This is a genomic window from Stenotrophomonas acidaminiphila, from assembly GCF_001431595.1.
In the GTDB taxonomy this organism is placed as follows: domain Bacteria; phylum Pseudomonadota; class Gammaproteobacteria; order Xanthomonadales; family Xanthomonadaceae; genus Stenotrophomonas; species Stenotrophomonas acidaminiphila.
The window spans coordinates 1-55,696 of record NZ_LDJO01000014.1 but is presented as its reverse complement, the minus strand read 5'-3'; the positions used below and the strand labels follow the sequence as shown (position 1 = coordinate 55,696).

53 protein-coding genes and 1 other RNA gene are annotated in these 55,696 nt (G+C 70.4%); 22 read left to right on the top strand and 32 right to left on the bottom strand.

Features of this window, described 5'->3' with window-relative positions; genetic code table 11:
- Positions 1-167 precede the first annotated feature (167 nt).
- The 13 genes from tkt to ABB33_RS03665 all read right to left on the bottom strand — a co-directional run bounded on the left by tkt (position 168) and on the right by ABB33_RS03665 (position 15,710).
- Positions 168-2,174 (bottom strand): transketolase, encoded by a 2,007-nt coding sequence (gene tkt, locus ABB33_RS03725; RefSeq protein WP_056931194.1) that lies wholly within the window; start codon positions 2,172-2,174, stop codon positions 168-170.
- A gap of 214 nt (positions 2,175-2,388) precedes the next feature.
- The gene (locus ABB33_RS03720; protein WP_054667338.1) at positions 2,389-3,711 is read right to left on the bottom strand and encodes a dicarboxylate/amino acid:cation symporter; all 1,323 of its coding nucleotides are present in this window, start codon (positions 3,709-3,711) and stop codon (positions 2,389-2,391) included.
- Between the two features lie 182 nt (positions 3,712-3,893).
- Positions 3,894-5,570, bottom strand: coding sequence for a BatD family protein (locus ABB33_RS03715; RefSeq protein ID WP_056931193.1), 1,677 nt, complete (start codon positions 5,568-5,570; stop codon positions 3,894-3,896).
- Positions 5,567-7,348 (bottom strand): VWA domain-containing protein, encoded by a 1,782-nt coding sequence (locus ABB33_RS03710; RefSeq protein WP_380610751.1) that lies wholly within the window; start codon positions 7,346-7,348, stop codon positions 5,567-5,569. The genes ABB33_RS03715 and ABB33_RS03710 overlap by 4 nt, the downstream gene beginning before the upstream one ends.
- On the bottom strand, positions 7,327-8,238 hold the full coding sequence (locus ABB33_RS03705) for a vWA domain-containing protein (protein ID WP_225546758.1): 912 nt from the start codon (positions 8,236-8,238) through the stop codon (positions 7,327-7,329). The genes ABB33_RS03710 and ABB33_RS03705 overlap by 22 nt, the downstream gene beginning before the upstream one ends.
- Before the next feature lie 83 nt (positions 8,239-8,321).
- A complete protein-coding gene (locus ABB33_RS03700; RefSeq protein WP_056931190.1) occupies positions 8,322-8,777 on the bottom strand; it encodes a DUF4381 family protein in 456 nt (151 codons plus the stop codon).
- Positions 8,774-9,706: a DUF58 domain-containing protein gene (locus ABB33_RS03695; RefSeq protein ID WP_056931189.1), complete on the bottom strand. Its 933-nt coding sequence runs from the start codon at positions 9,704-9,706 to the stop codon at positions 8,774-8,776. Before ABB33_RS03695 ends, ABB33_RS03700 begins: the two co-directional genes overlap by 4 nt.
- A gap of 38 nt (positions 9,707-9,744) precedes the next feature.
- Positions 9,745-10,755, bottom strand: coding sequence for an AAA family ATPase (locus ABB33_RS03690; protein WP_056931188.1), 1,011 nt, complete (start codon positions 10,753-10,755; stop codon positions 9,745-9,747).
- 113 nt (positions 10,756-10,868) lie between these two features.
- Positions 10,869-12,761 carry a type IV pilus secretin PilQ gene (locus ABB33_RS03685; protein WP_056931187.1) on the bottom strand — a complete coding sequence of 631 codons (1,893 nt, stop codon included), beginning with the start codon at positions 12,759-12,761 and terminating at the stop codon, positions 10,869-10,871.
- Positions 12,762-12,782: 21 nt separating this feature from the next.
- A complete protein-coding gene (locus ABB33_RS03680) occupies positions 12,783-13,319 on the bottom strand; it encodes a pilus assembly protein PilP (protein ID WP_056931186.1) in 537 nt (178 codons plus the stop codon).
- Positions 13,319-13,996, bottom strand: coding sequence for a type IV pilus inner membrane component PilO (locus ABB33_RS03675; protein WP_056931185.1), 678 nt, complete (start codon positions 13,994-13,996; stop codon positions 13,319-13,321). The genes ABB33_RS03680 and ABB33_RS03675 overlap by 1 nt, the downstream gene beginning before the upstream one ends.
- Complete coding sequence (locus ABB33_RS03670; protein ID WP_056931184.1) at positions 13,993-14,652, bottom strand: PilN domain-containing protein; 660 nt, start codon at positions 14,650-14,652, stop codon at positions 13,993-13,995. The genes ABB33_RS03675 and ABB33_RS03670 overlap by 4 nt, the downstream gene beginning before the upstream one ends.
- Positions 14,652-15,710: a pilus assembly protein PilM gene (locus tag ABB33_RS03665; RefSeq protein WP_056931335.1), complete on the bottom strand. Its 1,059-nt coding sequence runs from the start codon at positions 15,708-15,710 to the stop codon at positions 14,652-14,654. The genes ABB33_RS03670 and ABB33_RS03665 overlap by 1 nt, the downstream gene beginning before the upstream one ends.
- A 217-nt stretch (positions 15,711-15,927) precedes the next feature.
- Here ABB33_RS03665 and ABB33_RS03660 point away from each other — a divergent pair, with 217 nt between their 5' ends.
- Positions 15,928-18,360, top strand: coding sequence for a penicillin-binding protein 1A (locus ABB33_RS03660; RefSeq protein ID WP_056931183.1), 2,433 nt, complete (start codon positions 15,928-15,930; stop codon positions 18,358-18,360).
- Between the two features lie 78 nt (positions 18,361-18,438).
- Positions 18,439-19,065, top strand: a complete 627-nt coding sequence (locus ABB33_RS03655; protein WP_056931182.1) for a hypothetical protein — start codon at positions 18,439-18,441, stop codon at positions 19,063-19,065.
- Positions 19,066-19,446: 381 nt separating this feature from the next.
- On the opposite strand, the gene ABB33_RS03650 is transcribed toward ABB33_RS03655, so the two are convergent.
- The 10 genes from ABB33_RS03650 to ABB33_RS03605 form a co-directional block, all read right to left on the bottom strand.
- Positions 19,447-20,721 (bottom strand): citrate synthase, encoded by a 1,275-nt coding sequence (locus ABB33_RS03650; RefSeq protein ID WP_054667365.1) that lies wholly within the window; start codon positions 20,719-20,721, stop codon positions 19,447-19,449.
- Positions 20,722-21,098: 377 nt separating this feature from the next.
- Positions 21,099-21,341, bottom strand: coding sequence for a type B 50S ribosomal protein L31 (locus tag ABB33_RS03645; RefSeq protein WP_056931181.1), 243 nt, complete (start codon positions 21,339-21,341; stop codon positions 21,099-21,101).
- 83 nt (positions 21,342-21,424) lie between these two features.
- The gene (locus ABB33_RS03640; RefSeq protein ID WP_054667370.1) at positions 21,425-22,366 is read right to left on the bottom strand and encodes a nucleoside hydrolase; all 942 of its coding nucleotides are present in this window, start codon (positions 22,364-22,366) and stop codon (positions 21,425-21,427) included.
- 65 nt (positions 22,367-22,431) lie between these two features.
- Positions 22,432-24,576 carry an ATP-dependent DNA helicase RecG gene (gene recG, locus ABB33_RS03635; RefSeq protein WP_056931180.1) on the bottom strand — a complete coding sequence of 715 codons (2,145 nt, stop codon included), beginning with the start codon at positions 24,574-24,576 and terminating at the stop codon, positions 22,432-22,434.
- A 9-nt stretch (positions 24,577-24,585) separates the two neighbouring features.
- The gene (locus ABB33_RS03630) at positions 24,586-24,969 is read right to left on the bottom strand and encodes a RidA family protein (protein ID WP_054667374.1); all 384 of its coding nucleotides are present in this window, start codon (positions 24,967-24,969) and stop codon (positions 24,586-24,588) included.
- Between the two features lie 250 nt (positions 24,970-25,219).
- The gene (locus tag ABB33_RS03625) at positions 25,220-27,379 is read right to left on the bottom strand and encodes a RelA/SpoT family protein (protein WP_054667376.1); all 2,160 of its coding nucleotides are present in this window, start codon (positions 27,377-27,379) and stop codon (positions 25,220-25,222) included.
- Between the two features lie 259 nt (positions 27,380-27,638).
- Positions 27,639-27,938 (bottom strand): DNA-directed RNA polymerase subunit omega, encoded by a 300-nt coding sequence (gene rpoZ / locus ABB33_RS03620; protein WP_054667378.1) that lies wholly within the window; start codon positions 27,936-27,938, stop codon positions 27,639-27,641.
- Positions 27,939-28,113: 175 nt separating this feature from the next.
- The gene (gene gmk / locus ABB33_RS03615; protein WP_056931179.1) at positions 28,114-28,725 is read right to left on the bottom strand and encodes a guanylate kinase; all 612 of its coding nucleotides are present in this window, start codon (positions 28,723-28,725) and stop codon (positions 28,114-28,116) included.
- Positions 28,726-28,850: 125 nt separating this feature from the next.
- A complete protein-coding gene (locus ABB33_RS03610; protein ID WP_161809400.1) occupies positions 28,851-30,113 on the bottom strand; it encodes a serine hydrolase domain-containing protein in 1,263 nt (420 codons plus the stop codon).
- Positions 30,114-30,372: 259 nt separating this feature from the next.
- Positions 30,373-31,233 (bottom strand): YicC/YloC family endoribonuclease, encoded by an 861-nt coding sequence (locus tag ABB33_RS03605; RefSeq protein ID WP_054667383.1) that lies wholly within the window; start codon positions 31,231-31,233, stop codon positions 30,373-30,375.
- A gap of 115 nt (positions 31,234-31,348) precedes the next feature.
- Here ABB33_RS03605 and rph point away from each other — a divergent pair, with 115 nt between their 5' ends.
- The 7 genes from rph (at position 31,349) to pepQ (ending at position 38,640) form a co-directional block, all read left to right on the top strand.
- On the top strand, positions 31,349-32,077 hold the full coding sequence (gene rph, locus ABB33_RS03600) for a ribonuclease PH (RefSeq protein WP_054667385.1): 729 nt from the start codon (positions 31,349-31,351) through the stop codon (positions 32,075-32,077).
- The gene (locus ABB33_RS03595; protein WP_056931177.1) at positions 32,074-32,463 is read left to right on the top strand and encodes a VOC family protein; all 390 of its coding nucleotides are present in this window, start codon (positions 32,074-32,076) and stop codon (positions 32,461-32,463) included. The genes rph and ABB33_RS03595 overlap by 4 nt, the downstream gene beginning before the upstream one ends.
- On the top strand, positions 32,460-33,056 hold the full coding sequence (gene rdgB, locus ABB33_RS03590; RefSeq protein ID WP_056931176.1) for an RdgB/HAM1 family non-canonical purine NTP pyrophosphatase: 597 nt from the start codon (positions 32,460-32,462) through the stop codon (positions 33,054-33,056). The genes ABB33_RS03595 and rdgB overlap by 4 nt, the downstream gene beginning before the upstream one ends.
- Positions 33,057-33,082: 26 nt before the next feature.
- On the top strand, positions 33,083-34,309 hold the full coding sequence (gene hemW / locus ABB33_RS03585) for a radical SAM family heme chaperone HemW (RefSeq protein ID WP_056931175.1): 1,227 nt from the start codon (positions 33,083-33,085) through the stop codon (positions 34,307-34,309).
- An 80-nt stretch (positions 34,310-34,389) separates the two neighbouring features.
- Positions 34,390-36,888: a DUF1631 domain-containing protein gene (locus ABB33_RS03580; RefSeq protein ID WP_056931174.1), complete on the top strand. Its 2,499-nt coding sequence runs from the start codon at positions 34,390-34,392 to the stop codon at positions 36,886-36,888.
- Positions 36,885-37,232: a PilZ domain-containing protein gene (locus ABB33_RS03575; protein ID WP_054667393.1), complete on the top strand. Its 348-nt coding sequence runs from the start codon at positions 36,885-36,887 to the stop codon at positions 37,230-37,232. Before ABB33_RS03580 ends, ABB33_RS03575 begins: the two co-directional genes overlap by 4 nt.
- Positions 37,233-37,311: 79 nt before the next feature.
- A complete protein-coding gene (pepQ, locus tag ABB33_RS03570; protein WP_056931173.1) occupies positions 37,312-38,640 on the top strand; it encodes a Xaa-Pro dipeptidase in 1,329 nt (442 codons plus the stop codon).
- A 565-nt stretch (positions 38,641-39,205) separates the two neighbouring features.
- Here the strand turns inward: pepQ and pepP are convergent.
- Positions 39,206-40,531, bottom strand: coding sequence for a Xaa-Pro aminopeptidase (gene pepP, locus ABB33_RS03565; RefSeq protein ID WP_056931172.1), 1,326 nt, complete (start codon positions 40,529-40,531; stop codon positions 39,206-39,208).
- Positions 40,532-40,538: 7 nt separating this feature from the next.
- A complete protein-coding gene (locus ABB33_RS03560) occupies positions 40,539-41,084 on the bottom strand; it encodes a YecA/YgfB family protein (RefSeq protein ID WP_056931171.1) in 546 nt (181 codons plus the stop codon).
- 126 nt (positions 41,085-41,210) lie between these two features.
- Between ABB33_RS03560 and ABB33_RS03555 the strand changes: the two genes are divergently transcribed.
- The 6 genes from ABB33_RS03555 to rpiA all read left to right on the top strand — a co-directional run bounded on the left by ABB33_RS03555 (position 41,211) and on the right by rpiA (position 43,928).
- The gene (locus tag ABB33_RS03555) at positions 41,211-41,432 is read left to right on the top strand and encodes a TIGR02449 family protein (protein ID WP_054667400.1); all 222 of its coding nucleotides are present in this window, start codon (positions 41,211-41,213) and stop codon (positions 41,430-41,432) included.
- Positions 41,429-41,728 (top strand): cell division protein ZapA, encoded by a 300-nt coding sequence (locus tag ABB33_RS03550; RefSeq protein WP_054667402.1) that lies wholly within the window; start codon positions 41,429-41,431, stop codon positions 41,726-41,728. The genes ABB33_RS03555 and ABB33_RS03550 overlap by 4 nt, the downstream gene beginning before the upstream one ends.
- Positions 41,729-41,814: 86 nt before the next feature.
- A non-coding RNA gene (gene ssrS, locus ABB33_RS18085) (6S RNA) lies at positions 41,815-41,999 on the top strand.
- 104 nt (positions 42,000-42,103) lie between these two features.
- Complete coding sequence (locus tag ABB33_RS03545; protein WP_056931170.1) at positions 42,104-42,694, top strand: 5-formyltetrahydrofolate cyclo-ligase; 591 nt, start codon at positions 42,104-42,106, stop codon at positions 42,692-42,694.
- A complete protein-coding gene (locus ABB33_RS03540; RefSeq protein WP_056931169.1) occupies positions 42,691-43,176 on the top strand; it encodes an EVE domain-containing protein in 486 nt (161 codons plus the stop codon). The genes ABB33_RS03545 and ABB33_RS03540 overlap by 4 nt, the downstream gene beginning before the upstream one ends.
- Before the next feature lie 104 nt (positions 43,177-43,280).
- Complete coding sequence (gene rpiA, locus ABB33_RS03535) at positions 43,281-43,928, top strand: ribose-5-phosphate isomerase RpiA (protein WP_054667406.1); 648 nt, start codon at positions 43,281-43,283, stop codon at positions 43,926-43,928.
- A gap of 33 nt (positions 43,929-43,961) precedes the next feature.
- On the opposite strand, the gene ABB33_RS03530 is transcribed toward rpiA, so the two are convergent.
- Positions 43,962-44,939, bottom strand: a complete 978-nt coding sequence (locus ABB33_RS03530; RefSeq protein WP_152984949.1) for a hypothetical protein — start codon at positions 44,937-44,939, stop codon at positions 43,962-43,964.
- Between the two features lie 81 nt (positions 44,940-45,020).
- Positions 45,021-45,416 (bottom strand): helix-turn-helix domain-containing protein, encoded by a 396-nt coding sequence (locus tag ABB33_RS03525; RefSeq protein WP_056931167.1) that lies wholly within the window; start codon positions 45,414-45,416, stop codon positions 45,021-45,023.
- Positions 45,417-45,550: 134 nt separating this feature from the next.
- Between ABB33_RS03525 and ABB33_RS03520 the strand changes: the two genes are divergently transcribed.
- From ABB33_RS03520 to ABB33_RS03510, 3 genes are all read left to right on the top strand, one after another.
- Positions 45,551-46,072, top strand: a complete 522-nt coding sequence (locus ABB33_RS03520; protein ID WP_056931166.1) for a hypothetical protein — start codon at positions 45,551-45,553, stop codon at positions 46,070-46,072.
- 59 nt (positions 46,073-46,131) lie between these two features.
- Complete coding sequence (locus ABB33_RS03515) at positions 46,132-46,584, top strand: DUF192 domain-containing protein (RefSeq protein ID WP_054668760.1); 453 nt, start codon at positions 46,132-46,134, stop codon at positions 46,582-46,584.
- Between the two features lie 65 nt (positions 46,585-46,649).
- Positions 46,650-47,498 carry a SirB1 family protein gene (locus ABB33_RS03510; RefSeq protein ID WP_054667412.1) on the top strand — a complete coding sequence of 283 codons (849 nt, stop codon included), beginning with the start codon at positions 46,650-46,652 and terminating at the stop codon, positions 47,496-47,498.
- 42 nt (positions 47,499-47,540) lie between these two features.
- Here ABB33_RS03510 and ABB33_RS03505 read toward each other — a convergent pair whose 3' ends face one another.
- The gene (locus tag ABB33_RS03505; RefSeq protein ID WP_054667413.1) at positions 47,541-47,732 is read right to left on the bottom strand and encodes a rubredoxin; all 192 of its coding nucleotides are present in this window, start codon (positions 47,730-47,732) and stop codon (positions 47,541-47,543) included.
- Positions 47,733-47,801: 69 nt separating this feature from the next.
- Between ABB33_RS03505 and thiE the strand changes: the two genes are divergently transcribed.
- A complete protein-coding gene (thiE, locus tag ABB33_RS03500) occupies positions 47,802-48,434 on the top strand; it encodes a thiamine phosphate synthase (protein ID WP_054667414.1) in 633 nt (210 codons plus the stop codon).
- 130 nt (positions 48,435-48,564) lie between these two features.
- On the opposite strand, the gene ABB33_RS03495 is transcribed toward thiE, so the two are convergent.
- The gene (locus tag ABB33_RS03495) at positions 48,565-49,827 is read right to left on the bottom strand and encodes a dipeptidase (RefSeq protein ID WP_056931334.1); all 1,263 of its coding nucleotides are present in this window, start codon (positions 49,825-49,827) and stop codon (positions 48,565-48,567) included.
- A 170-nt stretch (positions 49,828-49,997) separates the two neighbouring features.
- Between ABB33_RS03495 and hemL the strand changes: the two genes are divergently transcribed.
- Both hemL and ABB33_RS03485 read left to right on the top strand, forming a co-directional pair.
- Positions 49,998-51,290: a glutamate-1-semialdehyde 2,1-aminomutase gene (hemL, locus tag ABB33_RS03490; RefSeq protein WP_056931333.1), complete on the top strand. Its 1,293-nt coding sequence runs from the start codon at positions 49,998-50,000 to the stop codon at positions 51,288-51,290.
- Between the two features lie 106 nt (positions 51,291-51,396).
- Positions 51,397-51,993: an HAD-IA family hydrolase gene (locus tag ABB33_RS03485; RefSeq protein ID WP_056931165.1), complete on the top strand. Its 597-nt coding sequence runs from the start codon at positions 51,397-51,399 to the stop codon at positions 51,991-51,993.
- Here ABB33_RS03485 and ABB33_RS03480 read toward each other — a convergent pair.
- Together ABB33_RS03480 and ABB33_RS03475 are read right to left on the bottom strand one after the other, a co-directional pair.
- Complete coding sequence (locus ABB33_RS03480) at positions 51,955-52,407, bottom strand: HIT family protein (protein ID WP_248842444.1); 453 nt, start codon at positions 52,405-52,407, stop codon at positions 51,955-51,957. The two genes, ABB33_RS03485 and ABB33_RS03480, sit on opposite strands and share 39 nt — an antisense overlap.
- Before the next feature lie 11 nt (positions 52,408-52,418).
- Positions 52,419-53,645 (bottom strand): acetylornithine transaminase, encoded by a 1,227-nt coding sequence (locus ABB33_RS03475; RefSeq protein ID WP_054668763.1) that lies wholly within the window; start codon positions 53,643-53,645, stop codon positions 52,419-52,421.
- Between the two features lie 68 nt (positions 53,646-53,713).
- Between ABB33_RS03475 and ABB33_RS03470 the strand changes: the two genes are divergently transcribed.
- Complete coding sequence (locus ABB33_RS03470) at positions 53,714-54,586, top strand: ion transporter (protein WP_054667421.1); 873 nt, start codon at positions 53,714-53,716, stop codon at positions 54,584-54,586.
- Positions 54,587-54,639: 53 nt separating this feature from the next.
- Here the strand turns inward: ABB33_RS03470 and ABB33_RS03465 are convergent, their stop codons facing one another.
- Positions 54,640-55,458: an SDR family oxidoreductase gene (locus ABB33_RS03465; protein WP_056931332.1), complete on the bottom strand. Its 819-nt coding sequence runs from the start codon at positions 55,456-55,458 to the stop codon at positions 54,640-54,642.
- Between the last annotated feature and the right edge of the window lie 238 nt (positions 55,459-55,696).

The following is a 55,696-nucleotide window of genomic DNA, read 5'->3' as shown; positions in this document are numbered from 1 at the left end:
GTTCTCCGGAAGTATCGCCCCCCGCGGGACGCATGGCCCGATGCTCGCACGCGCATGCCGCGGCGGCGAGCAGGGGCGACCAGGTGCGGACCGCAAAAGCGCTGCCTGTCGCCAGAAAAAAGGCCGGGAAATCCCGGCCTTTTCCCATCACGAAGCGCTGCGGCGCGTCAGTTCGCCAGCTGCGCCCGGGCCGCGGCGACCACTGCCTCGGTGGTGATGCCGAAGTGCTGGTACAGCTTGTCGGCCGGTGCCGACGCGCCGAAGCTGTCCAGGCCGATCACGGCGCCGTCCAGGCCCACGTACTGGCGCCAGAAGCCGGTGACGCCGGCTTCCACCGCCACGCGTGCACGCACCGCGTGCGGCAGCACCGATTCGCGGTAGCCCGGGTCCTGGCGGTCGAACACGTTGGTGGACGGCATCGACACCACGCGGGTCTTGATGCCGGCCGCGTCCAGCTCGGCCTTGGCGCCCATGGCCAGTCCCACTTCCGAGCCGGTAGCGATCAGGATCACGTCCGGGGTGCCGGCGGCGTCGGCCAGCACGTAGCCGCCGCGCTCGATCAGCTTGACCTGTTCGGCACTGCGCGCCTGCGGCGCCAGGTTCTGGCGGCTGAAGATCAGGCAGCTGGGGTTGTCCCGGCGCAGGATCGCCGCCTTCCAGCTCACCGCCGACTCGGTGGCGTCGCACGGGCGCCACACGTCGTTGTTGGGGATGTAGCGCAGCGAGGCGATGTGCTCGACCGGCTGGTGGGTCGGGCCATCCTCGCCCAGGCCGATGGAGTCGTGGGTGAACACGTGGATGACGTGCGCCGGGATCAGCGCGCTCATGCGCAGCGCGTTGCGGGCGTAGTCGCTGAACACCAGGAAGGTGGCGTCGAACGGCAGGAAGCCACCGTGCAGGGCCAGGCCGTTGGCGATCGCGCTCATGCCGAACTCGCGCACGCCGTAGTGCACGTAGTTGGCCTGCGGGTCGTCGCCGACCACGCTCTGCGCGCCCTTCCACAGGGTCAGGTTGGAGCCGGCCAGGTCGGCCGAGCCGCCGACGATTTCCGGCAGCAGCGGCGCGAAGGCCTGGATCGCGTTCTGCGAGGCCTTGCGCGAGGCGATGTTCGGCGCTTCGGCCTGGACCTGGGCGATGTAGGCATCGGCGCGGGCGATGAAGTCGGCCGGCAGCTCGCCATGCGAACGGCGGGTCAGCTCCTCGGCCTCGGCCGGGAACTGCGCGGCGTACTTGTCGAACAGCTGCTCCCACTCGGCCTGGCGCAGGGTCCCGGTACCGCCCGCGCGCCACCCGGCGTAGATCTCCTCGGGGATCTCGAACGGGCCGTACGCCCAGCCCAGCGCCTTGCGCGTGGCTTCCAGCTCGTCCTTGCCCAGCGGCGCGCCGTGGCTGGATTCCTGGCCGGCCTTGTTCGGCGAACCGAACCCGATGGTGGTCTTGCAGCAGATCAGGGTCGGCCTGTCGAACTGCGACAGCGCCGCGTCGATGCCGGCCTTGATGCTCTCCGGATCGTGGCCGTCGATGCCACGCACCACGTTCCAGCCGTAGGACTCGAAGCGCGCCGGCGTGTCGTCGGTGAACCAGCCCTCCACTTCACCGTCGATGGAGATGTTGTTGTCGTCCCAGAAGCAGACCAGCTTGCCCAGGCCCCAGGTGCCGGCCAGCGAGGCGGCTTCGTGCGAGATGCCTTCCATCAGGCAGCCGTCGCCCATGAACACCCAGGTGCGGTGGTCGACGACCTCGAACTCGGGACGGTTGTAGCGCTGTGCCAGCAGCTTCTCGGCCAGCGCGAAGCCCACGGCATTGGCGAAGCCCTGGCCCAGCGGGCCGGTGGTGGTTTCCACGCCCGGGGTTTCATGGCGCTCCGGGTGGCCGGCGGTCCTGCTGCCCAGCTGGCGGAAGGCCTTGAGCTGCTCGATCGGCAGGTCGTAGCCGCTCAGGTGCAGCAGCGCGTACTGCAGCATCGAGCCGTGGCCGTTGGACAGCACGAAGCGGTCGCGGTTGAACCATTTCGGGTTGTTCGGGTTGTGCCGGAGGTAGTCGTTCCAGAGCACTTCGGCGATGTCGGCCATGCCCATCGGCATGCCGGGGTGGCCGGAGTTGGCGGCTTGCACCGCATCGGCGGCGAGGAAACGGATGGCGTTCGCCAACTGGCGGCGGGTGGGCTGCGTCATGGTTCGTCGGGTCGGGAGGCTCCCGCGGAGCTGCGGGCGGCCTATTGTCCCACAGAGCACCGGACAGGTCAGGCCGGCAGAGGCACGACGCGGAGCCTGCGCATGGCCTGGGGCGGCATCCGCGAACCCGCGGTGGGCACCGGCTTCCGCCCGGCGGGGAAAAACGCGAAGGCCGCCCATGGGCGGCCCTCGTGGTCTCCGTTTCGCCGGCGGCTCAGTGATGGCCGGCGTTGTCCGCCACTTCCGGCACTTCGTCGTCGGTCACGCCGCTGCGGTGCGAGACCACCACCGCGGTGGCGAGGTCGCCGGTCACATTGAGCGAGGTGCGGCACATGTCCAGGAACGTATTGACGCCCAGGATGATGCCGATGCCCTCGGGCTTGATGCCGATGATGCCGCAGATCATCGCGATCACCGGCAGCGAACCGGACGGGATGCCGGCGGTGCCGATGCCGCCCAGGATGCACAGCAGCAGCACCATCAACTGCTGCGGCATGCCCAGGTCCAGGCCATAGACCTGCGCCAGGAACAGCACGGTGATGCCCTCGAACAGCGCGGTGCCATGGTGGTTGGCCGAGGCACCGACGGTCAGCACGAAGCGCGAGACCTTGCGCGGCAGCTTCAAGTTCTCCTCGGCCACGCGCAGGGTCACCGGCAGGGTGGCCGAAGAGGAAGCGGTGGCGAAGGCCGTCAACGTGGCCTCCTGGGTACCGCGGAAGAAGGTGCGGGCCGACATGCCGCCCAGCAGCCGCACCCACAGCGGCAGCACGATGAAGCCGTGGATGGCGATCGCCAGCAGCACGGTGACCACGAACCACATCAGGCTCTGGATCACGTCCCAACCCAGCCGTGCGGTCAGGTTGAACATGAAGGCCGCCACCGCGAACGGCGCCAGCTTGATGAACATGCCGATCAGGTGCATGCACACCTCGAACAGGCCCTGTACCGCGTTCTTGAACGCGGTGGTGCCCGCGGTCGGCTTCATCACCAGGCCGATGCCGATCATCAGCGCGAAGAACACGATGCCCAGCTTCTTGCTGTCGTCGCCCATCGCGTTGACGATGTTGTGCGGCACGATGTTGACCAGCAGGTCCATCAGCCGCAGTTCGTTGCCCTTGCTGACGATCTCGCCGGTCTTGGCGCTGCTCATGGCCTGCTCGACCAGGGCCGGCTCCATGTGCGTGCCGGGCTGCAGCAGGTTGACGCACAGCAGGCCGATGCCGACCGCCAGCGCGGTCACCACCGCGGTGTAGTTCAGCGTCTTCCAGCCCAGCCGGCCCAGCGAGGCGATGTCGCCCAGCTCGGCCACGCCCAGCACCAGCGCCGAGAACATCAGCGGCACCACCAGCATGAACAGCAGGTTGAGGAAGATCTGGCCGAACGGCTGGGTGACATAGTCGATGGTGGTATTCACCCATGCCGCGTCGGCGGAGGTGGCGTGCGCCACCAGGCCCACGATCGTGCCCAGCATGAACCCCAGGAGCACCTTGATGTGCAACGGCATGGAGGGCTTCCTTGACGCTTGGGCGTGGGGCATGCGGCAGTTCTCGCGGGCGAAAGATCGCGTAGCTTAACAAAAGCTGCACGCCGTCCAACCCTGCCATTTGGCCCGGTTTCGCGGTGCCCGGAAAGTCGCTTCCGGGCCGCCGACGCGCTGCTGCCCGGGCGGCTGCCGACGACCCGTGCGGTGGTCGGCCGGCGCCCGCGCGACCGCTGCGGTCAGCCGGATCCGCGCCCGGGATAGAGCGGCGGCAGTGGCGCCGCCGGTTCCCGCGCCTGCCCCCGCCATTCGGGTCCGTTGGCGAACGCGGCGCGCAGCGCGGCCCGCGCCACCGGCCCGCTGCCACCGGCCCAGCGGGCACGGCGCAACGCTTCCAGCGCCTCGCGCTGCACGGCGCTGCCCAGGCGTGCGGCCAGCGCATCCAGGTCGGCGACCGGGGGCCGGGCCATGCCACGCAGCGCCTGCTCGACATCATCCAGGTCGCCGCTGTCCAGGGCGCGCCTGAGGTCGGCCAGCGAGTGCGTGGCCATGCCCGGTGCGGCCTCCGCCACCGATGCGGCCCGGGGAGATGCCGATGGCCGCCGGGTCAACGCCCACACCAGGGTGGCCAGCCACAGCAGGGCGAATCCCGCTGCCAGCAGTGGCCACAGCCGCTGCGGCAGATGCCCGGCACCCGGCAGGGCGATCGCACGATCGACCTGCGTCGCCGGGGCCGCCGCCGAAGCGGCGGATGCGGCCGGCACGGGCGCCGGCACCGCGCTCCCCGGCGCCACCGCCAGGCTCAGCCCGGGCAGCGTGGCGGTCCTGGCTTCGGCCGCGCCCACGTCCCACCAGCGCAGGCCGATACCCGGCAACACCAGGGTGCCGGGCCGCTGCGGCACGATGGAATAGCGACGGGTCAGCTTCAGCCGGGGGCCGGCGCCATCGAAGCTCTCGTCGTACTGTGCGGGCTCGGCGAATACCTGCGCGGCATCGCCGGCTGCCGGCAGCGGCAGGTCGGGGAACTGCGCGCGCGTCGCGCCGACGGCGGTGGCCTCCACCTCCAGTGTCAGCGCCTCGCCGACCCGCGCCGACTGCGGCGCGGCGGTGTAGCGCAGGCGCAGGTCCTTCAGCGGCAGCCATGGCTGCGGTGCGGCATCGGGCACGGCGCGCACCTGCAGGGTCTGGTCCGGCGCGCGGGCACTGAGCGTGCCGCCACCGCGCCCGAGGAAATCGTCGAACAGGCCACCGGCCCCGCGGCCGCTGAAACGCGCCCCCTCCAGCCGCAGCGGACCGCTGCGCTCGGGGATCAGCAGGAAGCGGCGCTCGACCACGTTGTAGCGGCGGCCGCCGACCTCGCGCGCGGACGTGCGGTCCTGGCCCACCCGCTGCAGCGAGGCCGATGCCGGTGTCGCCAGGTCGAGTTCGCCGGACGCCAGCTGGGTCGCGAAATAGAGCCGTACCACCACGCCCACGCTCTGCTGCACGTAGGGCTGCGGGTCGTCGACCTCGGTTTCCACGAACGCCAGTGCATCGCCGCCGCTGGCCACCGGCGCGGGATCGACCACCAGTTGCAGCGGCCGGGTCTGCACCGTGCCGACGCGCAATGCCGGCACCTGCAGCACCCCGCTGCGGCGCGGCGTGAGCACGACGCCGAACAGGGCGGTGTTGCTGATGCTGCCGTTGACCATGCGCGTCTGCCGCCCGCTGGTGCGCCCGGCCAGGCTGAAATCGGCCTGCAACGGTGCGTAGTCCGGCGCCGCACCGGCCTGGTCGGTCTCGATGTTGAGGGTGACCACGTCGCCCTCGCCGATACGGTCGCGGTCCAGCCACGCCCGCGTCTGCGCCTGCACGCCGGCGACGCAGGCCAGCCATGCCAGCAGCCACACACCCATCAGTACGCTTCGCCGCTTCATCGACCTTCCTGCCTGCGCCGCTCGTACTCGAGCTGGAACTTCGCCTTCAACAGATCCCCCGGTTCGTCGGGCACCCGTTGCATCCACGCTTCGATCGCCTGCCGACGCTCGCGCTCCTGCGGGCTCATCGACACCTGCGCGGCGCGCTCGCCGGCGGCGCGTTCGGCAGGCTGGCGCGCCCGCAGCGCCTCGGCCATGCGTGCGCGCTGGGCCTGGTCGGCCTGGCGCTGGTCCCGTGCATTTTCCACTTCGGGCGCCTGCTGCCGCGCCCCCGCCGAGGCGGGCTGCCCGTCCTGTGGTCGGGAGGGCGCCTGCTGCCGGTCCTGCGGCCGGGACTGTCCCTGCGATGACGCGCCCTGTGCCGGGTCGGCCTGCGCCTGGCCCGGCGATTGCCCGCCGGACGTGTCCTTGCCCTGGCGTGGATCGGGCCGGTCCTGGCCGCCACCCTGCTGCCCCGGCGGCGGCCTGCGCCTGCGCGCGGCATCGACCGCGGCACGGTTGGCCTTCGCGTCGGCCATGTCCGGCCGCCGTCGCAACGCGCGGTCGTAGGCTTCGATCGCCTGGTCGTAACGGCCCTGCCGCGCCAGTGCATTGCCCAGGTTGTACCAGCCCTGTTCGGTGTCCATGCCTTCGAAGTGGCGCTGCGCCTGCGCGAAGTCACCCTTGCGGTAAGCCTCCACGCCCTCGGCCAGGCGCTGGTGCTCGCGCTGGTCGGCGCGCTGCCACCAGCCGCCGCTTTCCGATGCATGCGACGGCTGCGCCAGCGGCAGGCACGCACACAGCACCAGTGCGGCGAGCACCTGCCGGCGCCGCCGGAACGCCAGCAGCGCGACCAGCATCAGCGGCGGCAACAGCCAGTAGCCCTCGTCCTGCCAGCTCGTATCGGTGCGGCCGGGGCGGTCGTCCGCAGTGGCCGACGGCTGCAACAGGTCAAGCGACTGCAGGTCCGCGTCGGTCGCCGACATCCGCGCGTAGCGGCCGCCGCCGGCGACGGCCAGCGCACGCAGCGAGGGTTCGTCCAGCCGGGCATGGCCGATGCGGCCTTCGCGGTCGCGATAGGCGGCACCCGGCGGCGTTCCCAGCCCCAGCGCCGAGACCCGGTAGCCGGCCGCGCGCAGGCGCACGGCTTCGGCATCGGCCTGGGCATCGGCCTGGTCGCTGACCAGCAGGATCACGCCCTCGCGCGCGCCGGCCTGGCGCAGCAGGTCGCCGGCCCATTGCAATGCCCGGGCGGCGTGCTGCCCGTCCACCGGCATGACCTCCGGCGCCAGCGCGTCCAGGAACAGCGCGACATTGGCGGCATCGTCGGTCAACGGCGCCACGGTGAACGGTTCGTCGGCATAGGCGACCAGCGCCACCTCGCCACCGCGGCGCTCGCGCAGCAGCATCGCCAGCTTGGCGCGCACCTGCAGCAGCCGGCTGGGCGGCAGGTCCGCCGCGCCGGTCCGGCTGGACAGGTCCAGCACCACGACCAGCGGAGTCTTCGATTCCCACAACGGCTGCTGGACCTGGCGCCAGCTCGGCCCGGCCAGGGCCAACACCGCCAGCAGCAGGCCGGCAAGCAGGGCCAGCCTGCCACCGATGCCGCGCCGGCCCCTACCCACCAGCAGGTGCGGCAGCAGGTGCGGATCCACCGCGTCGCGCCAGTCGCCACCGCGCCGGCGCCGGTAACCTGCACCGAGCAACGCGACCGGCAGCAGCAACAGCGCCCACAACCAGCCGGGACGGACGAAATGCAGGGTGTCCCAGAGCGCGGTCATGGTCGTCCCCGCGGCCACGCCAGCGCCAGCACGCCCAGCAGCAGGGCCGCCGCCAGCGGCCACGCATACCGCTCCAGGCGCGGGCGCAGCGCCGGCCCGGCACTGTGTATCGGCTCCAGGCGATCCAGCTCGGCATAGATGCCGACCAGTTCGCCGGTATCGCGTGCGCGGAAGAAGCGACCGCCGGTTTCCCGCGCGATGCGCGCCAGCGTGTCCTCGTCGATCGGGTCCTCGGCTCCGGGAAGCTGCATGCCGAACAGCGAGAAACCGCCGGTGCCGCCGAAGGCGATGGTATGCACGCGCACGCCCTCGGCCTTGGCCAGCTCGGCCGCCTTCAGCGGATCGAGCACACCGGCGGTGTTGACGCCATCGGTGAGCAGGACCAGCACGCGCTGGCCTTCGGGCTGCGCACGCAGGCGCTTGACCGCCAGCGCGATGGCATCGCCCAGCGCGGTCTCGCGCCCGGCCAGCCCGACCACGCTGTCGCGCAGTTGTTCGCGCACGCTGGCACGGTCGCGGGTCAACGGGGTGAGCGCGTAGGCCCGCTGGCCGAATACCAGCAGGCCGATGCTGTCGCCTTCGCGGCGGTCGAGGAAGTCGGCCAGCACCGCCTTGGCAGCGGTGAGCCGGTCCACCACGCGGCCACCGAGCAGCATGTCGTCCTCGCCCATGCTGCCGGACAGGTCCACGGCAAGCATCATCTGCCGCGCCTCGCGCGGCGGTTCCACCGCATCGCCCAGCTGCTGTGGCCGCGCGGCCGCGGCACACAGGCACAGCCACGCCAGCCACAGCAGCAGCGTGCGCGGCGCAGGCATGCGCCGGGTTGGCGGCGCCACCTGCAGCCGCGCCGGCTCCCATGGCACGCGCAGCGCCGGGCCGTTGCCCACGGGCAGTGGCCACAGCCGCATCAGCAGCGGCACCGGCAGCGCCAGCCACAGCCAGGGCCAGGCAAATTCCGGAAGACCGCCGAGCAGCACGTGCAGGCGCTCGATCACCGGCCGCGCTCCATCAGCGCGATGAAGCGACCACGCGCAAGCGCACATGCACGTGTCGCTTCCGCCTCGTCCACCGCGCGGCGGAAGCCGCCATCGAGCAGCACGCGTCCGTCGCCGGTACTGAATTCGTGGCCATCACCGCCATCGAGGAACCGCAGCCAGTCCTCGCCCTGCAGCAGTGCCGCGGCCGGGTCGCGGCGGCGTGCCGCGCGCCGCAAAAGCTCCGCGGCCATGCCGATGCGTGCAGCCGCGCCGGGCGCCGCGGCCAGCGATCCATCGAACAGCGATTGCCAGCGCTGCCGCCGGCGCCGGCGACGCAGCCGCAGTGCCACGACCGCGCCGAGCCCGAGCAGCAACGCGCCCAGCAGCAGCCACCAGCCTGGCGCCGGCGGCCACCCGCCCGGAGCGGCCGGCAGGTGTACGTCGCGCAGCGGCAGCGTGGCGCCGATCATCGGCCCGCCGCCACCGTGGCAGCCCCCAGCCAGGCATCGCTGGCGTCGTCCGATGCCAGTACCTGTACCTGGATCCTGCGACCGGGCAACGACCGGCACAGCGCCTCCACCGGGCCGACGAAGGCCGTGTGCCAGGCATCGCGCACCGCACCGGCAGCCAGGTCCAGCTCCATGCGCCCGCCCGGCGCCACCACCGGCAACAGGCATCGGGGTGGCTGCATCTCCAGCGGATCGACCAGCAGCAACAGGCGCACGTCCACATGCATCGACAACGCCGACCAGGTGGCCGGCGCCACGGCCAGGGCACTGCCCGGATCCGCCAGCACCAGCGCCCGTGCGCCCGGATGCAGGAGACGCGAAGCGCGCTCCAGCGCCGCCTGCAGGCCCGTGCCATCGGCCGTGGGCGCGCCATACCAGCGCACCAGGGCATCGAGCACGCGCAGCACGCCGCGCATGCCGCCCGCCGGTGGCACCAGCCCGTCTGCCCGGCCAGCGCACAGCGCCGCCACGCGGTCACCGTCGCGCAATGCCGACCAGGCCGCGATCGCGCCGGCACGCGCGGCCTGCACCGACTTGAATCGCGCACGGGTACCGAAATACAACGCGGGCGCGGTATCGGCCACCAGCAGGGTCAGCCGCTCGCGCTCGGCCTGGAAGGTCTTGGTGTGGGTGAAGCCGGTGCGTGCGCTGAGTTTCCAGTCGATGTGCCGGGCGTCGTCGCCGGCCACGTACTCGCGCGACTCGGCGTACTCCATGCCGCGCCCGCGCTGCGCGGAGGTCGCCCGCGCGGATACGCCGCGTCGCCCGCGGCGCGGCCCGCGCGTGGACATCGCCGCACGCCGCAGCGCGATCAGCTCGGCCAGCGAGGGGACGATGCCGTCGGCAGCGGGAAGTGGCGCCACGCCATGGGAAGAGACGTCGCCGGGCATGGCCGTCGTCCGCTCCGCGTTGCCACTTCCCGGCCGCATCACGGCAACGGCACGCGGTCGAGCAGTGCCGCGACCAGGCGTTCGCCGTCCCAGCCTTCGGCCGCCGCTTCGTAGCTGGGCAGCACCCGGTGCCGCAGCACGTCCGGCGCGACTGCACGCACGTCGTCCGGGGTCACGTAGTCGCGTCCGGCCAGCCACGCCCTGGCCCGCGCGCAGCGCTCCAGGGCAATCGACCCGCGCGGACTGGCACCCCATGCGATGCGCCGTGCCAGCGAGGCGTCGTAGGCCGATGCGTCGCGCGAGGCCAGCACCAGCTCGACCAGATAGCGCTCCAGCTGCGGCGCCATGTGCAGTTCCAGGACCGCCCGTCGTGCCTGCTCGACCTGTTCCAGGGAGAGTCTCTGCATCGGCACGGACACCGCGTCCATTTCGCGCAGCGCACGCTCGCGGGCCAGTCGCAGGATGTCGATCTCGGCGGCGGCATCGGGATAGCCGATGCGCACGTGCATCAGGAAACGGTCCAGCTGCGCCTCGGGCAGCGGGAACGTGCCTTCCTGTTCGATCGGGTTCTGGGTGGCCATGACCAGGAACACCGACGGCAACGGGTAGGTCGTGCGGCCCACCGTCACCTGGCGCTCGCCCATCGCCTCCAGCAGCGCCGATTGCACCTTGGCCGGTGCACGGTTGATCTCGTCGGCCAGCAGGATCGGATGGAACACCGGACCCGGCTGGAACTCGAAGCGTCCCTCCTGCGGACGCCAGATGTCGGTGCCGGTCAGGTCGGCCGGCAGCAGGTCGGGCGTGAACTGGATGCGCGCGAAGCTGGCGTCGATGCGCGAGGCCAGCGCGCGGATCGCCGTGGTCTTGGCCAGTCCGGGTGCGCCTTCCACCAGGAGGTGGCCATCGGCCAACAGCGCGACCAGCAGGCGCTCGATCAGTACCGACTGGCCGACGATCTCGCCAGCCAGGGCATCGCGCAGGGCGATGAAAGCCGCGTGCAGGCCGTTGTCGACGGTCGGCGGCGGGGGCGTGTTCGGGGTCAGGTTCATAGGCGCAGTTTGACCGATCCACGATGAAATGGTTCATCGCAGCCGCTTGCACGGACCGGAAACGAAGAGGCCGCCTTGCGGCGGCCCCTCGTGCTCTTCCGGATGGACCCGGCTCAGTGCGGCTTGGCCACGCGCAGGATCTTGGGCGTCACGAACACCAGCAGTTCGGCCTTGTCCTTGGCACGGCCGCGCTTCTTGAACAGATTGCCCAGGAACGGCACGTCGCCCAGGAACGGTACCTTGGCCACGCTGCTGCGGTCGTTGAACTCGTACACGCCGCCGATCACCACGGTCTGACCATCGTCCACCAGCACCGCGGTGTTGATCTCGCGGCGGTTGATGATCGGCACGGTGCCGAAATCGGTCACATCGAGGAAGCGATCGACTTCGTCCTTCTTCACGTTCATGTTGAGGAAGACGCGGTTGTCCTGGGTGATGGTCGGGGTGACCTTCAGCTCCAGCAGCACTTCCTTGAACTGCACGTTGGCCGTCGGCGCACCGCCGGCGCCACCGCCGCCGGAAATGGTGACGTAACCGATTTCCTTGCCCTGCTTGATCACGCCTTCGCGCTGGTTGGCGGTGACGATGCGCGGATTGGAAACCACCTCGCCACGCCCTTCCTCCTGCATCGCCGACAGCTCGACGTCCAGGGAGAAGTTGGCACCCAGCAGGGTGTAGGCGATCGCGCCCGCCGGACTTTCCGTATAGGTCTTCGCCGGCAGGTTCACGTTCAGACCCTGGTTCGTGACGATGCCGTCGTTGATGATGCTGCTGTTGCCCCCCAGCGAGCCGCTGATGGCCTGGGTGCGGTCGCCGATGCGACGACCCTGGATGCCGAACTTGGCGCCGAGGTCACGCGCGAAGGTGTCCGAGGCGATGACGATGCGCCCTTCGATCAGCACCTGGTCGACCGGCCGGTCGATCACCGCGATCAGTTCGCGCATCTGCGCGATCTTCTTCGGGATGTCGCTGATCATCAGCGTGTTGGTGCGCTCGTCGGCCACGATCATGCCGCGCTTGGACAGGAAGCCGTTCTCGCGCTGCGCGCTGCCGCCGGCACCACCGCCACCACCGGCACCCGCGTTGCCGATGCCCTTGGCTTCGGTCAGTGCCTTGAAGATCGCCTCGGCGCTGTGGTAGTTGATCTGGATGTAATCGGTGGCCAGGTTCTCGCGCTCTTCGATCGCGATGCGGGCGTCTTCCTTGTCCTGCTCGAACTTGGCCAGCTCGGGTTGCGGTGCAACCCAGATCACCCCGCCATCGCGGCGCTTGTCCAGGCCCTTGGCGCGCAGGACGATGTCCAGCGCCTGGTCCCACGGCACATTGACCAGGCGCAGGGTCACATTGCCCTGCACCGTATCGGACGCGACCACGTTGAGGTTGGATTCCTCGGCGATCAGCTGCAGCACGGTGCGCACCGGCACGTCCTGGAAATTGAACGTCACCGGGCGCCCGCTGTAACCGCGCGCGGCCACCGTGGCCGCGGCCTGGGCCACGGTCTGGGCGGTCACCGCACCGGTCGCAGACTGTTCCTGGCGTGGCGAGATCTCCACCACGTACTCGTTGCCGGACTGGTAGGCCAGCGACTCGAACGCACCCTGGGTGCTGAGCACCAGCTGCGAGCCATGGCCAGACGGCTTGGCATCGATGCGCTGCACCGGCGTGGCGAAGTCCACCACGTTCAGCGGGCGCTGCAGTTCGGCCGGCAGGGTCGCATTGCCCATGTCGACCACGACGCTGTTGCCCTGGGTCCTCAGGTCCGGGCTGGCGCCCTGGCCGTCGAACTGCAGGATCAGGCGGCCTGCGCCGTCATCGCCGCGCTTGAAGTCGACCTTGGTGACCGCGACGGTAGCCGCGGGCTGTGCGGCGGCCGGCGGAGCGAGGTCGGCGGCGAAGGCCACCAACGGAGAGCCGCAGGCCAGTGCCAGCGCAACTCCCAGTGCGCGGGCGTGGACCATCGCATGGCGCCGGGCGGGACGCAGGCTCAGGGCTTTGGAAAAAGTCATCGTGCTATCCCCAATAATCATTCATCGATCGTCAAGCGCCAGCGAGGCCGGGCGTTCCAGCCAGCCGCCAGCACCATCGGGCACCAGTTCAATCAGCTCAATGCCGTCCTCGCGCACACTGGTGACGCGGCCATCGCTCTGCCCCAGGTACACCCCCGGACGGACACGGTAGGTCACCTTGTCCGGCCCCATCACCAGCGCGACCATGGCGGCGCCTTTGCCGATCGTCCCGACCATGTCCAGGCTGTCGAGCGGGAAGGCTTCCAGCGGCTCCTTGCGCCGGTTCGGATCCGGGCGCAGGGCGCTGTTGCCGTCCGCACTGGCCCAGGCATCGCTGAACGGATCGCGCAGCCCCTGCGCCGAGTACTCGAAGGTCTCGAACTGCTGCATCACCGGCAGCGGATCCAGCGGCGTGGCCGGGCGTGCACGTACGTCAGCCACCCACTTCTCAAGATTGGGCGCATCGCCCGGAGTGCTGGTGATGCCGCGCGAACAACCGGTCGCGGCCACCACCAGAACCACCGCGCAGAGCGCCCGGATGCGGAGGGGACCCTTCATCACTTGCCCTCCTTCTTGCGCGCCGCTTCTTCCTCGGCGGCCTTCTTTTCCTGGTCCGCCAGCTCGTTGTCATCCAGGTAGCGGTAGGTCTTGACCGTGCCCGACAGTTCCAGCGCGCCGCTGCGCGCGGAGATGCCGGCCTTGGGATCCTTCGGCTTCAGGTTGATGTCGTGCATGGTCAGGATCACCACGCGCGGCAGCGAGGCCACGCCGCTGACGAAGGCACCGAACTGGTGGTAGCTGCCCACCAGCCGCAGCGCGATCGGCTTCTCGGCGTAGAACTCCTTGATCTGCTCGTCGCCGGGCTTGAACAGTTCGTTGTTCAGTCCGCTGGACAGCGCGGTCTGCGACACGTCGATGATCAGGTCGGGCATCTCGGTCTTGCTGGGCAGCTGGCGCAGCATCTGCTGCAGCACCTGCTCCATCTGCGCGAGCTGCTGCTTGAGCGGCTCGAGGTTGACCGCACGCTGCTGCTCCTTCTCGAAGCTGGTCCGCAGTTCGACCTCCCTGGCTTCCAGCCCTTCCAGTTCCTCGGCCGTGCCGCGGATGACCAGCAGGTAGGACAAGCCCAGGATCAGCAGTGCCAGCAGCGCGCAGAACACCAGCTTGGGGCCCTGCGGCCAGTTGCCGATGTTGTTGAGGTCCAGATTGTTGAAACCGCTCTTCTTCTGGCTCATGGGCGGGCCTCCTTCTGCGCCGTGTCCGCAGCAGGCGCCGGCGCGGCAGCAGGCGCGGCATCCGCTTCCGACGTCTGCGCTGCGTTCTCACCCGGTGCCGGCAGTTTCACCTTCAGGGTGAACACGTACGGCAGCGACTTGATGTCCACCGCCGAGCCCGAAGCTTCCTGCGCCTTGGCCTCGATCACCGACAGCTCCGGATTGGACATCCAGCCCGAGCTTTCCAGGTTGCGCATGTAGGTACTGACCCGCGCGTTGGACTGGGTGCGGCCTTCCAGCGTCAGCGTCTCGCCTTCCTGCTTGAGCGCGGTCAGCACCACGCCATCGGGAATGGTGCGCACCAGCGCGTCGAACAGGTGCACCATCTGCGAGCGCTTGCCCTGCAGTTCCTCGATGACCTGCTTGCGGTCGAGCAGACGCTTCTTCTGGCTGTCCAGCCGGTCGATCTCCTTGTTCTGCTCCTTGACCTTGGCGATCTCGGCCTCGAGATAGGCATTGCGCTCGTTCTGGCCGCTGACCTGCCCGTCGTAGTAGAAATACAGCAGCAGCGACATCAGCACGCCGACGGCGGCGGCCAGGCCGAGCATGGTGTAGAACTCGCGCTGGCGCTGTTTGCGCCGCTCGGCGCGCCAAGGCAATAGATTGATGCGTGCCATCAGTCGAACCCCCGCAGGGCCAGGCCGGTGGCGATCATCAGCGCCGGGGCATCCTGGGCCAGCGCATGCGCCTGCACCTTCTGTCCCAGCGTCATCTGCGCCAGCGGATTGGCCACCGACGTGCTCACCCCCAGTTGTTCCTCGACCATCAACGGCAGCCCGGGCAGCGAAGCGCAGCCACCGGCCAGCACGATGTGATCGACGCGATTGAACTCGCTGCCGGCATAGAAGAACTGCAACAGGCGGCCGATCTGCTGGACCGTGGCCTCCTTGAACGGCTCCAGCACTTCCACCTCGTAGCTCTCCGGCAGCCCGCCCTGGCGCTTGGCCAGCCCGGCTTCCTCGTAGCTCAGCCCGTAGCGGCGCATCACCTCGTCGGTGAGCTGCTTGCCGCCGAACACCTGTTCGCGGCTGTACAGGCTGCGCCCGCCACGCAGGACGTTGAGCGTGGTCATGGTGGCGCCGATGTCCACCAGCGCGACCACGCCGTCACTGGCCACCGGCAGTTCGCTGGCCACCAGCGCGAAGGCGTTCTCGATCGCGAACGCTTCCACGTCCATGACCTTGGCCACCAGCCCGCCCAGCTCCAGCGCCGACTGGCGCAGTTCGACGTTCTCCGAGCGCGAGGCCGCCAACAGCACCTGGACCATTTCCGGGTTGTTGGGCACCGGCCCGAGCACCTCGAAGTCCAGGCTCACTTCCTCGATCGGATACGGGATGTAGTTCACCGCCTCCAGCTCGACCTGGGCTTCCAGGTCGGCCTCGTCCAGGTCGGCCGGCATCGGGATCACCTTGGTGATCACCGCCGAACCGGCGACCGCGGCAGCCGCCCCCTTGGCCCGGGTTCCCGAGCGCGCCACGGCCCGGCGTATGGCCTCGCCGACCGCCTCGACCTCGACGATGTTCTTCTCCACCACCGCATTCGGCGGAAGCGGTTCCACGGCGTAATGTTCCACGCGAAAACGATTGCCGCTGCGGGCAAGCTGAAGCAGCTTTACCGCAGTCGAGCTGATGTCAACACCGATGATCGGTGGTTGACTCTTTGGGATAAGCCCCACGGTTTCTCCCCTGCCGACGGGCACTTGGACGCACTTGTTGCGCCCGCGCATTAATAATGAATTTCCGGTGGTTGGCAACCGCTCCGCGCGCAGGCCGAGAAATCCGTCACGCCCTCAGAGCCATCCCCGACCCCCTTTCCCCAAGGGACGGCCCCAGCCGTTCCCCCGCGTACTCTATACTCTGCGGCCACGAAATCCGCAATCGGGATCCTGCTTGATGCCCCGTTTCCGTCGCTGGCTGCGCTGGCTGCTGGCACTGTTCGTCGCCCTCGCCCTGGTTGGTGCCATCGCCGCGGGCGCCCTCTATTACGTGATTTCCTCGAAGCTGCCCGACGTGCAGACCCTGCGCGAGGTGGAGCTGCAGGAGCCGATGTACGTCCATGCCAGCGACGGCAAGCTGATGGCCGTGTTCGGCGAGACCCGGCGCTATCCGATCGAGATGAAGGACGTGCCCGAGCGCCTGAAGCAGGCCTTCCTGGCCACCGAGGACGCCCGCTTCTACGAACATGGCGGCGTCGACTACAAGGGCATCGCCCGCGCGGTCTGGCTGCTGGCCACCACCAGCGACAAGCGCGTGCCCGGCGGTTCGACCATCACCCAGCAGGTGGCCCGCCAGTTCTTCCTCAGCTCCGAGTACAGCTACACCCGCAAGCTGGCCGAGATCCTGCTCGCGCGCAAGATCGAGAGCGAGCTGAGCAAGGACGAGATCTTCGAGCTGTACCTGAACAAGAGTTTCTTCGGCAACCGCGCCTATGGCATCGGCGCCGCCGCCGAGTACTACTACGGCAAGAAGCTCGGCGAGCTGGACCTGGACGAGATGGCCTCGCTGGCCGGCATTCCCAAGTTCCCGTCCAGCGGCAACCCGATCAGCAACCCGGAACGGGCGCGCCAGCGCCGCGACAACTACGTGCTGCAGCGCATGGCCGACCTGGGCTTCATCAGCCAGGCCGAGGCCGACGCGGCCAAGGCGGTGCCCATGCACGCCTCCCCGCACGAGCCGCCGATCGAGGTCAACGCGCCCTACGTGGCGGAGATGGTCCGCCAGGAAATGATCGCCCTGCACGGCGGCGACGTACTCAACAAGGGCTACCGGGTCACCACCACCATCGACAGCCAGGCGCAGGAAGCGGCCAACATCGCCGTGCGCGATGGCCTGCTGCTGTACGACCACCGCCACGGCTGGCGCGGGCCGGAGCAGCATATCGACGTGGCCGCCGACGCCGATGCGGCCACGCTTGCCCGCCACATCGCCGCGATCCCCTCGCAGTCCGGGCTGCTGCCGGCGATCGTGTCGGCGGTGCATGCCGACGGCGGCATCAGCGTGGTGCTGGCCGACCGCACCGAGCTGGTCCTGCCGGTGGCGGCCAGCCGCTGGACCACGCGGGCGCCGGCCAAGCTGGCTGCCCGTGGCGACGTCATCCGCGTGCGTACCGGCGAGAAGGAAGGCGAGTGGTTGATCGAACAGCTGCCGCTCGGCCAGGCCGCACTGGTCTCGCTCGACGCCGGCAACGGCGCCCTGCGCGCCCTGGTCGGCGGTTTCAGCTTTGCCGGCAACAAGTTCAACCGCGCCACCCAGGCCCGGCGCCAGCCCGGCTCCAGCTTCAAGCCGTTCCTGTACGCGGCCGCGTTCGACAAGGGCTTCAACCCGGCCTCGATCGTGCTCGACGCGCCGGTGGTGTTCCGCGACCGCCGCGGCAAGACCTGGGAGCCGAAGAACGACGGCGGCGGGTTCCGCGGCCCGATGCGCCTGCGCGAGGCCCTGGTGCAGTCGCGCAACCTGGTGTCGGTGCGGCTGCTGGACAGCATCGGCGTGGATTTCGCCCGCAAGTACATCAGCGAGTTCGGCTTCCAGGAAGCCGAGCTGCCGCCGAACCTGTCGATGTCGCTGGGCACCGCCTCGCTGACGCCGCTGTCGGTCGCGCGCGGCTATGCCGTGTTCGCCAATGGCGGCTCGCGGGTGGACACCTGGACCATCGACGAGGTCAGGGACCGCGATGGCAACGTGGTGTTCAAGGCCAATCCGGCGCTGGCCTGCCGCGGCTGCGGCGGTGGCGCCGGCGGCATGGTGCCGGCCAGCCAGGTCGTGGACGGTTTCAACTTCGGCGCCGAAGCCCCGCCGGCCAAGCCCGCAGCCGCTACCGGCAACGCCGAGACCGGGAGCGAAGCCGCGCCGGCAGCGGTCGATGCCAACACCCATGCCGCCCCGCGCGCGATCGACGAGCGCACCGCATACCAGCTGGTGTCGATGATGCGCGACGTGGTCCAGCGTGGCACCGGTACCGCGGCCAAGGTACTGGGTCGCGAGGACGTGGGCGGCAAGACCGGCTCGACCAACGACCACCGCGACGCCTGGTTCTCCGGCTTCGGCGGCCCGCTGGCCACCACCGTGTGGGTCGGCCGCGACGACTTCCGTTCGCTGGGCTACCGCGAGTACGGCGGCCGCGCCGCGCTGCCGATCTGGATCGACTACATGCGGGTGGCGCTGAAGGACGCGCCGATCGCGCGCAACGACCCGCCCTCGGGCATGGTGCAGGCGACCCTCAACGGCGCCACCGAATGGATCAAGGTCGAGGACCTGGACCGGATGCAGGAATTCGATTTCGACCAGCACGACCCGAAGGCCGACGACGCCGCGTTCGATATCTTCTGACCCACCCGGGAAGGCGGCAGCCGTCGCCTTCCCGCATCGGCCCGGATCCGGCGGGCTGCCGACAACCGGAGAACCGCGATGCCACGTCCGGCACCCAACGCCCAGCGCGGCAGCCGCGAACGGCGGCTGATCGCCCAGGAGGCCGCCCGCCTGATCCGTGAGGGCGGCATCCACGATCCGGAGCAGGCACGGCGCAAGGCCGCCAGCCGCCTGGGCATCCACGACGAAGCGCTGTGGCCGCGCCAGGCCGAGGTGGAGGAGATGCTGCGCGAACAGCAGCGGCTGTTCGACACGCGCGTACAGCCGGCGGCGCTGCGCCAGCACCGCGAGGCGGCGGTGCTGGCGATGCAGTTCCTGCACGCGTTCCAGCCGCGGCTGGCCGGTGCGGTGCTGGCCGGCACCGCCGGCGCCGGCACCCCGGTGACGCTGCACCTGCACTGCGACGACACCGATGCGGTGCAGCGCTTCCTGCACGACCAGCACATTCCCGCCGAAGCGCGCACCGCACAGCTGCAGCTCGCCGGTCATGCATCGCGGCAGCGCTATCCGGCCTGGGAGTTCGCGGCCGACGGCATCGCCTTCGAGCTGGTCGTGCTTCCGGAGAACGGCCTGCGCCATCCGCCGGTGTCCAGCGACGACGGCAAGCCGCTGCCACGGGCGACGCTGGCCCAGCTGCGCCAGCTCCTGGCCGACGACGCCGGCTGATCCAGCCGCCTGGCGGCGTGCCCGCCCGCGCTCCGCCACGGCGCTGCTGCCCCAAGGCCCGGCCCGCTTCGCGCTGGACAGATTTTCACCACGTCCCGGCCAGGCCCGCCATTACCGGCGGCGGCCACGTTGTCCACAGCTTTTGCCGGAGGTACCGCACAGGCGTTGTGGAAAAGTGGAAAGCCCGCCCACCGGCACCCTCGGCCGGATGGCCCCACGCATTGCCCGGGCCCACCAGCGACCACGCGCGCCGGGCCGGCAGTGCGCTACGCGGCGACGGTGCCGGCCACGTACCGCGTGACGTGCGGATACGAAAAAGCCCCGCCGGAGCGGGGCTTTCGGTCGCGCGGGCGGCGCATCGCTGCGCCGCCGCGCCCAGGCTCAGGTGTAGTCGCGCACGGCGTGGCCGGTGTACACCTGGCGCGGACGGCCGATCTTCATTTCCGGATCGACCTGCTGCTCCAGCCAGTGCGACACCCAGCCGGCGGTGCGGCCGAGGGCGAACATGACGGTGAACATCTCGGTCGGGATCTGCAGCGCCTTGTAGATGATGCCGCTGTAGAAATCGACGTTCGGGTACAGCTTGCGGGCGACGAAATAGTCGTCCTGCAGCGCGGCCTGCTCCAGCTTGATGGCGACGTCGAGCAGCGGGTCGGTCACGCCCAGCTGGCCCAGCACCTGCCGGGTCATCTCGCCGATGACCTTGGCGCGCGGGTCGAAGTTCTTGTAGACGCGGTGGCCGAAGCCCATCAGGCGGAAGCCCGAGGTCTTGTCCTTGGCCTTGAGCACGGCGGACTCGACGTTGTCGGCGCTGCCGATCTCTTCCAGCATCTTCAGCACGGCTTCGTTGGCGCCGCCATGCGCCGGGCCCCACAGCGCGGTGACGCCGGCGGCGACGGACGCGTACGGGTTGGCACCGGTCGAGCCGACCAGGCGCACGGTCGAGGTCGAGGCGTTCTGCTCATGGTCGGCGTGCAGGATGAACAGCAGGTCCAGCGCCTTCACCACGTGCGGGTTCAGCTCGTACTTGCCGTCGGCCGACTCGAAGGTCTGCTTCAGGAAGCGGCTGACGTAATCCAGCGAGGTGTCCGGGGCATTGGCCGGCAGGCCCTTGCCGTGGCGGTAGATCAGCGACGACAGGGTCGGCACCTTGGCGATCAGGCGCACGGCGGCCTTGCGGCGCTGCTCGGCATCGGCCAGGTCCAGCGAATCGTGGTACTTGGCCGAGAGCTGCGCGATCGAGGCGGCCAGGATCGCCATCGGGTGCGCGTCCCTGGCGAAGCTGCCGATCAGGGTGTTGATCGACGCGTCGACACCGGCTTCCTCGGCCAGCTCGGCCTCGAAGGCCTTAAGCTGCGCGGCATCCGGACGCTCGCCGTTGACCAGCATGTAGGCGACTTCGACGAAGCTGGACTTCTCGGCCAGCTGCTCGATCGGGTAACCGCGGTACAGCAGCACGCCCTTGTCGCCATCGATGTAGGTGATGGCCGACTTGCAGCTGGCGGTGGCGGTGTAACCGGAGTCGTAGGTGAAGAGACCGGTTTCCTTGGTCAGCTTCGAGATATCGACACAGTCGTTGCCCAGGACGGGTTTGACTACAGGCAGAACGACCGACGTGTCGCCGGCGTTGAGCGTGACCTGATCAAGATCGGACACAGTGTGCGCTCCTCAAGTGGATGGCGCCGGCCCCGACGAGGAATGACGGGCAGGCACGTGAAGGAAGTTCCACGGTTTTGCACCGCGGTTCAGGCCATTATCGCACAGCAGCATTTGCCGTTTGCGCAGACTAAAGTCCTATGGACTCCGCATGCACGCGACACAGCGTCGCGCGCGCGCCGGGCGGCATTGCGCCGGGATTCAGCCGCGCCACGCACCACGCCCATGGCCGCGGCACGACCCGGAACGACCCGCCGGCAACGGCGCACAAGGCAGCCGCCCGGAATGGCACGCATGGCTTTACCGCAGGGACCGACCATGACAAAACAACGGCCGCGCAGGGCGCGGCCGTTGTCCGGGCGGAACGACAGTTGCGATCAGCGCGCGTAGCGCTTCTGGAACTTGTCGATGCGGCCGCTGGTGTCGATGACCTTGTGCTTGCCCGTGTAGAACGGGTGCGAGGCCGAGGAAATTTCGACCTTGATCAGCGGGTACTCTTCACCGTCTTCCCACTTGACCGTCTCCTTGGAGGACATGGTCGAACGGGTCAGGAACTTGAAATCGGAGGTGACGTCGTGGAACACGACGTTGTGGTAATCGGGATGAATGTCGGCCTTCATGGGCTCACACCGTGTGGGCTGGTGGTCAAGAGCGGCATTATAGTCCCGGCCGGCCCGTCGGGGCAAGCCGGGATTGCAGGAAATCAGGAAACCAGTCCCAACGCCCGCTGCACCTGGCTTTCGAAGCGCGCCTGGTCGTAGCCGATCAGCAGGGTGGTGTTGTCCGCCGCCCCGGTCTGCCGGTTCCAGTCCACCACGGTGGCACCGCGGGTACGCCCGCCGGCCATCTCGATCGCCAGCGGGCGCTGCTCCAGCCGGGTCGCGCCCTCGGGCTGCAGTGCCCAGGCCATCGCCAGCGCATCGGCGGCGTACCAGTGCTCGCCGCGGCTGTCCTCGGACCACAGCCGGGTCTGGCGCGAGATCAGCTCGTAGAAGCGCGCCTTGTCGGTATCGGCGGCCAGCCACTGCTCCACGTTCCGGTGCAGCAGGCCATGGGCGACGGTGGCTTCCCAGTCGGCCACTTCGACGTGCGGGAACGCGGTGAACACGATGTGCGCCGCTTCCGGGTCGAAGGCGATGTTGAACTCCGCCACCGGGGTGATGTTGCCGTGGCCGGTGATCGCCCCGCCCATCACCAGGAAGCGCTTCACCCGCTGCGGCAGGGTCGGGTCGAGCTTGAGCGCCAGCGCGATGTTGGTCAGCGGGCCCAGTGCGACCAGCAGCAGCTCGCCGGCGTACTGGTGCGACAGGCGCAGGATCGCCAGCGCGGCATGCTCGCTCTCGGCCGCGCGCGCGGCGGCAGGCAGGTCGACGTCGCCGAAGCCATCGCGGCCATGCACGTGCGCGGCATCCTCGGCCGGGTGCACCAGCGGATCGGGGGCGCCGGCGAACACCGGCACGTCGCCGCGGCCGGCGACCTCGCACAGCTTCAGCGCGTTGCGCACGGTATGGCCGAGGCCGACGTTGCCCGCCGCCACCGTCAACCCGACCACCTCGTGGCGTTCGTCGGCAAAGGCCATCAGCAGCGCCAGCGCATCGTCCACGCCCGGGTCGGTATCAATCAGCAACGGAATCTTCTTGCTCATCTCATGCTTGTCTTCTGGTCGGCCATGGAGTCTGGCACCTGGACCATGACAGGGGAAGTACGCGCTCAGGCCGAGGCGTAGCGCGCCGCCCCGCCCACCCAGCGCGCCACTATCCGGTCGGCGACGGCCGGCGCTTCGGCCAGCAACCGCTCGGCCAGGGCATGCACGCCCGGCAACAGGGCCGCGTCGCGGGCCAGGTCGGCGACCCGGAAGGCGGCCAGGCCGGTCTGGCGGGTGCCCAGCAGCTCGCCGGGGCCACGCAGTTCCAGGTCCTTCTCGGCGATCACGAAACCGTCGCTGGTCTGGCGCATGGTCTCCAGCCGCTGCCGCGCCATCGCCGACAGCGGCGCCTGGTACATCAGCACGCAGCTGGATGCGGCCGCACCGCGCCCGACCCGGCCGCGCAGCTGGTGCAGCTGCGCCAGGCCCAGGCGCTCGGCGTTCTCGATGATCATCAACGAGGCATTGGGTACGTCCACGCCCACTTCGATCACCGTGGTGGCGACCAGCAGGCCGGTCTCGCCGGCCTTGAAGGCGCGCATCGCCGCCTGCTTCTCGGCGGCCTTCATGCGCCCGTGCACCAGCCCGACGCGCACGCCCGGCAACTGCGCCGACAGCGCCTCGAAGGTGGCCTGTGCGGCGACCGCCTCCATGCGCCCGGCGTTTGCCGCGGGGCTGCCGTCGGCGTCCTCGCTCTCGTCGATCAGCGTGCATACCCAGTAGGCCTGGCGCCCCTGCGCGCAGGCCAGGCGGATGCGCTCGACCAGCTCCGGCCGGCGCTCGGCGCTGATGACGATGGTCTGCACCGGGGTACGGCCCGGCGGCAGCTCGTCGATCGCCGACACGTCCAGGTCGGAATAGGCCGCCATCGCCAGCGTGCGCGGGATCGGGGTCGCGGTCATCACCAGCTGGTGCGGCACGCTGCGGCCGTCGGCGCCCTTGTCGCGCAGCGCCAGCCGCTGGTGCACGCCGAAGCGGTGCTGCTCGTCGACGATGGCCAGCGCCAGGTCATGGAACACCACGCTGTCCTGCATCAGCGCATGGGTGCCGACCACCACCTGCGCACGCCCGGAGGCGATGTCCTCCAGCACCCTGGCCCGCGCCTTGCCGGTGACCTTGCCGGCCAGCCAGGCCACCTGCACATCCAGCGGCTCGAGCCAGCCGCGCAGATTGGCCAGGTGCTGCTCGGCGAGCAGTTCGGTCGGCGCCGCCAGCGCCACCTGCTTGCCCTGCTCCACCGCCAGCATCGCCGCCAGCGCGGCCACCACGGTCTTGCCGGAACCGACGTCGCCCTGCACCAGGCGCAGCATCGGGTGCGGCCGCGCCAGGTCCTGGCGGATCTGCGCGAACACGCGCTGCTGCGCGCCGGTGAGACGGAACGGCAGGGACTGGCGCAACTGCCGCACGCGCCTGTCGCCGCCGCTCAAGGCCGGGGCATGGTGCTGCTGCAGGGCGATGCGCTGGCGGCGCAGGCTCAGGTGGTGGGCGAGCAGTTCTTCCAGCGCCAGCCGCCGCTGCGCCGGATGGGTGCCGGCAGCGAGCGCGGCGACATCGGCATCGGCAGGCGGGCGATGCATGGTCAGCAGCGCCTGCCGCAGCGACGGCAGGGCCAGGCCGTCCAGCAGGTGCGCCGGCAACACCTCCAGCGCGGCTTCGCCGGGCAGCCGCTCCAGCGCCTGCCCGATCAACCGGCGCAGCGTCGCCGGGCCGATGCCGTCGACGACCGGATAGACCGGATCCAGCGCGTCGCCAAGGCCGGCCTCTTCGCCGTCGCCGAGCATGCGGTAGCTGGGATGCACGATCTCCAGCCCATGCTGGCCGGGGCGCGGGGTGCCATAGCAGCGCAGGCGCGCGCCGACGGCGAACTGCGCCACCTGCGCGGCGCGGAAGTGGAAGAAGCGCAGCACCAGGGTGCCGCGCGAGTCGTCTTCCACCGCGACCCGCAGCATCGGCCGGTAGCGGAAGCCGCGCTCCACCGCGACCACCCGCCCTTCGACCTGCGCGGCGCTGCCCGGCTGCAGCGTGGCGATGGCGCTGAGCCGGGTCCGGTCCTCATAGCGCAGCGGCAGGTGCAGCCACAGGTCCTGCAGGCTGCCGATGCCGCGCGCCTGCAGCTTGGCGGCCACCGCCGGGCCCACGCCCGCCAGCACCGTCACCGGTGTTTCGCCACTGGCCGCCAGCGCCGGGGCGGCCGGACGGGTACGCGCCATGCCGGTGGATCAGTCGAGGATCATCACCGCGTCGACCTCGAACGCGGCCCCCTTGGGCAGGCCCGACACTTCGATGGTGGAGCGGGCCGGGAACGGCGCCTGGAAGTACTCCTGCATGACCGCGTTGACCTTGGCGAACTCGCCCAGGTCGGTCAGGTACAGGCCCAGGCGCACGATCCTGTCGAGCGAACCGCCGGCCGCCTCGGCCACCGCCTTGAGGTTGTCGAAGGCGCGCCGCGCCTGCGCGGCGACGTCGCCGGCGACGATCTCGCCGGTGGCCGGGTCCAGCGGGATCTGGCCGGAGAAATACACGGTGTTGCCGGCACGCACGGCCTGCGAATACGGGCCGATGGCGGCCGGCGCGTTGGCGGTGTTGATGATCTGGCGGGACATGGGGGAACTCCGGTTGGGAAATGGCCCCGCATTGTAGCGTCCGCCCCCGCCGCACCGGCTTCCCGGCGATGCCAGGCGTCGCGGCGCTGGACAATTTTTCACCAGCAGCTGCAAACGCATGCCCGGCAAGGTGCCCGGGGGCTTATCCACAGGTTGTCGGCATGCCGTTGCACACCGGCTGTGGAGAACCGCGCACGCACCGCGCGGCGCACCCGGTCGCAGCAGGGCATGCCGCGCCGGCGCACCGCGCTTACTGGCGGCGCACCGACTGCACCACGCTCAGGCGCCGCAGCCGGCGCATCACCTCGGCCAGGTGGGTACGGTCGCGCACCTGGATGTTGAAACACAGCACTGCGGCGTTGAAGTCGCGGTCCAGGTAGTCCACCCGCTCGATGTTGGACTGGCTCTGGGCGATGGCCGCGGCCAGCTGCGCCAGCACCCCGGTGCCGTTCTCCACTTCCACCACCAGCGCGGTGTCATAGTCGCCGACCACGCTGCTGTCCCAGCCGATCGGCACCCAGCGCTCGGGCGATTTGCGCAGCTCGGCCAGGTTCGGGCAATCCATGCGGTGCACCACGATGCCCTTGCCGGCGGTGTGGTAACCCATGATCTCGTCGCCCGGGATCGGCTGGCAGCAGCCGGCGAAGCTGACCACGCCGCGCTCGCTGCCGTTGATCAGGATCTTCTCCTGCACCCGCTGGCTGCTGCCGCCGGCGCGCGGTTCGCCATGCGCCATCAGCGCCTGCGCGGCCTGGGTCGGCATCCAGTTGCCGAGCGCGACATCGGCCAGGAACGCTTCCAGGCGCGGGTAGCGGTGTTCGGCCAGGAACGCATCCAGCCGGCCCTTGGGCAGGCGCTCGATCGAGCTGTCCATCGCCTCCAGCGCGCGGTCGAGCATGCGGTGGCCCAGCTGCACGGCATCCTCGTGCTCGAGCTGCTTGAGCTGGTGACGGATCGCGGTACGCGCCTTGGAGCTGACCACGAACTCCAGCCACTGCGGCTTGGGCGTGGCCGAGCGCGCGGTGATCACTTCCACCGTCTGCCCGCTGACCAGCTTGGTGCGCAGCGGCACCAGCTTCTTGTCCACGCGCGAGGCCACCGCGCGGTTGCCGATGTCGGTATGCACCGCATAGGCGAAGTCGAGCGCGGTGGAGTTGCGCGGCAACGCCAGGATCTTGCCCTTGGGCGTAAACAGGTAGACCTCGTCCGGGAACAGGTCGACCTTGACGTTGTCCAGGAACTCCAGCGACGAGCCGGCCGAGCGCTGCGAATCGATCAGCTCGACGATCCATGCATGCGCGCGGCTCTGTGCGCTGTTGGGCGAATCGCCGCCGAACTTGTAGGTCCAGTGCGCGGCCACGCCGCGCTCGGCGATCAGGTCCATCTCCTCGGTGCGGATCTGCACCTCGATCGGCGAACCGTAGGGCCCGAACAGCACGGTGTGCAGCGACTGGTAGCCGTTGGCCTTGGGGATGGCGATGAAATCGCGGAAGCGCCCGTCCAGCGGCTTGAACGCCGCGTGCACCGCGCCCAGCGCGTGGTAGCAACTGGGCACCGAGCGCATCACCAGGCGGAAGCCGAACACGTCCATCACCTGGTCGAAGGTTTTGTTCTCCTCGCGCATCTTGGTGTAGATGCTCCAGGGCGTCTTGATGCGGCTGACCAGGCGGTGCTCCAGCCCTTCGCGCGCCAGCCGCTGCGACAACTGCACCTCGACCTGCGCCATCGCCTCGCGGCGCACCACCGGCTGGCTGCGGATGTGCTTTTCCAGGATCGCGTGGCGCCACGGGTACAGCGCCTTGAAGCCCAGGTTCTGCAGCTCGGACTTGATCAGGCTCATGCCCAGGCGCTGGGCGATGGGCGCGTAGATGTCCAGCGTCTCCACCGCGATGCGGCGCCGCGCCTCGGCGCTCTGCGCGCCCAGGGTGCGCATGTTGTGCAGGCGGTCGGCCAGTTTGATCATGATCACGCGCAGGTCGCGCGACATGGCCAGCAGCATCTTGCGGAAGCTCTCGGCGGCCGCTTCCTGGCGGTCGCGGAAGCGCAGCTTGTCCAGCTTGGTGACGCCCTCGACCAGCTCGGCCACGGTCTGGCCGAACTGCCCGGCCAGCTCGTCATGGGTGAGCGGGGTGTCTTCGATGGTGTCGTGCAGGATCGCTGCGACCAGCGCCTCCACGTCCAGCCCGAGCTCGGCCAGGATGCCGGCCACCGCGACCGGATGGGTGATGTAGGGTTCGCCGGACTTGCGGGTCTGGCCCGCGTGCGCGGCCGCACCCACTTCCCACGCACGGCGCAGCATCGGCAGCTGCTCGGCGGGCAGGTAACTGGCTGCGCGTTCGAGTTGGAGTACGTAGTCCGGCACCGCGCCACCCGCGGGCGCAGCGACCTGGGCAGAGGGGCCTGGGTTCATGGCTGGGAAGATATGCCAGCAGCACCAACACGGCAACGCCGGAGACGCGCGACATCGCTCTCGCGCTGCCGCCCCACGGTTTGCATTGCAGACCGCCGGGCCCGTCTTTCGCTCATCCGCACCCCGCCGCTTCGCGGCGCCCCTGACCCGGGGGCTTTCCTGCACACGCACCGGGTGCGGACCTGCAGGGTGGCGGATGCCTGGAAAGCAGACAGCCCGCACGTGGCGGGCTGTCGGTGCACAACGATGACCTGGTGGATCAGTCGTCGTTCTTGGACATGTCCTCGTCGGCGACGACTTCGGCGGCGGCCCATTCCAGCGCCTCGCGCTCGGCACGCTCACGCTCGGCCTTCTCGACTTCCTCGATCAGGGCGTTGTCGATCTTGCGGGCGGCGATCTCGCGCAGCGCCAGCACGGTCGGCTTGTCCTCGGTCTCGCTGTTGTCGAGGGTGGCCTGCACGCCGTTGGCCAGCTGACGGGCGCGCTTGGACGCCATCATGACCAGCTCGAAACGGTTGTTAACGACTTCCAGGCAATCTTCTACGGTAATGCGGGCCATGCGAGCTCCCGGCGACCAGCAGCGGCCGCTCGATCGGATGAGGGAAAGGCCGGGGATTGTACAGGCGGACGCCGGGGGATACAAATGACCGCATCCCCGGGTCCTTTGGAATCAATCAGTTGCCTGCCCGCCCCGGCGGGATCGGGCGCTGCCAGGGCCTGTACCGGGCCGCGCCTCAGTCCAGCAGCGAACGGATCAGGCCTTCGTGGCGGACCTGCTGCTGGGCCCGGCGCAGGCGGCTGGCGGTGAAGATGGCGCACATCTCGTCCACCGCGGTGTCGAACACCTCGTTGACGATCACGTAGTCGAACTCGTCGTAATGCAGCATTTCCTCGCGCGCGGCCGCCAGCCGCTGCGCCATCACCGCCTCGCTGTCCTGGCCGCGCTTGCGCATGCGGTCATCCAGCGCCTGCTTGGATGGCGGCAGGATGAATACGCTGACCGCATCGGGCACCTTGGCGCGCACCTGGCGCGCGCCCTGCCAGTCGATCTCCAGCAGCACGTCCTTGCCGGCGGCCAGCTGCGGCTCCACCGACTGCCGCGCGGTGCCCTTCCAGTCGCCATGCACGCGGGCGTACTCGAAGAAATCGCCGGCGGCGATCATGCGCTCGAACTCGGCGGCGCTGACAAAGTGGTAATGCCGGCCGTCCACCTCGCCCGGGCGCATCGCCCGCGAGGTGAAGGAAATGGACAGCGCGATCTGCGCGTCGCGCGCCAGGGTGGCGTTGACGAGACTGCTCTTGCCGGCGCCGGAGGGGGCCGCGACGATGTAGAGGGTGCCACGCATCGCGCGGATCTCCGGGTCGATGGTTCGGGCGGCGCACGATAACCAGCCCGGGCCGCGGCTGCAAATGCCGGGGCCGGCGGGGCCTGGCGCCCACGCCGGCGCCCGGCCCCGCCGGCCACGCCGGATCAGAGGTCGAAGGCGAGCATGTCGCGGCCGGTCGCCGCGCGCACGATGCGCTGGTAGACGCCGGTACCGCCCCCGCCGTTGGTCATCACCACCAGTCCGCGTCCGTGCTGCGGGTCGCCGACCGCGAAGGTCTTGTAGCGGCCGGCGTTGGAGCCGCCATGGAAGAACCAGCGGTTGCCGGCATCGACACGCTCCAGGTTCCAGCCCAGGCCCTTGTCCAGCCAGCCCGGCCGCACCGCCAGCTGCGGCGCCAGCATCGCCTGCCGGGTCGCCTCGGCGATCTCCCAGTCCTGCCGCGCCGGGCGCCGCATCACGTGGGCGATGAAACGCGCATAGTCCTGCACCGGGCCACGCAGACTGGCGGCGGCATTGGCGAGCAGGTCGCCGGGCCACACGAACATGCCCGCGGGCGCGGCGGCCTGCGCCTGTGGCAGCGCCTGCACCGCGTCATCCCAGGTCCAGTCCGACAGCGGCTTGCCACGCGCCTCGGCCAGCGGCTGCAGCAGCGGCCACTGCGCACCGAACGTCTGCACCCCCGGCCGGGCCCCGGGCGCCGGCACGCCGACTACCGAATGGCGCGCGGCGTGCGCGTTCCAGGTATAGGTGCTGGCCTGCATGCCGGCCGGCACGAACAGGCGCTGCCGTGCCAGCTGGTCCAGGCTCTGGCCGGTGACCGTCTCCACCACCCGCTGCAACCAGAAGAAGGCTTCGCCGGAGTAGTTCACGCGCTGTCCCGGCGTCGCCACCGTGCGCAGCGGATCGCTGTCCGGGTACGCGCGCCAGTCCGGCAGGCCGCTGCTGTGGCGCAGGACGTCGCGCACAGTGATCCGCGCCAGTTGCGGATCGTCATCGGCCAGGAAATCGGGGCGGTGGTAGTCCACCAGCGGGCGGTCGAGCTGCAGCGCGCCGGCATCCACCAGCTGCAGCACCAGATAGGCGAACACCGGCTTGCTCAACGAAGCGCACTCGAACACGCTGTCCGCATCCACCGGCGCACCGCTTTCCAGGTCGGCCACGCCGAATCCGCGGTGCCACGCCAGTTCGCCCTGCTCGACCACGGCGATGGCGACACCCGGTACACCGAAGGCGCGCATCCATTCCGGCAACGTGGCCAGGAAGGCATCGGACGGGATCCAGCGCGGGTCGTCGCGCGCAGGCGCCGCCGCGCGCCCGGCCACCGGCAACAGGGTCAACGCCGCACTGCCCGCGGCGGCTGCCAGGAATCTGCGTCGATGGATCGGATCAACAACGGTTGCGTGCATGCCCATACCTCTGCGCCAAGGAACGGACTGCATAGCAGTCGCCGCCCCCGGCGGCAAGCGCGGCCGACCGCTGCGCATGCCGCCTGCCGGCATCGGGTGCGGCCGCAGGCGCGGTGATGGCCGTGCGGACGGGCCGCCCCGGCCCATGCGCGGGCCGGCACATCCAGGCCCATCCCGCGCATGGCAACGCGCTGCCGGCCGCGGGAATGCGGCGACCTGCGCGGGAAACGCAACGCGAAGCGCGGCGGCTCCGGCAGGGTTACTCCAGGTTCTGCACCTGCTCGCGGATCTGGTCGATCAGCACCTTCAGCTCGACCGCGGCGTTGGAGGTGCGGCTGTCCACCGATTTGGAGCCCAGGGTGTTGGCCTCGCGGTTGAACTCCTGCAGCAGGAAGTCCAGGCGGCGGCCGACCGGCTCGCGCTGGCGCAGCACGCGGCGGATCTCGCCGATGTGGCTGCCGAGGCGGTCCAGTTCCTCGTCGACATCGAGCTTCTGCAGCCACATCACCAGTTCCTGCTCGGCGCGGCCCGGGTCGACCGGGTGCGGCAGGTCGGCCAGGCGCGCGGCCAGCTTGGCGCGCTGGCCTTCGCGGATGGCGGGGATCAGTTCGCGCACCTCGCCGGCGATGCGTTCGATCGCATCCACCCGCTCGCTGATCGCCGCGGTCAGCTTGGCGCCCTCGCGCTCGCGCGCGGCGACGAAGCCGTCGAGGGTCTCGTCCAGCAGCGCCAGCGCCTCGGCATGCAGCGCCGCGGCATCGACCGCTTCGCCACGCAGCACGCCCGGATAGGCCAGCAGCTCGGTGAACCCGATGCGCATGTCCGGAAAGCGCGAATGCAGGCGCCGCGCCAGGTCGCCCAGCTGCTCCACCAGCGCCTCGTCCACCGCCAGCGTGGGCGCCGCTTCCGGGGCGCGCAGGCGCATGACCAGGTCCAGCTTGCCACGGCTGATGCGCGCGGCCACGCGTTCGCGCAGTTGCGGCTCCAGCGCGCGCAGCTCCTCCGGCAACCGCACCCCCACTTCGAGGAAACGGTGGTTGACCGAGCGCAGCTCGCAGCCGAGGGTGCCCCAGCGCGTGCCGCGTTCGCCGCCGGCATAGGCGGTCATGCTTCGGATCATGTGGATTTCCGGTGCGTTGCAAAGGGCGAATGGTACCCTAGGCGTCCCCGGATGCCGGCCCCGCAGGCCGCCCGGGTGCCCCCCCCACGACGCTCCACCGACTCCCGGATTCTCCATGACCTTTTCCCGTCCCAGCGGCCGCCAGGCCGACCAGCTGCGCAGCGTCACCCTCGAGCGCGGCTTCACCCGCCATGCCGAAGGCTCGGTGCTGGTCAGCTTCGGCCACACCCGGGTGCTGTGCACCGCCAGCATCGAGAACCGCGTGCCGGCGTTCCTGCGCGGCAAGGGCGAAGGCTGGGTGACCGCCGAGTACGGCATGCTGCCGCGCTCCACCCATACCCGTTCCGACCGCGAGGCCGCACGCGGCAAGCAGGGCGGGCGCACGCTGGAGATCCAGCGCCTGATCGGCCGCACCCTGCGCGCGTGCATCGACCGCAACGCGCTGGGCGAACGCACCATCACGCTGGACTGCGACGTGCTGCAGGCCGATGGCGGCACCCGCACCGCCGCCATCACCGGCGCCTACGTGGCCCTGGTGGATGCGGTGAACACGCTGCTCAAGCGCGGCGAGATCAAGCGCAACCCGGTGTTCGGCGCGGTCGCCGCGGTGTCGGTCGGGGTCTACAAGGGCGTGCCGGTACTGGACCTGGACTACGCCGAGGACAGCGACTGCGACACCGACATGAACGTCGTCATGAACGATGGCGGCGGTTTCATCGAGCTGCAGGGCACCGCCGAAGGCCATGCCTTCCGCCGTGACGAGCTGGATGCGCTGCTGGCGCTGGCCGAGAAGGGCATCGGCGAACTGTTCGCCGCACAGCAGGCCGCGCTGGCGCAGGCATGAACCGGCGCATCGCCCTGGTCACCGTGGTGGTGGCCGACTATGACGAAGCCATCGCCTGGTACACCGGCAAGCTCGGTTTCCAGCTGCTGCAGGATGTCGACCAGGGCCACAAGCGCTGGGTCGTGGTCGGGCCGGCCGAGGGTGGCGGCGCGGCGCTGCTGCTGGCGCGCGCCAGCGACGAGGCGCAGCGCAGCCGCATCGGCAACCAGACCGGCGGCCGGGTCGGCTTCTTCCTCCACACCGACGATTTCCACCGTGACCACGCGGCCATGCTCACCGCCGGCGTGCAGTTCCTGGAAGCGCCGCGCGAAGAACCCTATGCCACGGTCGCGGTGTTCCGCGACCTGTACGGCAACACCTGGGACCTGCTGGAGCCCCGCCGATGAAGACCCTGGTACTGGCCAGCCACAATGCCGGCAAGCTGGCGGAGATGCGCGAGATCCTCGCCGACCTGCCGCTGCAGGTCACCTCGGCCGCCGAGCTGGGCCTGGGCGACGTCGAGGAGACCGGCCTGACCTTCGTCGAGAACGCGCTGCTCAAGGCCCGTGCGGCCTGCCAGGCCACCGGCCTGCCGGCGCTGGCCGATGACTCGGGCCTGATCGTGGACGCCCTGGGCGGCGCGCCCGGCCTGTACAGCGCGCGCTACGCCGGCCTCCCGGGCAATGCCGCGGCCAACAACGCCAAGCTGCTCCAGGCGATGGCCGGCATCCCCGACGGCGAGCGCGGCGCCCGCTTCTACGCGGTGATCGTGCTGCTGCGCCATGCCACCGATCCGCAGCCGCTGATCTGCGAGGGCCGCTGGGAAGGACGCATCACCCACGCGCCGCGCGGCCACCATGGCTTCGGCTACAACCCGGTGTTCCTGGACGAGCGCCATGGCCTGACCGCCGCGGAAATGGAGCCGGCGCTGAAGAACGCCATCAGCCACCGCGCGATCGCCCTGCAGCAGCTCAAGCGGCAGCTCGCCGCCTGGCACTGACCTCCACCGCCAAGTTGCAGCCGTCCATGCCGCACTCCCACGACCATTGCCACCACCGGCCCGGCGAGGCCTGCACCGGGGATCACGCGCATGCCGCCGTGCAGCTGGTGCCGCCGCCACTGTCGCTGTACGTGCACCTGCCCTGGTGCGTGCGCAAATGCCCGTACTGCGACTTCAACTCGCATGCCGGCAAGGGCGCGCTGCCGTTCGACGCCTACATCGACGCGCTGGTCCGCGATCTGGACCAGGACCTGCCGCTGGTCTGGGGCCGGGTGGTCAACAGCGTGTTCTTCGGCGGCGGCACACCCAGCCTGTTCCCGCCCGAGGCGATCGACCGTTTCCTGCAGCAGGCCAGCGCGCGGCTGCGGTTCGCGCCGAACCTGGAGGTGACGCTGGAGACCAACCCTGGCACCGCCGAGCACGGCCGCTTCGACCGCTACCGCGCCGCCGGCGTGAACCGCATCAGCTTCGGCATCCAGACCTTCAACGACGACGCGCTCAGGCGCCTGGGCCGCATCCACGACAGCGGCGAGGCCGAGCGCGCGGTGAAACTGGCGCAGGACGCCGGCTACCGCAACTTCAACATCGACCTGATGTACGCGCTGCCGGAACAGACCCTGGCCCAGGCCGAACACGACCTGGAGCGCGCCTTCGCGCTGGAGCCCACGCACATCTCGCACTACCAGCTGACGCTGGAGCCGAACACGGTGTTCTTCGCGCGGCCGCCGCGCGGCATCCCCGACGAGGACGGCGCCTGGGACATGCAGGAGCATTGCCAGGCGCTGCTGGCGCAGGCCGGCTACGGCCACTACGAGGTCAGCGCCTACGCCCGCGATGGCTGGCAATGCGCGCACAACCTCAACTACTGGCGCTTCGGCGACTACCTGGGCATCGGCGCCGGCGCGCACGGCAAGATCAGCTCCGGCGCGCAGCAGCAGGTGCTGCGCCGCTGGAAGCACAAGCACCCGCAGGCGTTCATGGACGCCGCCGGTACGCCCGCAGCGATCGGCGGCGACGACGTGATCGACGCCGCGCGGCTGCCGTTCGAATACATGCTCAACCTGCTGCGCCTGCATGAAGGCTTCGACCTGCGCGACTTCGAAGCCCGCACCGGGCTGGGCCGCGCCGTGCTGCAGCCGGCATTGGCCACCGCGGTCGAACGCGGCTGGCTGCACCGCGACGGCGGCCGCGTCGTTCCCACCGAACTGGGGCGGCGCTTCACCAACGACGTGGTCGAGCTGTTCCTGGCCTGAACAGGGCATTCGGCCGCGCAAGTAGCGGCAGCACCGGCGAAGTGATAGAAATCGCCCACCAGGGGCGGAACGTACAGCGGATGTCAGGCACCACAGCACCCTTTTCCAGCCAGGCGTCGGCACGACTTGCCGGCGCGCCGGTCCCCGAACGGGTCCGCCACCTGCTCCAGGCCGTCCACGGCATCGCCGCGCAGGTACTGGCGTCGCCGCTGCAGCTGACCATGGTGCAGCTGGAACGTGAACTGTTCGGCCTCGCCGACAAGGCACGCAGCAGCCAGGCCCAGGCCGATGTCTATGCGCAGATCCGCCAGCTGGGCGTGCATGCAGCCGAGTTCCCGGGCTGGTTCCTGGACGCGCTGGCCGACGACCTGGCGCGGCTGCGCAGTCCGTCCACGACCGCTGGCGCACCCGCGCCGGCGCTGGCGATACCGGCGATGACCCTGGTCACCGATACCGACATCAACCGCGACATCGTGCTGCACGAGATGGCACGGCGCGAAAGCTACCGCGCGCAGTCGCATCTGCAGCTGCTCGGGCAGCGCTTCGGCGTGCTTGCCGCGCAACCGGCGTTCGACGCCGAGAGCCTGCCGGTGGGGCCGTACGCGCTGTGCAGGATCCTGCGTGCCTGCGGCGAACGGCTGGGGCTGAACCTGGAGGCGCAGCAGCAGCTCTACCACGTGTTCGAACGACAGGCGATGGAGCGGCACGTCGAGCTGCTGGACCGCCTGAACATCCTGCTGGCGCGCGAAGGCGTGCTGCCGGGGCTGGTCTACATTCCCTACCTGCCACGGCCGGCAGGCCAACGCCGCACCACCGGCGGGCCCACCACGGCCGCGCGCGAGGGCCAGTCCGCGGCGACGCCGCGGCCGCTGACCCAGTGGCAGGGACAGGCGCCGGCGGCGTCATGGGCGGAGGCGACGATGGACGCCATGTCCGCGCCACCGCCTGCCGGGCCGGCCCAGCCGGCCAGGTCGGACGCGACCCCCGCCACGACCGCAGCCACCGCCCCGACAGCGGCCAGCATGGCCTCGCTGCACGAGTTGCTCGATGCCGCGCGCCAGCTGCTGGCACAGCAACTGCAGGCCGGCAGCGGCGGTGCTGGCGCGGCCGGCACCAGCGGCGGCATCGCTGGCTCCACCGACATCGTTCAGCAGCTGGCCGCCCTCGGAGGCCAGCTGCGCCCCGCCGGAACGTCGCCGGGCGCCGCACCCGCCGACCCGCCCGGCATGGCACCGAGGGCGCAGGCCGGTGCCGCGCCGGCGCCACGCGCGGTGCCCAGCCAGGCGGTGATGGACGTGCTCGCACGACTGCAGCCGCAGGCCGCGGCAGCGGGCGCGCGCCGCAGCTTCGGCGACATCCAGAAGGCGCTGCTGTCGCAGGTGCGCGCCGAGCATGGCGAAAGCGCCACGCTGTCGTCCCGCGACAGCAACACCCTCGACCTGCTGGGCATGCTCTACGGGCAGATCCAGCGCGAAGTGCGCAGCAATGGCCCGGCCACCGACCTGCTCAACCGCCTGCAGGTGCCGCTGGCGCGTGCGGCCGTCGGCGACGAGGCGTTCTTCATCCGCGACCAGCACCCGGCGCGCGAGCTGCTCAACACCGTGGCCGAATCCGGCGCGGTATGGCTGGGCGACGACGACGGCGACCCGGCGCTGCTGCAGAAGCTCGGCGAAGCGGTGGACCGCGTCGTCGCCGAGTACCAGGGTGACGAGGCGGTGTTTGCCGCCGCCAACCGCCAGGTGCAGTCGCACCTGCAGGCGGCGGTGCGCAAGGCCGAGGTCACCGAGCGCCGGCAGATCGAAGCCGCGCGCGGCAAGGAACGGCTGGAGGCGGCCAAGCAGCTGGCCGGGCGCAGTATCGGCCAGCTGTGCCACGCGGCGAATCCGCCCAAGTTCGTGCAGACCCTGCTGCACGAGGCCTGGAGCGACGTGCTGACCCTGACCCTGCTGCGCCAGGGCGAGGACTCGGAGGAATGGCGCCAGCGCCAGGACGCCACCCGCCGCATCGGTGAGATCACCGCCAGTGGCGATGGTGCGACCGACCCGGCGCTGTGCGGCCAGATCGAGGAAGCGCTGCTGCAGGTCGGCTACCACGAGGACGAGGCCGGGGCCATCGCCCGCCGCCTGTCCACGCCCGGCGGCGAGGACGAGATCACCTCGCGCACCGAACTGGCCGCCCGGCTCAAGGCCCGCGCCCGGCTCGGCGGCGACAGCCGGGACGGGGCGGATCCGCAGGCGCCGCCCGCGGCCGAGCGCACGCCGGCCGAGGAAGGCTTTTACCGGCAGTTGCGCACGCTACCGTTCGGCACCTGGTTCGAGTTCACCATCAACCAGCAGGGCGACGCCCGCCGCCTGCGCCTGTCCTGGTACAGCCTGGTCACCGACAACGCATTGTTCGTCAACCAGCGCGGGCAGAAGATGGCCGAGCATTCGCTCGACGCGCTGGCGCGGCTGATGGCGCGCGACCAGCTGCGCGTGGTCACCGAGGACCGCGGCCGGCTGATCGACCGCGCCTGGCAGGCCACCCTGCGCGCCCTGCGCGCGCTTGCCGGCGGCAGCGCCGCTCCGGAGTCCGCATGATCCCCGATACCCGGCGCGCCCCGCGCCTGCAGGTGCCCGCGCTGGTGCCGGTCACCGATACGATGACCGCCGGCGTGATCGGGCGGCTCGGCAACGTGTCCGAAACCGGCATGCTGCTGATCGCCTCCGAACCGCTCACCGAGGACGCGCTCTACCAGCTGCGCTTCCCGGTCCCCGATGGCCGCGGCGGCGACGTGCCGATCGATGTCGGCGTGCACCTGCTGTGGCGCGAGGCGGCGCAGGCGCCGGGCCACTTCTGGGCCGGCTTCCGCTTCCTGACCCTGGAAAAGGGCCATCGCGAACGCCTGCGGCAGTGGATCGAATCCAGCCTTCCGGCATCCTGAGCGACGAAAACGGCACAGCGGCGCGGCGGTGATTGCGGCAGAATCGTGGCCCGATTCCAGCCCTGCCGCGAGCCCCTGCATGAACCTGCCCGATCCCGGTCCCCTGTACGCCGACCACCTGGATGCCCTCGTCCGCCGCGCCGACGAAGCGCTGGCCCGCGGCGGTTTCGACCACCTGGTCGTGCCCAGCGGCCGCCTGCACTACCAGGTGTTCGACGACCGCGACTATCCGTACGCGGTCAACCCGCAGTTCAAGGCCTGGCTGCCGCTGACCCGCGTGCCCGACAGCTGGCTGATCCATACCCCCGGCCGCCGCCCGCAGCTGGTCTACCACCAGCCGCACGATTACTGGCACGCGGTCCCGGCCGCGCCCAACGGCTGGTGGGTCGAGCATTTCGACATCCACGTCATCCGCACCCCGGAACAGGCCCTGGCGCTGCTGCCGAAGGACCCGGCGCGCTGCGCGATCCTCGGCGAACCGCACAGTGCGCTGGGCGGCTTCGTGCCCAACAACCCGCAGCCGGTGATCGATTACCTGGACTACCGGCGCGCATTCAAGACGGCCTACGAGATCGCGCTGATGCGCCATGCCCAGGTGCCCGCGGTGCGCGGCCACCGCGCCGCCGAGGCCGCGTTCCGCGCCGGCGCCAGCGAATTCGCCATCCACATGGCCTATTGCAGCGCCGCCGGCCAGGACAGCAACGCACTGCCGTACGGCAACATCATCGCCCTCAACGAGCACGCCGCGGTGCTGCACTACACCGACCTCGGCCACGCCGCGCCGACGCCGGCGCGCAGCTTCCTGATCGATGCCGGCGCCTCCGCACACGGCTATGCCAGCGACATCACCCGCACCTACGCCGCCGCCGGCCACGACGAGTTCCAGGCCATGATCGACGCGGTGGACGCCGCGCAGCGGCAGATGTGCGCGGCGGTGCGCAGCGGCTTCGACTACAAGCAACTGCATGTCGATGCGCACCTGGCGCTGATGGGCATCCTGCGCGAGTTCGGGGTCATCACCGTGTCGCCGGAAGCGGCGCTGGCCAGCGGCGTCAGCGCGGCGTTCTTCCCGCACGGCATCGGCCACCTGATCGGCGCGCAGGTGCACGACGTGGCTGGCTTCGCCGCCAGCGACCACGGCGGCCGCATCGAGCGCCCGGCCGGCCATCCCTACCTGCGCATGACCCGGGTGCTCGAACCCGGCATGGTGGTGACCATCGAGCCGGGCGTGTACTTCATCGACATGCTGCTGGACGAGGTGAAGAAGGCCGGCAACGCCGCCAGCGTGAACTGGGAGCGGGTGGACTTTTTCCGCCGCTATGGCGGCATCCGCATCGAGGACGAGGTGCTGTGCACCGACGGCGAGGCCGACAACCTGACCCGCCCGGTGTTTGCGGCGCAGGGCTGACGGCGTTCGCGCCAACCCTCATCGGGATCCAGGCCCGGCCGTGCCATGCGGCCGGGCTTTTCATTGGCCGGATGCGCGCCAGCACGCAGGCCGAAGGTCGCACTGCGACTGCAAGCTGCGACTGACCGCCGGCCTTTGGCCTGCAGCCCCCCCGTTCCGCAGCAATGCAACCAGCCGCTTGCATGCCTGCTTCGCAGGCGCACGTCGCTTTATGTGTGGCGGTGCAACGAAAAGCAGCCCGGGGAAGCGCTTTTCCAGCCGCCGGATGGCGCGGCAGGCATGGCCGCACGCGATCCGTCGGGCTGCGCCCGCCGATTGCCTGCGCGCTCGCGGAACAAGGGGCCGGCGCACACCCCGCTCCGTGCGGACACGTGCGCCTGGGCGCCGCCGCTGCACGGCCCAGCCCGTTCCACGGTGGGGAAGCCAACCGCACAGGCGCAGCAGCAAAAGTACGCGCACCAACAGAAGCCACGGCAACACCCGGCGCGAGGGCAGGCGCTGCGGCCGCGCTGCGCCGCCCTGCCCGTGCCACGCATGGGCAGGTGCTGCAGCGCGGCCGGGCGGGTCAGCCCCTGGCCATGAACGCTTCGATCTCGTCGGCGCTGCGTTCCAGCGCAGCGGTCAATACCCGGTGTCCGTCCGCGGTGATCAGCACATCGTCCTCGATGCGGATGCCGATGCCGCGCCAGCGCGGCTCCACGCTGTGGTCGTCCGGCGATACGTACAGCCCCGGCTCGATGGTGAACACCATGCCCGCCTCGAGCAGCCGCGATTCGCCGGCGAGCTTGTAGTCGCCCACATCGTGCACGTCCAGGCCCAGCCAGTGGCCGGTCTTGTGCCGGTAGAAGCGCTTGTAATGGCCCTCGATCAGGTTCTCCTCCAGGTCGCCCCTGAGCAGCCCCAGCCGCAGCAGGCCTTCGGTGAGCACCTCGACCGCGGCCAGGTGGCCTTCCTCGTAGGCGATGCCCGGCTGCGCCTGCTCCAGCGCCGCCGCCTGCGCCGCCAGCACCAGGTCGTGCAGCGCGCGCTGTTCGGCGCTGAAGCGGCCGTTGACCGGGAAGGTGCGGGTGATGTCGCTGGCGTAGCCGTGGTACTCGGCACCGGCGTCGATCAGCACCAGGTCGCCATCGCCGCTGCCGCCGCTGTTGGCGCGGTAATGCAGCACGCAGGCGTTGGCGCCGGCACCGATGATGCTGTTGTAGGCCGGGCACGCGGCGTGGCGGCGGAACTCGCGTTCCAGTTCGGCCTGCAGTTCGTACTCGTGGATGCCGGCGCGCGCCAGCCGCATCGCCGCGCGGTGCGCCTGCACGCTGATGTCGGCGGCGCGCTGCATCAGCGCGATCTCGGCCGGCGACTTGAACAGGCGCTGCTCGTGCAGCAGGTGGCCCAGTTCCAGGAACTCGTGCGGCGGCTGCGCGCCGTGGCGCACCTGCGAACGCACCCGGTTCACCCAGCCGATCAGCTTGAGGTCGAAGTCGGCGTCGCGGCCGAAGTGGTAGTAGACCCGCGAACGCCCTTCCAGCAGGCCCGGCAGGATGTCGTCCAGGTCCTCGATCGGATAGGCGTCGTCCATGCCGTAGCGCGCCACCGCGCCTTCCTGGCCTTCGCGCGGGCCGTCCCAGGCCTCGCGCTCGGGGTCGCGCTCGCGGCAGAACAGGATCGTCTCGCCATGGCGGCGCCCGGGGATGAGCACCAGCACCGCTTCCGGCTCGGGGAAGCCGCACAGGTACCAGAAGTCCGAATCCTGCCGGTACGGGTAATGGGTGTCGTTGCTGCGCACGCGCTCGGGCGCGGCCGGCAGCACCAGGATGGCGTCATCCCCGGTCGCTTCCATCAGCTGGCGGCGGCGCTGGGCGTATTCGGCGGCGGCAATGCCGGTCAGCGTGTGCATGGCCGGCTCAGTTCAGGCGCTGGCGGTGGCGCGCGCCCATCACGCAGTCGCCGTGCAGCAGCAGCACCGCCACGCGCACGAACTCCTCGATCTCGGCCAGCGCGTCCTCGTCCTCGTCGGCGCTGTCGAATTCGTCGCTGGAGGCCTGCGCCAGCCGCGCCAGGTCCTGCAGCGCCTCCTCGCCCTCCTCGCTCAGCACCGGGCGCTTGCCGGCGGCCAGGCCGAAACCGCCTAGGAACGCGCGGCACCAGTCGAACAGCGCATCGGTGCGCTCCTGCAGCGATGCCGCCGGTGTGGCCAGCACCAGTTCGAAGGCGAAGTCGCGGTCCTCGAGCTGCGCCACCACCGCCTCGCGCAGGCGGTCGAGCACGCTGCCCGGTTCCGGCACGGGCAGGTTGTCGTCGGCCAGCACCCTGCCCGGCCAGGCCTGCAGGTCGGCGCCGCCGGCGGCCAGCCAGCCGCACAGTCCACCGTGGAGTTCGGCCGGGGTGGCCCCGAGGTCCAGCGACTGGCTGGCCCGGAGGATGTCGTTGACGGCGGGAAGATCGGTCATGTCACCTGGGTCTGCAAAAAGCGGGAAAGGCCGCCGCGCACCGCGCGGCAACGGCCGCACAGTGTAGCAACGGCAGGGTGTCGGCCATCTTGACCACCCCCGACGCGCATGCCTATCGTGCCGGGCATGGATTCCTTCGACCCCGCCACCCAGCTGCAGGCCCTGGCCGCCCGCCTCGAACTGCTGTTCGAACGCAACCAGCGCCTGGCCGACGAGAACCGCAGCCTGCGCCAGCAGCAGGAACAGCTGGTGGCCGAACGCGCGCAACTGCTGACCAAGAACGAGCAGGCGCGCTCGCGGGTGGAAGCGATGATCACCCGCCTCAAGTCGCTGGAGCAGCACACGTGAGCCAGAACGAGCCGGTCAGCGTCCGCATCCTCGATCGCGAGTACACCGTCGGCGTGGAGCCGGCCGAGCGCGACAGCCTCACCGCCGCCGCGCGCATGCTCGATGCGCGCATGCGCGAGATCCGCGGCAACAACCGCATGGCCGCGGTGGACCGGGTGGCGGTACTGGCCGCGCTCAACCTGGCCCATGAGCTGCACCTGATGCGCGATGAACTGGCGCAGCAGCAGCAGCGTTTCCAGAGCGCGATGAACGATCTCAACCGGCGCCTGGACAGCGCGATCGACGAAGGCCGCTGAAGCCGTCGCATTCATCCGACGGACGGTTCATTTTTTGCCGCGCCCAACCGCTGCCATATGCCTGCAACACGGCTATACTGGCGTCGCGTTCTCTGCCGTGAACGACGGCGTGTGCAAACATTCGCCTTGTCCCTTAATGACGACCACGGGGGCGCGACGGTACCGGGTGTGCAGGTCCGCCTTGCAGCGGGAAGCCCGATGGTTCCCCAGCGTCCCCACTTGAACCCCGGGTTCAAGGTCGTTTCGCACGCATCGTCATGGCGGAGAATGCAATTATTCTGGAACGGCGCCGCAAGGCGCCGTTCTTCTTTGCAGGTCCATGCACCGGCCGGCACATCGGCCGATAATGCCGCCAGGCCCCGACCAACGCCGCCGATGACTGCCGACGCCCGCAAGGCCCTGCGCCGACAACTGCGCCAGCGCCGCCGCGACATCCCTGCCGCCGAACACATCGCGGCCGCCGATGCGCTGGCCGCCCACCTGCGCGCGCTGCCCTTCGCCGATGTCGACGGCCCGGTGGCCGGCTACTGGGCGATGGATGGCGAGATCGCCCTGTACCGCTGGCAGATGCAGCTGCCCGCCCACCAGACCTACTGCCTGCCGGTGCTGCACGACACGCTGCTGCGCTTCGCGCCATGGCGGCCGGGGCAGCCGCTGCGCGCCAACCGCTATGGCATCCCGGAGCCGGACATCGACCCCGCGCACGCGCTGCCGGCGCAGGACATGGCGCTGGTGGTGGTGCCGCTGGTCGGCTTCGACCCGCTTGGCCGGCGGCTGGGCATGGGAGGCGGCTGGTATGATCGCAGCTTCGCTTTCCGCCAGCGGCGCAGCGCGCCGCCCTGGCTGGTCGGCGCCGGCTTCGCCGCCCAGCAGGTACCGGCGCTGCCGGTTGAGGACTGGGACGTGGCGGTGGATGCCATCTGCACCGAGCAAGCCATTCTCTACCCGGAACCGTCGCACGCATGACCGCCCGCAAGCGCTACTGGCTGATGAAGTCCGAACCGGACGCCTTTTCCATCGACGACCTGCAGCGGGTGGGTACCGAACCGTGGAACGGGGTGCGCAACTACCAGGCGCGCAATTTCATGCGCGACGGCATGAAGGTCGGCGACGGCATCCTGTTCTACCACTCCGATACCAAGGTGCCGGGCATCGTCGGCGTCGCCACGGTGGCCAGCGACGCCTACCCGGACGACACCCAGTTCGATCCCGGTTCCGACTACTACGACCCGAAGGCCAGCCGCGAGCAGCCGCGCTGGTACCTGGTGGACGTGGCCTTCGAGCGCAAGCTGGCGCAGGTGATCGCGCTGGACGAGATCAAGCGCCACGCCGATGCACTGGGCGAGGGCTTCCCGCTGACCGCCAGGGGCAACCGCCTGTCGGTGTTCCCGGTCACCGGCGCGCAGTGGAAGCTGCTGCTGTCGCTGGAAAAGAAACTGCCGGCCTGATCCCGCCAGCGCGGCCGCTGCCGCCGTCGACGGGCGCTGCCGGGCAGCGCCGGACCGGTTGCCGCCACGCCTGCTCCCCCTCCTCCAACGCCATCGAGTCCACCATGTCCGAAGCCAAGCGCCTGGCCGCCGAAAAAGCCATCGAGTACGTCCAGAAGGGAATGATCGTCGGGGTCGGCACCGGTTCCACGGTCGCCTATTTCATCGAGGCGCTGGCGCGCATCAAGGACCAGATCGAAGGCGCCGTCTCCAGCTCCGAACAGAGCACCGCCCAGCTCCGCAGCCATGGCATCGAGGTGCTGGACCTGAACCACACCGGCGGCCTGTCGCTGTACGTGGACGGCGCCGACGAGTGCGACCCGCACAAGAACCTGATCAAGGGCGGCGGCGCCGCGCTGACCCGCGAGAAGATCATCGCCGAGGCCAGCAGGCAGTTCGTGTGCATCGTCGACCCGAGCAAGCAGGTCCAGGTGCTGGGCAGGTTCCCGCTGCCGGTGGAAGTGATCCCGATGGCACGCAGCCTGGTGGCGCGCGAGATCGTGGCCCTGACCGGCGGCCAGCCGGTGTGGCGCGACGGCGTGGTCACCGACAACGGCAACCTGATCCTGGACGTGCACAACCTGTCCATCACCGACCCGGTGAAACTGGAGCAGCAGCTCAACCAGATCCCGGGCGTGGTCACCGTGGGCCTGTTCGCGCGCCGCCCGGCCGACGTGGTCATCGTCGGCGGGCAGCCGCCGCAGGTGCTGTAAGCGCGGGCATGCGACCACGGCCGCGGCTGCGCGTCAGCGCGCCGCGGCCTGCAGCCAGGCCTGCCACTGGCGGTCGAGCGCGGGCAGCGTGCCCGGCAGCCCGAACGCCGGGCCGGTGTCGCCCAGCCAGTCCTCGAAACTGCCGCCGGCGGCGATCCGCTCGCTGATGCTGCCGAGCACGCCGGCGCGGGTGGCCGCGGTGGCCTGCACCAGGAAATCGGCCCAGCCCTGGACCTGCGCGTAGTAGCGCGCCCCGGCCGCCGCGTCGCCGGATTCGGCCGGGCTGCGATAGACCAGGCTCACGCCGCGGGCCGCGGGCGCGGCCTGTCCCACCGGGCGCGCCGGATTGGCCATGGCCAGGAACTCGGCCAGCGCCGGCAGCGGCTGCGCCGGATCGGCGCCCATGCCACGCAGCAGGCGCCGCCGCTGGGCCACCAGTTCATCGGCCTCCAGCACCATTGCCGCCGCCTCGTTGAGCCAGTCCGGGCTGCGCGCATGGCCATGCCCCGAGGTCCGGCCCAGGTCCGGCCAGTAGGCCAGGTTGAACAGCACGTGGCCCAGTTCGTGGCGGGTCAGGTTGCGCCAGATCGCCTGGCCGATGGCCGGGTTGGCGGCGAGCAGGCGGCGGCCGGGATCGTCGGCCGGCTGGGTCGACTCGCGGGCAGCCTGGAAGGCCTGCATGCCGGGCCAGTCGACCACCTGCGCGGCACCGGCGGCGAGCAGCCGCCCGCGCGCATCGGCGCCGATGCGGCCCTGCGGCGCATCCAGCAGCACGGCCAGGCGCAGTGGCGCGCGCGCGAAATGGCGTTCGAACGCCTCGGCGCTGGCGGCCAGGTCGCCGCCGAGCATGCGCACCTGCGCGGCGTCGGCGCCGTAGACCCAGCCATGCGCGCCGGCGACGCAGTGGTCCAGGCCCGGCAGCGGCGGGCAGCCGGTATCGGCCCGTGCGGCGCCGGCCAACAGCAGCAGCACCGGCAACAGGACGGGAGCGGGGGAACGGGAAAGGGCCATGCACGCATCTCCGGTTGGGATGCTTCCCTGACGCATGCGCGCGGCAAATGTGTCCACCCGGGCGCGGGCCCGGCGACGGCCTCAGCGCGCGGGCCGCTTGCCGTTCTGCGCCAGCACCTTCACCAGCTCGCCCACCAGTTCGCGCTGGCGCGGCGGCAGGGCCAGGAAGGTATCGATCACCGCGCGTTCGCGCGCGCCCACCGCGTTCCATTCGCCCCGGGTCTCGGCAACCCGCGCCGGTTCGCCGAAACGCAGGGTCTGCGGCGCCACCCCGAACAATTCGGCCAGCACCTGCAGCTTGTCCTGCTCCGGGATGGAGCGGCCGGACAGCCAGCGCGACGCACTCTGGAAGCTCACCGAACGCCCCGTATAGCGCGCGTTGAACAGGCGGAAGAGGACCGCCGGCCGCGGCTCGTAGCCGGCCGCGCTCATCGCCTGCCCCAAGCGGCGGGAAAATTCGAAGCGTTCGTCGCTCATGGCCGGAAACGTTACGGACCACGCCCACGACGGGATCACCTGTTACTTTCATTTTAGTTAACTAATTGCTTTCATTGGTCCCGGAACCACGCGCGGCGCCCATCCGCACCGCGCCCCAGCCCGGGAGAAGCCCCATGGAAAGCGCCTCCACCGCCGCTGCGGCATCGCAGCCATTCCTCCGCCGCTACATGGATGTGGACTACCGCTTCCACTACGCCGCCGTGCTCAGGCCGCACCCGGCACCATCCGAAGCGATCGCCGAGCTGTGCCTGTTCCGCTTCTGGCTGGCCTGCCGCGCCTACGCGCATTCGGGCGCGACGCCGGCACCGGTACCGCCGCTGTACCTGCCGCCGCACTGGACGCCACCACGGCAGGCCGCCGGGGTGGACATCGGCCATGCCCTGGACGCCTGCCCGGGTCATCTGCTGGACAGCCGCTTCGACCTGTACGACCGCTTCTTCCAGCTGGGCCGCAACCGCGACGACCCGCTCGGCCTGGATGCGGCGGCACTGGCGCTGTCGTGCCAGCTGTTCGTGCAGCCCAGCGCCACCACCCGCACCTGGCTGCGCAGCGAGGTGCACGCGCTGTTCCGCATGCTGCACGCCGCATTCGCCACCACGCCGCGCACGCACGCCTGGGCAGCGGGTGATGCTTGACGTCGCGCGGCGCATCCGTGAAGGTGCGCAGCGCCTCCTTTCGCTTCGTGGATCACGCCATGTCCCTGCCACGCCTTGCCGCCTGCCTGTCCGTGTTGCTGCTGCTGGGCGGCTGCGCCAGCGCCGGCGAACACTGGGTGGAACTGGGCGGCGCGCGCTACCACGTGGAACTGGCGCAGGACGACGCCAGCCGCGCCCGCGGCCTGATGTTCCGCGACCACATGGACGCGGACCGCGGCATGCTGTTCATCCACGACCGCGTGGAACCGCAGGCGTACTGGATGAAGAACACCCGCATCCCGCTGGACATCCTCTACTTCGACGACGCCCGCCGGCTGGTCAGCCAGCAGCGCGACGTACCGCCCTGCTCGGCCGGCGATGCCTGCCCGCCGTACCCCAGCTTCAAGCCGGCGCGCTACGTGCTGGAACTCAACGCCGGCCAGGCGGCGAAGCTGAAACTGCAGGACGGCACCGAGCTGGTGTTCGGCCCCGGCATTGCCAAGGGCAGGTAACCGCGCGCCCACGCCGGGCCGCCGCATGCCTTGAACCGGCCGCGCTTTGCCGCCAGTCTTGGGGCATGTCCGACACACGCCTTACCCTGCCGCAGTGGGACGCGCTGGCCGAGCTGGCCGACGACGCGTTGCCGTTGCTGCCGACCGCGCTGCTGATCGCGCGCGACGAATACCCGCACCTTGACCCGGGCCGCTACGACCGCCTGCTGCAGGCCCATGCCGACCACCTGCGGGTGGAAGTGGAGGCCATTGCCGAATGGCCGCTGAAAGTCGCCGCCATCAACCACCACCTGTTCAACGAGCTGGGCTACAGCGGCAACCACGACGCCTATTACGACCCGCGCAACAGCTATCTCAACGAGGTGGTCACGCGCCGGCTCGGCAACCCGATCTCGCTGGCGCTGGTACAGATGGATGTCTGCCGGCGGCTCGGCCTGCCGCTGGAGGGCATCTCCTTCCCCGGCCATTTCCTGGTGCGGCTGCCGGTGGAGGAAGGGGTGCTGGTCATGGACCCGTTCAACGGCGGCCGTCCGCTGGGCGTGGACGAACTGCGCGAGCGCGCCCGCAACAACCTGGGCGGCGAGACCCCCGACGACCAGGTGCTGGCGCAGATCCTCGACCCGGCGCCGGCGCGCGCGATCCTGATGCGCATGCTGCGCAACCTGTATGGCGTGTATGCCGAACGCGAAGAGTGGGACCGCGCCGCGCGCAGCGCCGACCGCATCCTGAAACTGGCCCCGGAGCAGAGCGAGGCGCTGCGCGACCGCGGCCTGGCCTACCTGCGCCTGGACCACCTGGCCGGTGCGCGCGCGGACCTGTCGCTGTACCTGCGGCGCGAACCCGATGCCGCCGACGCGGCGCAGGTGCGCGAACGCCTGATCGACACCGGTGCCGGGCGGCCGCAGCTGCATTGAGGCGACCGCGGCGGCGCCGTGGCCGCCACGACCGGGCCGGACTCAGTCCAGCTCCACCATTTCGAAATCGTCCTTGGTGGTGCCGCAGTCCGGGCAGGTCCAGGTCTCGGGCACGTCTTCCCAGCGCGTGCCCGCGGCGATGCCTTCTTCGGGCAGGCCTTCGGCTTCGTTGTAGATGAAGCCGCAGACGACGCACATCCAGGTGCGCAGGGTGGAGGCGGAAGCGTCGGACATCGGATAATCACGGCAACACGAGGGCGGTCGCTGATTGTCCCATTCCCGCCGCCGTACAGGTAGCCATCCATGCCCCAGCCTGCTCGCGCCGCCCGCGGCGTCTATCTGATCACTCCCGACGAGGCCGACACCGCGCGCCTGCTCGAACGCGTGCAGCCGCTGCTCGGCGCCGGCGCCACCTGGCTGCAGTACCGCAACAAGGCCGCCGATGCCGGCACCCGGCGGGTACAGGCCCGGGCCCTGCAGGACCTGTGCGCGGCCGCCGGAGTCCCGCTGATCATCAACGATGATGCCGCCCTGGCCGCCGCCGTCGGCGCGGCCGGCGTGCACCTGGGCGAAGACGACGGCGACATCGCCGCCGCGCGCGCGCTGCTCGGCCCCGGCGCCCTCATCGGCGCCTCCTGCTACGACCAGTTGGAACTGGCGCGGCGGGCGGTGGCTGCCGGCGCCAGCTACGTCGCGTTCGGTGCGTTCTTCCCCAGCCGCAGCAAGGCCACCACCCGGCGCGCGCATCCGCGGCTGCTGCATGAGGCCGCGGCGCTCGGCGTGCCGCGCGTGGCCATCGGCGGCCTGGCCGCGGACAATGCCGCGCCGCTGGTCGCGGCCGGCGCCGACCTGCTGGCGGTCATCAGCAGCGTGTTCGCCGCCGATGACCCGGTGGCCGCGCTGCGCGGTTACCAGGCCTGTTTCCCGGCGCCCTGAGCGGCGGCACGGCGCCGCCGGCGGATGCCACGCACGAACCGGCAAGGCGCGGCATGCCGCGCACAGCGCAGCCTCCACTTCGTCGTCCAACGGCGCCCTTCTCCCGGCGGGAGAAGGGCCTGGTCGGCGCTTACTCCAGCGCCGCCTTGACCGCCGCCGGATCGGCCAGCGCCTGCACCTGGCGGATCAGGCGCACGGTGTTGCCGCCGAGGATGGCGCTGACCTGGCGTTCGTCATAGCCGGCATCGAGCAGCGCCTGCACCACCTTGGGCAGCGCGGCGATGTCCTCGTAACCCTCCACGCCACCGCCGCCGTCCCAGTCCGCGCCCAGGCCGACGTGTTCCCAGCCGGCCACCTTGATGATGTGCAGCAGGTGGCGCATGTAGTCGTCGAAATCGGCCTTGCGGATGTTGTACTTCGCGTCCAGCGCGGCCAGCTGCGCCTTGAGCTGCGCGCGCTCGGCATCGGTCGGGGCGGTGCGGTCGTCGAAGGCGTCGTAGAGCTTGCGCCGCTCGGCGCGGTACTCCGGGGTGGCGCCGGTGTCGATCAGGTAACCGCCCAGCGAGTTCACCTGGATCACGCCGCCCTTCTTCGCCAGTGCGCGGATGCGCGCGTCGTCGATGTTGCGCGAATGCGCGAACACGTCGGAGGCGCCGCTGTGCGAGAGGATGATCGGCGCCTTGCTCAGCGCCAGCATCTGGTCGAACACCGTGTTGGACGCATGCGACTGGTCGATGATGATGCCCAGCCGGTTGGCCTGCGCGATCAACGCCTTGCCCTTCTCGCTGAGGCCGCCGTGCTCGCCTTCCGGGGCCACGCCCATGCCGGCCGAATCGGCGAAATCGTTGTGGCTGATGTGCGCCAGCGAGATCATCCGCAGGCCCTGCTTGTAGTAGAAGCTGAGCAGGCTGGGGTCGGCCTCCAGCGGGTAGGCGTTCTCCATGCTGATGTAGACCGACTTCCTGCCCGCGGCCTTGATCCGCGCCGCGTCGTCGGCGGTGGTGGCCAGCTCGAACTTGTCCGGGTTGGCGGCCACCATCTCGCGGATCTCGGACAGGCGCCTGAGCCCGGCGTCGCGCGCCTTCAGGTTGCCGCCGGCATCGCGTTCGCCCTGGCTGGTGAACACCACCCAGAAGCCGCCATCGAGCCCGCCTTCGACCATGCGCGGGTAATCGACCTGCGAACCGTCTTCCTGGAAGGAATGGCGGTCGGTGATCTTCCAGCCCGGCCTGGAAAACAGCGCCGGCGTATCGAGATGGGTGTCGAGGTTGATCGCCCCGGCCTGGACGGCGCGCGCGCGCTCGGAGATCTTCGCCGGGCCGGTACCGGCCTGGGCGGTGGCGGCGACAGCCAGCAGCAGCGCGGCGGACAGCGCACCGGCCTTGAACGTCATGTCGAACTTCATGGCTCTCCCTTGGGGACGGATCGTGGCGCATTCTTGCATGCGCCCGGCGCGCGCCAGCAGGCCATTGGTCATGGATCCGGCGGCGCGTGGCAGCACCCGGCGCGAAAGCGGACAATAGGCATATTCCCCTGCCACGCAGCGATGCCATGTCCCCGACCCTGAACCACGAACACTCCCATGCCCTGTTCACCCGCGCGCAGCAACTGCTGCCCGGCGGCGTCAACTCGCCGGTGCGCGCGTTCAAGTCGGTCGGCGGCGAGCCGTTCTTCGTGCAGCGCGCCGACGGCGCCTACCTGCACGACGTCGATGGCAACCGCTACATCGACTACGTCGGCTCGTGGGGCCCGATGATCGTCGGCCACAACCACCCGGCGGTGCGCGAGGCGGTGCAGCAGGCCATCGGCAACGGCCTGTCGTTCGGCGCGCCGTGCCCGGCCGAGGTGACCATGGCCGAGACCATCACCCGCCTGGTGCCGTCGTGCGAGATGGTGCGCATGGTCAACTCCGGCACCGAGGCGACGCTGTCGGCGATCCGCCTGGCGCGCGGCGCTACCGGCCGCAGCAAGATCGTCAAGTTCGAAGGCTGCTACCACGGCCATGGCGATTCGTTCCTGGTCAAGGCCGGCAGCGGCATGCTGACCCTGGGCGTGCCGACCTCGCCGGGCGTGCCGGCCGGGCTCAGCGAACTCACCCTGACCCTGCCCTACAACGACTTCGAGGCGGCCACCGCGCTGTTCGAGCAGCAGGGCGGCGAGATCGCCGGCCTGATCATCGAGCCGGTGGTCGGCAACGCCAACTGCATCCCGCCGCGCGACGGCTACCTGCAGCACCTGCGCGCACTGTGCACGCGGCATGGCGCGCTGCTGATCTTCGACGAAGTGATGACCGGCTTCCGCGTGGCGCTGGGCGGTGCGCAGGCGCACTACGGCATCACCCCGGACCTGACCACCTTCGGCAAGATCATCGGCGGCGGCATGCCGGTGGGCGCCTATGGCGGCCGCCGCGCGCTGATGCAGCAGATCGCCCCGGCCGGCCCGATCTACCAGGCAGGCACGCTCAGCGGCAATCCGGTGGCGATGGCCGCGGGCCTGGCGATGCTGGAACTGATCCAGCAGCCGGGCTTCCATGCCGACCTGGCCGCACGCACCGCACGCCTGTGCGAGGGCCTGGAAGCGGCCGCGCGCGACGCCGGCGTCGCCGTCACCACCACCTGCGTCGGGGCGATGTTCGGGCTGTTCTTCACCACGGAAAAGGTGGAAACCTACGCCCAGGCCACCGCCTGCGACATCCCCGCGTTCAACCGCTTCTTCCACGCGATGCTGGAGCGCGGCGTGTTTCTTGCGCCGTCGGCCTACGAGGCCGGCTTCCTGTCCAGCGCGCACGACGATGCGGTGATCGATGCCACCCTGGCCGCCGCACGCGAGGCGTTCAAGGTGGTCGCGGCCGGTTGATCGCCCTTCACCGCTTCCGTGCAGGGGGGGCGATGCAGGCCACGACCGGGGCTTTCGCAGGCATGTTCCGGTCGCGACGGATGCCGCTCCCACGGAGGCGGCATCCATGATTCCGATGATCCACGCCCTGCTGCTCGACTTCGACGGTCTGCTGGCCGACTACGACCATCCGCGCCATCTCCGGCATCTGGCGCAGGCCGCGGGATGCACGCCGGCGGTGATCGACGCACAGCTGCGTGGCGCCGGCCTGGAGCTGGCGCACGCGCGTGGCGAGCTGGATGGCGATGCGCTGCTGCGGGCGTTGAACACCCGCCTCGGCACCGGCCTGGCCGCCGCCGACTGGCTGGCCGCACGCACCGGCGCCAGCGCCCTGCGCCGCGACACGCTCGCCCTGCTGCAACGGCTGCGCCCCGATGTCCGCGTCGCCGTACTGACCAACAACGGCGCCTTGAGCGCGGCCGCCATCGCCGCGCTGCTGCCCGGCATCGAAGTGCTGTGCAGCGCCACGCTGGGCGTGCGCAAACCCGACCCGCGCATCTACCTGGCCGCCGCCGAAAGGCTGGGCAGCGCACCGGCGCGCACGCTGTTCATCGATCATCTGTTCCGCAACGTGCAGGGCGCACGCAGCGCCGGCCTGCACGCCGACACCGCGCACCACACCCAATCACTGCGCCGCGTGCTGCGGCGCTGGCACGTGCTGTGAACCGCCACCCAGCGCATTGCGCAGCCGCGCCGCCAACGGCTCCAGTTGCGCCATCGTCGACGGGGCCGGAACGCCCATCGGGTAGACCTCCAGCAGGCCGTCTCCATGCCTGCGCGGCTGCACATGCAGATGGAAATGCGGCACTTCCTGTCCGCCGGCTTCTCCGTTGGACTGCCACAGGTTGAGCCCGTCCGGTGCGAGCGTGTCGCGCAACGCCCGCGCCACCCGATGCGCCACGCGCATCACCTGCCCCGCAAGGGCTTCGTCCAGCGCGCAGAGGGTTTCGGCATGCTGCCGGGGAACCACCAGCACATGCCCGGGCACGGCTTGGCGCAGGTCCATGAAGGCCACCACCTGCGCGTCTTCCCACACCATCCTGGCCGGCAACTCGCCGGCCAGGATGGCGCAGAACACACATCCCTGCATCAGCGCGAAGCCACGTACGCCGCGATCGCCTCGCGCACGCGCTTGAGGCCCTCGGCCAGCTCCTCGTCGGTGATGTTCAGCGGCGGCACGAAGCGCAGCACGCTGGTGCCGGCCTGCAGGATCAGCACCTGCTTCTCGGCGGCCAGGTCGAGCAGCGCGCCGATATCGGCCACGTACTCGGGCTTGAGCACCGCGCCGATCATCAGGCCCATGCCGCGCACCTGCTCGAACACGCCGAACTCGGCGCCGATCGCCTCCAGCCCGGCCTTGAGCGCGGCCGACTGCCGGGCCACGTTGGCCTTGATCGCATCCGAGGCCAGCGTGCGCAGCGCCACCCGCGCCACCGCCGCGGCCAGCGGGTTGCCGCCGAAGGTGGTGCCGTGGGCGCCGACGCCCATGACCTCGGCCACCTTCGGGCCGGCCAGCATGGCGCCGACCGGGAAGCCGCCGCCCAGCGCCTTGGCCAGGCTGACGATGTCAGGGGTCACGCCCCAGTTCCAGTGCGCGAACAACTGGCCGGTACGGCCCATGCCCACCTGGATCTCGTCCAGCACCAGCAGCGCGTCGTGCTGGTCGCACAGCTCGCGGGCACGGCGCATGAACTCGGCCGAAGCCGGCATCACCCCGCCCTCGCCCTGCACCGGCTCGAACATCACCGCGGCCACGTCGCCGCCGGCCATGGCCGCTTCCAGCTGCGCCACGTCGTTGAAATCGGCATAGCGGAAACCGCCGGGCAACGGCTCGTAGCCCTCCTGGTACTTGGGCTGGGCGGTGGCCGTCACCGTGGCCAGGGTGCGGCCGTGGAAGCTGCCGCGGAAGGTGACGATGACGCGCTTCTCCGGCGGCCGGCCCTGCGCCGCGGCCCACTTGCGCACCAGCTTGATCGCCACTTCATTGGCCTCGGCGCCGGAGTTGCACAGGAACACGCGGCTGGCGAAGCGCGAGGCCTCCACCAGCTCCTGCGCCAGGTGCAGCGGCGGCTCGCTGTAGAACATGTTGCTGGTGTGCCAGAGCTTGTCGGCCTGGGCCAGCAGCGCGGCCTTCAGGTCGGGGTTGTTGTGGCCGAGGCTGCACACCGCGATGCCGGCCGCCAGGTCGATGAACTCGCGCCCCTGCGTATCCCAGAGCCGCGCTCCCTGGCCGCGCTCGAGCACCAGCTGGCGGGGCCGGTACACCGGCAGGTAGTACTGCGACAGGGACAACAGCGGCTCGGCGACAGCGGTCATGGCGTTCCGGTAGAGGTGGGCGAAAGGCGCATTCTCCCCCATTAACCGGGCTGCGGCACAATAGGCCCATGCGACTGTTCTCCACCCCGCAGCTGAACCCCGCCTCCGAGACCGGCTGGCGCCGCCGATGGTTCGACATCATCCATCGGCGCGACACCCGCCCCTCGCGCAATTTCGACCTGTTGCTGGTCTACGCCATCGTCGCCAGCGTGCTGGTGGTGATGTTCGACAGCGTGCAGCACATCCATGCCGCCTGGGCGTCGTGGTTCTACGTGGTCGAGTGGGGCTTCACCCTGCTGTTCACCGCCGAGTACGTGCTGCGGCTGCTGGTGGTGCGGCGGCCGCTGCGCTATGCGCTCAGCATCTGGGGCGTCATCGACCTGCTGGCGATCCTGCCCACCTACATCTCGCTGCTGCTGCCGGGCGCGCAGTCGCTGCTGGTGGTACGCGCGCTGCGCATCCTGCGCGTGTTCCGCATCCTCAAGCTGACCCGCTACATCGAGGAGAGCGGCATCCTGATGCAGGCGCTGTGGCGCAGCCGCCGCAAGATCCTGCTGTTCCTGTCGATGGTGATCACCATCGCCATTATCGCCGGCTCGCTGATGTACGTCATCGAGGGACCGAGCCACGGCTTCAGCAGCATCCCGGCCAGCATGTACTGGGCGGTGGTGACCATGGCCACGGTCGGCTTCGGCGACATCGTGCCGCAGACCACGCTGGGGCGTTTCGTCACCTCGGTGCTGATCCTGATCGGCTACAGCATCATCGCCGTGCCCACCGGCATCTACACCGCCGAGCTGGCCAACGGCATGCGCCGGGCCGAAGCCTGGCGCCGCCGCGACGACCGCGGCTGCATTGTCTGCGGCCACGAGGGCCACGAGCAGGAAGCACGCTACTGCAACCGCTGCGGGCATGAGCTGCCGGAGCCGCTGGAACCCTGAGCGGCGCGCACGACGGCGCCGCCGGCTGGAATGCCGCGGCCGGTGGCGCTGTCTCAGTCCAGGAACAGGTCCGGCAGCAGCGGCTGCGACGGATCGACCGCATAGCCGGACAGGTCGCTGACCCCGGCCTGCGCCAGCACCTCGTCGTCGATCAGGAAGTGGCCGCTGAAACCGGCCGCCTCGCGTACCAGCACCGCATGCGCGGCATCGGCCATGATCTCCGGACGCCGGCAGCCGGCGACATCGACCCCGGGAATCATGTTGATCGCATCGGTGGCGATGACCGTGCGCGGCCACAGCGCATTGACCGCCACCCCCTGCGGGCCGAACTCGGCGGCCAGGCCCAGGGTCACGAAGCTCATGCCCATCTTGGCCAGGGTGTAGCCGGTATGCGGCCCCCACCACTTCGGGTCCAGGCTCGGCGGCGGCGCCAGGGTCAGGATGTGCGGGTTCGGCGCCTGCAGCAGGTGCGGCAGGCAGGCCTGCGCGCACAGGAAGCTGCCGCGCGCGTTGACCTGCTGCATCAGGTCGAAGCGCTTCATCGGCGTGTCCAGGGTGCCACGCAGCCAGATCGCCGAGGCATTGTTGACCAGGATGTCGATGCCGCCGAAGGCGTCGACCGTGGCCGCCACCGCCGCACGCACCTGGTCTTCCTCGCGGATGTCGCACTTCAGCGCGAGGCCGCGGCCACCGGCCGCGTTCACCGCCTCCACCGCGGTATGGATGGTGCCGGGCAGCCTGGGGTTGGGCACCGCCGACTTGGCGGCGATGGCCACGTTGGCGCCGTCGCGCGCGGCGCGCAGCGCGATCGCCAGGCCGATGCCGCGCGAGGCGCCGGTGATGAAGAGGGTCTTGCCTTGCAGGGTGCTCATGCGCGACTCCGCGATGCCGATGGAAGCGAAGTGCATTATGCGCCACCGGCACCGCCACCCCTTCCGGCAGCGCGCGAACACCTGCCGTTAATCCGCGATGCCGATACTGGCGCCCTTCCACAGTTGTCGTGCGTTGCCATGAAATCCCTGCCTGTTGCCGTCTGCCTGCTGCTCGCCCTGTCCCTGCCCGCCTGCCAGAAGCGCGCCGCGTCGCCCGGCGACGTCGCGCGGGTATGTC

Bases quoted from the DNA above. Each gene is read 5' to 3' on its own strand.
- tkt (WP_056931194.1), bottom strand. From the start codon at position 2,174: ATGACGCAGCCCACCCGCCGCCAGTTGGCGAACGCCATCCGTTTCCTC.
- ABB33_RS03720 (WP_054667338.1), bottom strand. From the start codon at position 3,711: ATGCCCCACGCCCAAGCGTCAAGGAAGCCCTCCATGCCGTTGCACATC.
- ABB33_RS03715 (WP_056931193.1), bottom strand. From the start codon at position 5,570: ATGAAGCGGCGAAGCGTACTGATGGGTGTGTGGCTGCTGGCATGGCTG.
- ABB33_RS03705 (WP_225546758.1), bottom strand. From the start codon at position 8,238: ATGCGGCTGTGGCCACTGCCCGTGGGCAACGGCCCGGCGCTGCGCGTG.
- ABB33_RS03700 (WP_056931190.1), bottom strand. From the start codon at position 8,777: ATGATCGGCGCCACGCTGCCGCTGCGCGACGTACACCTGCCGGCCGCT.
- ABB33_RS03695 (WP_056931189.1), bottom strand. From the start codon at position 9,706: ATGCCCGGCGACGTCTCTTCCCATGGCGTGGCGCCACTTCCCGCTGCC.
- ABB33_RS03690 (WP_056931188.1), bottom strand. From the start codon at position 10,755: ATGAACCTGACCCCGAACACGCCCCCGCCGCCGACCGTCGACAACGGC.
- ABB33_RS03685 (WP_056931187.1), bottom strand. From the start codon at position 12,761: ATGACTTTTTCCAAAGCCCTGAGCCTGCGTCCCGCCCGGCGCCATGCG.
- ABB33_RS03680 (WP_056931186.1), bottom strand. From the start codon at position 13,319: ATGAAGGGTCCCCTCCGCATCCGGGCGCTCTGCGCGGTGGTTCTGGTG.
- ABB33_RS03675 (WP_056931185.1), bottom strand. From the start codon at position 13,996: ATGAGCCAGAAGAAGAGCGGTTTCAACAATCTGGACCTCAACAACATC.
- ABB33_RS03670 (WP_056931184.1), bottom strand. From the start codon at position 14,652: ATGGCACGCATCAATCTATTGCCTTGGCGCGCCGAGCGGCGCAAACAG.
- ABB33_RS03660 (WP_056931183.1), top strand. From the start codon at position 15,928: ATGCCCCGTTTCCGTCGCTGGCTGCGCTGGCTGCTGGCACTGTTCGTC.
- ABB33_RS03655 (WP_056931182.1), top strand. From the start codon at position 18,439: ATGCCACGTCCGGCACCCAACGCCCAGCGCGGCAGCCGCGAACGGCGG.
- ABB33_RS03645 (WP_056931181.1), bottom strand. From the start codon at position 21,341: ATGAAGGCCGACATTCATCCCGATTACCACAACGTCGTGTTCCACGAC.
- ABB33_RS03640 (WP_054667370.1), bottom strand. From the start codon at position 22,366: ATGAGCAAGAAGATTCCGTTGCTGATTGATACCGACCCGGGCGTGGAC.
- recG (WP_056931180.1), bottom strand. From the start codon at position 24,576: ATGGCGCGTACCCGTCCGGCCGCCCCGGCGCTGGCGGCCAGTGGCGAA.
- ABB33_RS03630 (WP_054667374.1), bottom strand. From the start codon at position 24,969: ATGTCCCGCCAGATCATCAACACCGCCAACGCGCCGGCCGCCATCGGC.
- ABB33_RS03625 (WP_054667376.1), bottom strand. From the start codon at position 27,379: ATGAACCCAGGCCCCTCTGCCCAGGTCGCTGCGCCCGCGGGTGGCGCG.
- rpoZ (WP_054667378.1), bottom strand. From the start codon at position 27,938: ATGGCCCGCATTACCGTAGAAGATTGCCTGGAAGTCGTTAACAACCGT.
- gmk (WP_056931179.1), bottom strand. From the start codon at position 28,725: ATGCGTGGCACCCTCTACATCGTCGCGGCCCCCTCCGGCGCCGGCAAG.
- ABB33_RS03610 (WP_161809400.1), bottom strand. From the start codon at position 30,113: ATGCACGCAACCGTTGTTGATCCGATCCATCGACGCAGATTCCTGGCA.
- ABB33_RS03605 (WP_054667383.1), bottom strand. From the start codon at position 31,233: ATGATCCGAAGCATGACCGCCTATGCCGGCGGCGAACGCGGCACGCGC.
- rph (WP_054667385.1), top strand. From the start codon at position 31,349: ATGACCTTTTCCCGTCCCAGCGGCCGCCAGGCCGACCAGCTGCGCAGC.
- ABB33_RS03595 (WP_056931177.1), top strand. From the start codon at position 32,074: ATGAACCGGCGCATCGCCCTGGTCACCGTGGTGGTGGCCGACTATGAC.
- rdgB (WP_056931176.1), top strand. From the start codon at position 32,460: ATGAAGACCCTGGTACTGGCCAGCCACAATGCCGGCAAGCTGGCGGAG.
- hemW (WP_056931175.1), top strand. From the start codon at position 33,083: ATGCCGCACTCCCACGACCATTGCCACCACCGGCCCGGCGAGGCCTGC.
- ABB33_RS03580 (WP_056931174.1), top strand. From the start codon at position 34,390: ATGTCAGGCACCACAGCACCCTTTTCCAGCCAGGCGTCGGCACGACTT.
- ABB33_RS03575 (WP_054667393.1), top strand. From the start codon at position 36,885: ATGATCCCCGATACCCGGCGCGCCCCGCGCCTGCAGGTGCCCGCGCTG.
- pepQ (WP_056931173.1), top strand. From the start codon at position 37,312: ATGAACCTGCCCGATCCCGGTCCCCTGTACGCCGACCACCTGGATGCC.
- pepP (WP_056931172.1), bottom strand. From the start codon at position 40,531: ATGCACACGCTGACCGGCATTGCCGCCGCCGAATACGCCCAGCGCCGC.
- ABB33_RS03560 (WP_056931171.1), bottom strand. From the start codon at position 41,084: ATGACCGATCTTCCCGCCGTCAACGACATCCTCCGGGCCAGCCAGTCG.
- ABB33_RS03555 (WP_054667400.1), top strand. From the start codon at position 41,211: ATGGATTCCTTCGACCCCGCCACCCAGCTGCAGGCCCTGGCCGCCCGC.
- ABB33_RS03545 (WP_056931170.1), top strand. From the start codon at position 42,104: ATGACTGCCGACGCCCGCAAGGCCCTGCGCCGACAACTGCGCCAGCGC.
- ABB33_RS03540 (WP_056931169.1), top strand. From the start codon at position 42,691: ATGACCGCCCGCAAGCGCTACTGGCTGATGAAGTCCGAACCGGACGCC.
- rpiA (WP_054667406.1), top strand. From the start codon at position 43,281: ATGTCCGAAGCCAAGCGCCTGGCCGCCGAAAAAGCCATCGAGTACGTC.
- ABB33_RS03530 (WP_152984949.1), bottom strand. From the start codon at position 44,939: ATGGCCCTTTCCCGTTCCCCCGCTCCCGTCCTGTTGCCGGTGCTGCTG.
- ABB33_RS03525 (WP_056931167.1), bottom strand. From the start codon at position 45,416: ATGAGCGACGAACGCTTCGAATTTTCCCGCCGCTTGGGGCAGGCGATG.
- ABB33_RS03520 (WP_056931166.1), top strand. From the start codon at position 45,551: ATGGAAAGCGCCTCCACCGCCGCTGCGGCATCGCAGCCATTCCTCCGC.
- ABB33_RS03515 (WP_054668760.1), top strand. From the start codon at position 46,132: ATGTCCCTGCCACGCCTTGCCGCCTGCCTGTCCGTGTTGCTGCTGCTG.
- ABB33_RS03510 (WP_054667412.1), top strand. From the start codon at position 46,650: ATGTCCGACACACGCCTTACCCTGCCGCAGTGGGACGCGCTGGCCGAG.
- ABB33_RS03505 (WP_054667413.1), bottom strand. From the start codon at position 47,732: ATGTCCGACGCTTCCGCCTCCACCCTGCGCACCTGGATGTGCGTCGTC.
- thiE (WP_054667414.1), top strand. From the start codon at position 47,802: ATGCCCCAGCCTGCTCGCGCCGCCCGCGGCGTCTATCTGATCACTCCC.
- ABB33_RS03495 (WP_056931334.1), bottom strand. From the start codon at position 49,827: ATGACGTTCAAGGCCGGTGCGCTGTCCGCCGCGCTGCTGCTGGCTGTC.
- ABB33_RS03485 (WP_056931165.1), top strand. From the start codon at position 51,397: ATGATTCCGATGATCCACGCCCTGCTGCTCGACTTCGACGGTCTGCTG.
- ABB33_RS03475 (WP_054668763.1), bottom strand. From the start codon at position 53,645: ATGACCGCTGTCGCCGAGCCGCTGTTGTCCCTGTCGCAGTACTACCTG.
- ABB33_RS03470 (WP_054667421.1), top strand. From the start codon at position 53,714: ATGCGACTGTTCTCCACCCCGCAGCTGAACCCCGCCTCCGAGACCGGC.
- ABB33_RS03465 (WP_056931332.1), bottom strand. From the start codon at position 55,458: ATGAGCACCCTGCAAGGCAAGACCCTCTTCATCACCGGCGCCTCGCGC.